This window comes from Brevibacterium linens ATCC 9172 (assembly GCF_900169165.1).
Classification (GTDB): Bacteria; Actinomycetota; Actinomycetes; order Actinomycetales; family Brevibacteriaceae; genus Brevibacterium; species Brevibacterium linens.
Genome location: NZ_FXYY01000005.1, coordinates 57672 through 115342, shown reverse-complemented (window position 1 = coordinate 115342; position 57671 = coordinate 57672). Strand labels below are relative to the sequence as shown.

The 57671-nt window shown below is 63.5% G+C and carries 42 protein-coding genes and 7 pseudogenes (1 of these 49 only partly in view); 19 read left to right on the top strand and 30 right to left on the bottom strand.

Annotated elements, in window-relative coordinates; all coding sequences use genetic code 11:
- Positions 1-441: the 5' portion of a YigZ family protein gene (locus BLIN9172_RS06260; protein ID WP_101554283.1), read on the bottom strand. Its footprint begins 171 nt before the window's first position; only the first 441 of its 612 coding nucleotides appear in the window; it begins with the start codon at positions 439-441; the stop codon falls past the left edge of the window.
- Between the two features lie 88 nt (positions 442-529).
- Here BLIN9172_RS06260 and BLIN9172_RS06255 point away from each other — a divergent pair, with 88 nt between their 5' ends.
- A complete protein-coding gene (locus BLIN9172_RS06255) occupies positions 530-1894 on the top strand; it encodes an aspartate aminotransferase family protein (protein ID WP_101554282.1) in 1365 nt (454 codons plus the stop codon).
- 62 nt (positions 1895-1956) lie between these two features.
- Here BLIN9172_RS06255 and BLIN9172_RS06250 read toward each other — a convergent pair whose 3' ends face one another.
- Together BLIN9172_RS06250 and BLIN9172_RS06245 are read right to left on the bottom strand one after the other, a co-directional pair.
- On the bottom strand, positions 1957-3588 hold the full coding sequence (locus tag BLIN9172_RS06250; RefSeq protein WP_101554281.1) for an amidohydrolase: 1632 nt from the start codon (positions 3586-3588) through the stop codon (positions 1957-1959).
- A gap of 83 nt (positions 3589-3671) precedes the next feature.
- On the bottom strand, positions 3672-5393 hold the full coding sequence (locus BLIN9172_RS06245; RefSeq protein ID WP_101554280.1) for a thiamine pyrophosphate-dependent enzyme: 1722 nt from the start codon (positions 5391-5393) through the stop codon (positions 3672-3674).
- Between the two features lie 174 nt (positions 5394-5567).
- On the opposite strand from BLIN9172_RS06245, the gene BLIN9172_RS06240 reads away from it, so the two are divergent.
- Both BLIN9172_RS06240 and BLIN9172_RS06235 read left to right on the top strand, forming a co-directional pair.
- Entirely contained in the window at positions 5568-8390 is a 2823-nt protein-coding gene (locus tag BLIN9172_RS06240; protein ID WP_101554279.1) for an aminotransferase class I/II-fold pyridoxal phosphate-dependent enzyme, read from the top strand.
- Positions 8391-8402: 12 nt separating this feature from the next.
- The gene (locus BLIN9172_RS06235; protein WP_101554278.1) at positions 8403-9419 is read left to right on the top strand and encodes a proline racemase family protein; all 1017 of its coding nucleotides are present in this window, start codon (positions 8403-8405) and stop codon (positions 9417-9419) included.
- A gap of 15 nt (positions 9420-9434) precedes the next feature.
- Here BLIN9172_RS06235 and BLIN9172_RS06230 read toward each other — a convergent pair.
- From BLIN9172_RS06230 to BLIN9172_RS06165, 14 genes and pseudogenes are all read right to left on the bottom strand, one after another.
- Positions 9435-9572: pseudogene (locus BLIN9172_RS06230) on the bottom strand (amino acid ABC transporter ATP-binding protein); the annotation flags it as partial.
- Between the two features lie 1283 nt (positions 9573-10855).
- Complete coding sequence (locus BLIN9172_RS06225; RefSeq protein WP_101554277.1) at positions 10856-11638, bottom strand: amino acid ABC transporter ATP-binding protein; 783 nt, start codon at positions 11636-11638, stop codon at positions 10856-10858.
- Between the two features lie 6 nt (positions 11639-11644).
- Positions 11645-12436, bottom strand: coding sequence for an amino acid ABC transporter permease (locus tag BLIN9172_RS06220; protein WP_009881616.1), 792 nt, complete (start codon positions 12434-12436; stop codon positions 11645-11647).
- Between the two features lie 92 nt (positions 12437-12528).
- A complete protein-coding gene (locus BLIN9172_RS06215; protein ID WP_101554276.1) occupies positions 12529-13344 on the bottom strand; it encodes an ABC transporter substrate-binding protein in 816 nt (271 codons plus the stop codon).
- 262 nt (positions 13345-13606) lie between these two features.
- Entirely contained in the window at positions 13607-15040 is a 1434-nt protein-coding gene (locus tag BLIN9172_RS06210) for an MFS transporter (RefSeq protein WP_101554275.1), read from the bottom strand.
- Positions 15041-15270: 230 nt separating this feature from the next.
- Positions 15271-16005, bottom strand: a complete 735-nt coding sequence (locus tag BLIN9172_RS06205; RefSeq protein WP_101554274.1) for a peptidylprolyl isomerase — start codon at positions 16003-16005, stop codon at positions 15271-15273.
- A gap of 107 nt (positions 16006-16112) precedes the next feature.
- Positions 16113-17330: an MFS transporter gene (locus tag BLIN9172_RS06200; protein WP_101554273.1), complete on the bottom strand. Its 1218-nt coding sequence runs from the start codon at positions 17328-17330 to the stop codon at positions 16113-16115.
- A 110-nt stretch (positions 17331-17440) separates the two neighbouring features.
- Entirely contained in the window at positions 17441-18745 is a 1305-nt protein-coding gene (gene pcaDC, locus BLIN9172_RS18960; RefSeq protein WP_101554272.1) for a bifunctional 3-oxoadipate enol-lactonase/4-carboxymuconolactone decarboxylase PcaDC, read from the bottom strand.
- Positions 18746-18790: 45 nt separating this feature from the next.
- Entirely contained in the window at positions 18791-20161 is a 1371-nt protein-coding gene (locus BLIN9172_RS06190; protein ID WP_101554271.1) for a lyase family protein, read from the bottom strand.
- A gap of 6 nt (positions 20162-20167) precedes the next feature.
- Positions 20168-20752 (bottom strand): protocatechuate 3,4-dioxygenase subunit alpha, encoded by a 585-nt coding sequence (gene pcaG / locus BLIN9172_RS06185; protein ID WP_101554270.1) that lies wholly within the window; start codon positions 20750-20752, stop codon positions 20168-20170.
- Complete coding sequence (pcaH, locus tag BLIN9172_RS06180) at positions 20745-21569, bottom strand: protocatechuate 3,4-dioxygenase subunit beta (RefSeq protein WP_101554269.1); 825 nt, start codon at positions 21567-21569, stop codon at positions 20745-20747. The genes pcaG and pcaH overlap by 8 nt, the downstream gene beginning before the upstream one ends.
- 48 nt (positions 21570-21617) lie before the next feature.
- The gene (locus tag BLIN9172_RS06175) at positions 21618-22802 is read right to left on the bottom strand and encodes a 4-hydroxybenzoate 3-monooxygenase (protein WP_101554268.1); all 1185 of its coding nucleotides are present in this window, start codon (positions 22800-22802) and stop codon (positions 21618-21620) included.
- Positions 22803-22975: 173 nt separating this feature from the next.
- On the bottom strand, positions 22976-23812 hold the full coding sequence (locus BLIN9172_RS06170) for a phosphosulfolactate synthase (protein WP_101554267.1): 837 nt from the start codon (positions 23810-23812) through the stop codon (positions 22976-22978).
- A 93-nt stretch (positions 23813-23905) separates the two neighbouring features.
- Positions 23906-25303, bottom strand: a complete 1398-nt coding sequence (locus tag BLIN9172_RS06165; protein WP_101554266.1) for an MmgE/PrpD family protein — start codon at positions 25301-25303, stop codon at positions 23906-23908.
- 162 nt (positions 25304-25465) lie between these two features.
- Here BLIN9172_RS06165 and BLIN9172_RS06160 point away from each other — a divergent pair, with 162 nt between their 5' ends.
- Both BLIN9172_RS06160 and BLIN9172_RS06155 read left to right on the top strand, forming a co-directional pair.
- A complete protein-coding gene (locus BLIN9172_RS06160; protein WP_308297940.1) occupies positions 25466-26572 on the top strand; it encodes a YeeE/YedE family protein in 1107 nt (368 codons plus the stop codon).
- Positions 26569-26793 (top strand): annotated as a pseudogene (locus BLIN9172_RS06155) (sulfurtransferase TusA family protein). The gene BLIN9172_RS06160 and the pseudogene BLIN9172_RS06155 overlap by 4 nt, the downstream one beginning before the upstream one ends.
- A 31-nt stretch (positions 26794-26824) precedes the next feature.
- Here BLIN9172_RS06155 and BLIN9172_RS18445 read toward each other — a convergent pair.
- Positions 26825-27211 (bottom strand): class II glutamine amidotransferase, encoded by a 387-nt coding sequence (locus BLIN9172_RS18445; RefSeq protein WP_240812020.1) that lies wholly within the window; start codon positions 27209-27211, stop codon positions 26825-26827.
- Between the two features lie 41 nt (positions 27212-27252).
- Positions 27253-27594: pseudogene (locus BLIN9172_RS18825) on the bottom strand (class II glutamine amidotransferase); the annotation flags it as partial.
- Positions 27595-27705: 111 nt separating this feature from the next.
- On the opposite strand from BLIN9172_RS18825, the gene BLIN9172_RS06140 reads away from it, so the two are divergent.
- From BLIN9172_RS06140 to BLIN9172_RS06130, 3 genes are read left to right on the top strand one after another with little or no spacing between them, the layout of a single operon-like run.
- Entirely contained in the window at positions 27706-28923 is a 1218-nt protein-coding gene (locus BLIN9172_RS06140) for a Fic family protein (RefSeq protein ID WP_101554263.1), read from the top strand.
- A 53-nt stretch (positions 28924-28976) separates the two neighbouring features.
- Positions 28977-29510 (top strand): O-acetyl-ADP-ribose deacetylase, encoded by a 534-nt coding sequence (locus BLIN9172_RS06135; protein WP_101554262.1) that lies wholly within the window; start codon positions 28977-28979, stop codon positions 29508-29510.
- 4 nt (positions 29511-29514) lie between these two features.
- Positions 29515-29868: a VOC family protein gene (locus tag BLIN9172_RS06130; RefSeq protein WP_101554261.1), complete on the top strand. Its 354-nt coding sequence runs from the start codon at positions 29515-29517 to the stop codon at positions 29866-29868.
- Positions 29869-29886: 18 nt separating this feature from the next.
- On the opposite strand, the gene BLIN9172_RS06125 is transcribed toward BLIN9172_RS06130, so the two are convergent.
- Positions 29887-30138, bottom strand: a complete 252-nt coding sequence (locus BLIN9172_RS06125) for a hypothetical protein (RefSeq protein ID WP_101554260.1) — start codon at positions 30136-30138, stop codon at positions 29887-29889.
- 104 nt (positions 30139-30242) lie between these two features.
- On the opposite strand from BLIN9172_RS06125, the pseudogene BLIN9172_RS18820 reads away from it, so the two are divergent.
- Positions 30243-30347, top strand: a pseudogene (locus BLIN9172_RS18820) (hypothetical protein); the annotation flags it as partial.
- Between the two features lie 129 nt (positions 30348-30476).
- Here the strand turns inward: BLIN9172_RS18820 and BLIN9172_RS18815 are convergent.
- Positions 30477-31097, bottom strand: a pseudogene (locus BLIN9172_RS18815) (SDR family NAD(P)-dependent oxidoreductase); the annotation flags it as partial.
- A 200-nt stretch (positions 31098-31297) separates the two neighbouring features.
- Between BLIN9172_RS18815 and BLIN9172_RS06110 the strand changes: the two are divergent.
- Positions 31298-31861: a dihydrofolate reductase family protein gene (locus BLIN9172_RS06110; protein WP_101554259.1), complete on the top strand. Its 564-nt coding sequence runs from the start codon at positions 31298-31300 to the stop codon at positions 31859-31861.
- Between the two features lie 4 nt (positions 31862-31865).
- Here the strand turns inward: BLIN9172_RS06110 and BLIN9172_RS06105 are convergent.
- The 3 genes and pseudogenes from BLIN9172_RS06105 to BLIN9172_RS06095 all read right to left on the bottom strand — a co-directional run bounded on the left by BLIN9172_RS06105 (position 31866) and on the right by BLIN9172_RS06095 (position 38241).
- A pseudogene (locus tag BLIN9172_RS06105) lies at positions 31866-32618 on the bottom strand (GTP pyrophosphokinase).
- 197 nt (positions 32619-32815) lie between these two features.
- Entirely contained in the window at positions 32816-34543 is a 1728-nt protein-coding gene (locus BLIN9172_RS17885; protein ID WP_145997928.1) for a hypothetical protein, read from the bottom strand.
- Positions 34544-34875: 332 nt separating this feature from the next.
- Positions 34876-38241, bottom strand: coding sequence for a DEAD/DEAH box helicase family protein (locus BLIN9172_RS06095; RefSeq protein ID WP_101554257.1), 3366 nt, complete (start codon positions 38239-38241; stop codon positions 34876-34878).
- Between the two features lie 179 nt (positions 38242-38420).
- On the opposite strand from BLIN9172_RS06095, the gene BLIN9172_RS06090 reads away from it, so the two are divergent.
- On the top strand, positions 38421-39404 hold the full coding sequence (locus BLIN9172_RS06090; protein ID WP_101554256.1) for a phospholipase D-like domain-containing protein: 984 nt from the start codon (positions 38421-38423) through the stop codon (positions 39402-39404).
- Between the two features lie 30 nt (positions 39405-39434).
- Here BLIN9172_RS06090 and BLIN9172_RS06085 read toward each other — a convergent pair whose 3' ends face one another.
- The 3 genes from BLIN9172_RS06085 to BLIN9172_RS06075 are packed head-to-tail and all read right to left on the bottom strand — an operon-like array spanning position 39435 to position 42990.
- Complete coding sequence (locus BLIN9172_RS06085) at positions 39435-40376, bottom strand: restriction endonuclease (protein ID WP_101554255.1); 942 nt, start codon at positions 40374-40376, stop codon at positions 39435-39437.
- Positions 40373-41533 (bottom strand): restriction endonuclease subunit S, encoded by a 1161-nt coding sequence (locus BLIN9172_RS06080; protein WP_101554254.1) that lies wholly within the window; start codon positions 41531-41533, stop codon positions 40373-40375. Before BLIN9172_RS06080 ends, BLIN9172_RS06085 begins: the two co-directional genes overlap by 4 nt.
- Positions 41530-42990 (bottom strand): type I restriction-modification system subunit M, encoded by a 1461-nt coding sequence (locus BLIN9172_RS06075; protein ID WP_170286879.1) that lies wholly within the window; start codon positions 42988-42990, stop codon positions 41530-41532. Before BLIN9172_RS06075 ends, BLIN9172_RS06080 begins: the two co-directional genes overlap by 4 nt.
- An 87-nt stretch (positions 42991-43077) precedes the next feature.
- Between BLIN9172_RS06075 and BLIN9172_RS06070 the strand changes: the two genes are divergently transcribed.
- Genes BLIN9172_RS06070 through BLIN9172_RS06060 form a run of 3 tightly spaced genes read left to right on the top strand, consistent with a single transcriptional unit; the run spans position 43078 to position 44075 of the window.
- Positions 43078-43389: a hypothetical protein gene (locus tag BLIN9172_RS06070; protein WP_145997927.1), complete on the top strand. Its 312-nt coding sequence runs from the start codon at positions 43078-43080 to the stop codon at positions 43387-43389.
- A 39-nt stretch (positions 43390-43428) separates the two neighbouring features.
- Entirely contained in the window at positions 43429-43692 is a 264-nt protein-coding gene (locus tag BLIN9172_RS06065) for a DUF2277 domain-containing protein (protein WP_101554252.1), read from the top strand.
- Positions 43689-44075: a DUF1304 domain-containing protein gene (locus tag BLIN9172_RS06060; RefSeq protein ID WP_101554251.1), complete on the top strand. Its 387-nt coding sequence runs from the start codon at positions 43689-43691 to the stop codon at positions 44073-44075. Before BLIN9172_RS06065 ends, BLIN9172_RS06060 begins: the two co-directional genes overlap by 4 nt.
- A 1-nt stretch (position 44076) precedes the next feature.
- On the opposite strand, the gene BLIN9172_RS06055 is transcribed toward BLIN9172_RS06060, so the two are convergent.
- On the bottom strand, positions 44077-44823 hold the full coding sequence (locus tag BLIN9172_RS06055; RefSeq protein ID WP_101554250.1) for an IclR family transcriptional regulator: 747 nt from the start codon (positions 44821-44823) through the stop codon (positions 44077-44079).
- Positions 44824-45038: 215 nt separating this feature from the next.
- Between BLIN9172_RS06055 and BLIN9172_RS06050 the strand changes: the two are divergent.
- The 3 genes and pseudogenes from BLIN9172_RS06050 to BLIN9172_RS06040 all read left to right on the top strand — a co-directional run bounded on the left by BLIN9172_RS06050 (position 45039) and on the right by BLIN9172_RS06040 (position 48927).
- Positions 45039-46412: pseudogene (locus tag BLIN9172_RS06050) on the top strand (benzaldehyde dehydrogenase).
- 28 nt (positions 46413-46440) lie between these two features.
- On the top strand, positions 46441-47733 hold the full coding sequence (locus BLIN9172_RS06045; RefSeq protein WP_101554249.1) for an MFS transporter: 1293 nt from the start codon (positions 46441-46443) through the stop codon (positions 47731-47733).
- A gap of 51 nt (positions 47734-47784) precedes the next feature.
- Positions 47785-48927 carry a PrpF domain-containing protein gene (locus BLIN9172_RS06040; RefSeq protein WP_101554248.1) on the top strand — a complete coding sequence of 381 codons (1143 nt, stop codon included), beginning with the start codon at positions 47785-47787 and terminating at the stop codon, positions 48925-48927.
- Between the two features lie 3 nt (positions 48928-48930).
- On the opposite strand, the gene BLIN9172_RS06035 is transcribed toward BLIN9172_RS06040, so the two are convergent.
- Both BLIN9172_RS06035 and BLIN9172_RS06030 read right to left on the bottom strand, forming a co-directional pair.
- Positions 48931-51603: an ExeM/NucH family extracellular endonuclease gene (locus BLIN9172_RS06035; RefSeq protein WP_145997926.1), complete on the bottom strand. Its 2673-nt coding sequence runs from the start codon at positions 51601-51603 to the stop codon at positions 48931-48933.
- A gap of 242 nt (positions 51604-51845) precedes the next feature.
- Complete coding sequence (locus BLIN9172_RS06030) at positions 51846-55253, bottom strand: bifunctional proline dehydrogenase/L-glutamate gamma-semialdehyde dehydrogenase (protein ID WP_101554247.1); 3408 nt, start codon at positions 55251-55253, stop codon at positions 51846-51848.
- A 154-nt stretch (positions 55254-55407) separates the two neighbouring features.
- On the opposite strand from BLIN9172_RS06030, the gene BLIN9172_RS06025 reads away from it, so the two are divergent.
- The gene (locus BLIN9172_RS06025) at positions 55408-56949 is read left to right on the top strand and encodes an FCD domain-containing protein (protein WP_101554246.1); all 1542 of its coding nucleotides are present in this window, start codon (positions 55408-55410) and stop codon (positions 56947-56949) included.
- 51 nt (positions 56950-57000) lie between these two features.
- Positions 57001-57612, top strand: a complete 612-nt coding sequence (gene udk, locus BLIN9172_RS06020; RefSeq protein WP_240812021.1) for a uridine kinase — start codon at positions 57001-57003, stop codon at positions 57610-57612.
- Positions 57613-57671 lie beyond the last annotated feature (59 nt).

Genomic DNA, 57671 nt, shown 5'->3' with positions numbered 1-57671 from the left:
GGCGTTGGCCTGGGCATAGTCGACGTGTGCGGACACAGGGACGCGCTCACGACGGGTGACGATCCGGGCCCTCTCCACGGCCGCCGAGGTGGCCTGACCGTAAGCGCGCACGAGCCCGCCCGCGCCCAGCAGGGTGCCCCCGAAATACCGGGTGACGACGGCGACGACGAAGGTCAGATCATGGCCGGTGACGACATCGAGGATCGGAGCGCCCGCGGTGCCGGCCGGTTCCCCGTCGTCGCTGAAGCGCTGAGTGCGCGAATCGGTGTCGAGGACGAACGCCGAACAATGGTGGCGGGCCTTCGGATGCTCGGCGCGCGCCTCGGCGATGACGGCCCTGGCCTCGGCCTCATCGGCGGCGGGGGAGAGGCGAGTGAGGAAGCGGGATCTCTTGATCTCGATCTCGGCCTCGACGGGGCTGAGGATGGTCCGGTAAGACATGCTCGTCACTGTAGTCGAATGTGTTCTACGATGACCCCACGGGCGCGGATTCCGCGCTCATCCCCGGTACTTCAGTGAAAGGGTGACAATGGTGCACCAACTCGGCGAGGCCGACCTCGCAGCGCTCAAAGACGAATCCGCCCGAGCCCGGGAGCTCGACCGCGCGCACGTCTTCCATTCATGGTCGGCACAGCGACTCATCGACCCGCCGACCGTCGCCCGCGCACAGGGCTCGACGGTCATCGACGGTGAGGGGCGGGAGTTCCTCGACTTCTCCTCGCAGCTGGTGAACACGAACATCGGCCACCAGCATCCGGCCGTCGTGGCCGCGATCAAGGACCAAGCCGATGTGCTGTGCACGATCAGCCCGGCCACCGTCAACGCCGCCCGGTCCGAAGCGGCTCGCCTCATCACCGAACGGACACCGGCCGGGCTCGACCACGTGTTCTTCACCAACGGCGGAGCGGACGCGAACGAACACGCCATCCGCATGGCGCGGCTGCACACCGGACGGACGAAGGTGCTCGCCCGCTACCGGTCCTACCACGGCGGAACCCAGACGGCCGTCAACGTCACCGGTGACCCGCGCCGGTGGGAGAACGAGACCGGGGATTCCGGCGTCGTCCACTTCTTCGGACCCTTCCTCTACCGCTCGGAGTTCCACGCCGCCACCGAGGCCGAAGAGACCGAACGCGCACTGCAGCACCTGCGGCGGACCATCGAACTCGAGGGGCCGGCGACGATCGCCGCGATCATCCTCGAATCCATTCCCGGCACCGCCGGCATCATGGTGCCCTCTGCTGAGTACATGCAGGGTGTGCGGGCGCTGTGCGACGAGTTCGGGATCGTGCTTATCGCCGACGAGGTGATGGCAGGATTCGGGCGGTCGGGCAAGTGGTTCGCCTTCGAGCACTTCGACATCGTGCCCGACCTCATCACCTTCGCCAAGGGCGTGAACTCGGGGTACGTGCCGCTGGGCGGAGTGATCATCAGCGATGCGATCTTCGAGACCTTCGCCGAACTCGTCTACCCCGGCGGGCTGACCTACTCCGGGCATCCGCTGGCGTGCGCGGCGGCGGTTGCGACGATCAACGCGATGGCCGACGAGGGCATGATCGAACACGCCGCTCACATCGGGGAGACGATCATCGGACCCCGTCTGCGGCAGATCGCGGAGAATTCGAAGCACGTCGGCGAGGTCCGCGGCATCGGAGCGTTCTGGGCGATCGAGCTCGTCTGGGACAAGGAGTCCAAGGAGCCGCTGGCCCCTTACGGCGGCGGCTCACCCGAAGTCGCCTCGGTGGTGGCGGCGCTGAAGGAACACGGCGTCATCCCGTTCAACAACTACCACCGCCTGCACGTGGTCCCGCCGATCAACATCAGCGAAGAGGACCTCGAACGCGGCCTCGGAGTCTTCGAGAAGGTCCTCACCGACTTAAACTTCCCCCACTAGTTACTACCTGACGGCGGCCCAGCAACCTCGCGCGAGGTTGCTGGGCCGCCGTCAGGTAGCAATTAGGGGGTTTGGTGGGTGTACTCGCCGCCCAAGACGGTCGCGCGGACGGGGATTGCTGCGATCTCGTCCGCCGCGACGTTGCGCGGGTGGGTGTCCAGGGCGACGAAGTCGGCGAGTTTGCCTCGGCTCAGTGTTCCCTTGTCCGCGCCCTGACCCGAGGCCTTTGCCGCATCGACCGTGTAGGCCGCGATCGCCTCATCGACGCTCAAGGCTTCGGCCGCCGAACCCATGACATCACCGTCACGGGTCCTGCGGGTGACGAAGGCTTCGATTCCGCGCAGCACATTCCCGTCGGCGCACGGCCGATCCGAACTGCCGGCCATCGGCACACCCGCGTCGACGAACGACTTCGCCCGGTAGATCAGGTGCCGGCGGTCCGGGCCGAGCGAAGCGTTCATCCCGTCCCCGATTCCGTCGGCGAACGCCGCCTGCGGGGTGACGACGATACCGTGCTCGGCCAGCGTCGCCAGGTGCTCGTCATGGACCAATGCGGCATGCTCGATCCGGTTGGGCACCGCCCGGCGGCCATAGCGCTGCTGCGCCTCGACGATGTTGGCGATCGCAGCATCCACGGCGGCATCGCCGATGGCGTGCACGGCCAGCGACCAGCCGGAGGCATAGGTGTCCAGTATCTGCTGCCGCAGCACCTCGGCGTCGTCCTGCAGATAGCCGGGGTGGTCCTTTCCCGCGTAGTTCTCCCGCAGTGCCGCGGTTTCGCCGGACAGGGCCCCGTCCATGAAGAACTTCACCGGCCCGATCGAGATGAGATCATCGCCGAGGCCGGTGCGCAGTCCCGCATCCAGACCGATGCCGAACCCGTCGGCGGAGTTCGCCGCGATCGGGTGCAGCCCGTCGGCCTGCGGCATGAGCTGAGCCCGCGCCCGCAGCTTGCCCTCTTCCCGAGCCCGCAGGTAGCCGCTGATCTCGATGGGGGAGTGGCCGATCCAACCGTAGGCGATTCCGCATTCGCCGAAGGACGTGATGCCTTCCTTCGCATAGTAGGCCGTCGCCAGATCGAGGGCGTCGACGACGGTGTCGAGCGAATACGGGCGGATGAGATCCTGCACCAGCGTCTGCGCGGTCTCTTCGATCAGCCCCGTCGGATGCCCGGCCGCGTCACGGACGACCTTCCCGCCGACCGGCTCCTCGAAATCGGGGTCCAGGATCCCGGCCCGACGCATCGCCTCGGTGTTGGCGATCGCGGCGTGACCGGACGTCTGCCGCATGAACAGGGGCCGGTCCCCGGTGATCTCGTCAAGACGGCCCAAGTCCGGATACTGCCCGTCGTAGTCACGGTGGGCGTACCCCGTGGCTTCGATCCATTCCCCGGACGGAGTCGTCGCCGCTGCTTTCTCGAGCGCGGCATAGACATCGGGCAGACCGCCGGGCAGCGCCGTGACATCGACCGAGGCGAGGGTGAGACCGAACCACGTCGTGTGACAGTGGACGTCGTTGAAGCCCGGCAGCACCGTCGCCCCGCCCAAGGACTCGACCTGGTCGGCGTCGATGCCGTCGAGCTCCTCGTCGAAGCCGATGATCCGGTTGCCCCACACCCCGATCTTCTGCGCCCGCGGGCGCGTCGGATCAAGCGTGTAGGCGTCGAGGTCGGTGAAGATCGCGTCGATTCTCATAGAGCCACCTTAGTCAGATTCGCACGTCGTCCGCTCCGCCGTTCACACCAGCCCGTTCACACCCGCCGCTCGCACCGGCCCGTTCACGGCAGGCGCGCCCCGCGAACGGACGGATCCGTGATGCAGTGGACGAGCGAGAGCCCCTTGTGTTCCAGCGCCCGCTGAAAGGCGTCACGGAAGTCCTCGGTGCGTTCGACGCGGATGCCGAGTCCGCCGAAGGCCGTGGCCATGGCTGCGAAGTCCGGGTTCTTGAGTGCCGTGGCCGTGGCCCGGCCCGGATATTCGCGGTCCTGATGACCGCGGATCGTGCCGTAGACCGAATTGTCGTTCAGCACCACTGTGATATTCGCGCCGTACTGGACGGCCGTGGCCATCTCCTGCCCGTTCATGAGGAAATCCCCGTCGCCTGCGATGCAGAACACGGACCGTTCCGGATGGACGAGCGCGGCGGCGACGGCGGCCGGCAGACCGAATCCCATCGATCCGTTGCGCGGGCCCAGCGCCGAGGGGAAACCGTGCGTGGGCAGGAATCTGGTCGCCCAGCCGGAGAAGTTCCCCGCCCCGTAGGTGATGATCGCGTCGTCCGGCAGCAGGTCGTGCACATGGACGAATGCTTCGTCCATGTCGACGAACCCCGCCGAGGCGGCCGACCCGGAATCTGCCACCTGCGGTTTCCGCCACGCCTCGAGCTCGGCCCGGGCCTCGGCGACCCAATCCGGCAGCGGCACAGCATCCCCGGCTGCTTCGGACAGGTCATCACCGAGCGGCGGTTCGTCGATCGACCCGTCGGAGGAGACCGAATAGGTGCGGGTGCCCTCCTCGGTGAACAGGGATTGGGCGAACCGGCTCACCGAGGTGACGATGTGCTGGTCGAGACGACCGAAATGGCCGTGCGCATCGGCATCGGGGCCGATGACGACGGTGCGCTGGTCGACGCCGTTGCTGAACCCGTCGGTGGCCACATCGGTGCGGACACAGCCCAAGAAGATGTGCAGGTCCGCCTCGGCGAGGACTCGCTTCGCCACGGGGGACGCGCCATAGCCCAGGATGCCGAGGAAATTCGGGCTGTCATGGTCGATGCCGTCATAGGCACGGAAGGTGCCGAGCACGCCGAGGCCGCGGTCGCGTGACCATTGGGCGATGCGCCGCGAGGTCGACGGGGACCAGTCCTCGCCGCCGATGATGAGCACGGGACGGTCGGCGGCGGTGATGCGGGCACGCAGCTCCGTAACGTCCCCGGCATACGGTGAGGCCGAACCGTGCACACGTGGGGGCAGCACCGTCCCCGACGTCGGGCGGACAAGGACCTCTTCGGGCAGACCGACGATGACGGGACCGGGCCGCCCGGTCACGGCGGTGTGCATGGCGTCGACGACCACCTCGGCGGCCTTATCGGGATCGTCGAGGGTGAGCACCTTCTTCGCGGTCGAGGAGAACCAGCCGTCCAGGTCGAATTCCTGGAAGGATTCGCGGCCGCGATGATCGGTGGGGATGAGGCCGACAAAGACGACGAGCGGGGTCGCATCCTGGAATGCGGTGTGGACGCCGACCTTGACGTTCGCAGCGCCGGGGCCACGGGTGACCAGGGCGATTCCGGGCACTCCGGTCATCCGCCCCTCGGCGACGGCCATATATGCGGCCCCGCCCTCCTGGCGGCAGACGATCGGGGTGATCGACGAATCGCGGAGACCGTCGATGACATCGAGATACGACTCGCCGGGAACCAGATAGGTACGCGAGACTCCGTGTGCTTCGAGTTCCTCGACGATGAGATGACCTGCAGTAAGAGACGCGGAGGTGTCCATACCCCATGCTTATCATTCTTTTGTCTCATTCGGTCACCGTCGGACCCATTCGGACCCGCAAGGTCGTATGATCGTGCAACAACGGAATCAGTGCGGCTCTCCGCCTGAGCCCGTGAGCAGGGACGCGTCTCCGTTCCGGCGACGAACGACGACTGACAGCCAGGAGGCTCACGCATGACCGGCATCGACTCCGACCATCCATCGGCTTCGGCGATCTCCACCACCGGCGACGGTGGTCCTGGTGGGCGCAGGCGAGCAGGATTCCAGTCGAAGCCGCGCAAGGCCAATCTCGAACGCGACCCAGGGATGCCTGCGAGCACCTGGCGACTGCGCTCGGATGCCTGGGAGTACCTCAAGTTCGCGATCAAGCGGCTGGCCGCCAGCGGAGGGGACTTCTCGATGATCGCCGAGGACGGGGAAGTCTGGCGGTCCCTGCGTTCACTGCGGACGATCGAACTCTACTGGGGCGGCTTCGGGCAGCGCTATGTCGAAGAGATCACCGACCTGCTCTCGGGTGGGGAGTTCGACCGGGCCCACGACATGATCACGCGGGCGGTCAACCGGCTGCGCGGAACCACGGTGCCCGATGTCGGCGAGGACGACCTGACCGAGGACGAGCGCGCCGAACTCAAGGATCGGCAGGATTCCCGTCCTCGCTTCGAGGTCCTCATCGTCGACGAAACCACCGAAGGCGGTCGCGACGAACTCCATTCCGATCTGCTCAGGCTTCGCAACCCCACCGACCAGTTCATCTACGACTACGTCATCGTCCCGACCGCCGACGACGCCGTCGCAGCGGCACTGACGAACCCGAACCTGCTCGCCTGCGTCATCCGCCCCGGCTTCACCGACCACACCCGTGAGGTCCTCAGTCGTGACCTGCGCGATGCCGTGGCGTTTGCCCACGAGACGACGAAGGCGTCCCCCACCGGTCCGATGAGCCCGCTGAACTCGGTGCGACGGGTGCTGCGGCTGGCCGATACGCTCGCGAACCTGCGTCCCGAACTCGATCTCTACCTCATGGCAGGTGCGCACATCGAAAGCCTCGCCGGGGCCCTGACGCACCGGTTCCGTCGCGTCTTCCGCCGCGAGGACCAGTTCGAACTCCATCTGTCCCTGCTGCGCCGCGCTCAGCATCTCTACGACACCCCCTTCTTCGATGCGATCCGGGAGCATGCGCGGCGCCCGGCCGGCGTCTTCCACGCACTGCCTGTCTCTCGCGGCGGTTCGGTCGTCGGATCGAAATGGATCGGGGACTTCGTCGACTTCTACGGCCTCAACCTGCTGTTGGCCGAGTCCAGTGCCACCTCGGGCGAGTTGGACTCTCTGTTGGCGCCGGTGAAGACCCTGAAGAAGGCGCAGCTGCTGGCCGCCCGGGCCTACGGTGCCAAACGCACCTACTTCGTCACGAACGGGACGTCGACGGCGAACAAGATCGTCCACCAGGCCGTTGTCTCACCCGACGAGGTCGTCATGGTCGACCGCAACTGCCATAAGTCCCACCACCATGCGCTCATGCTCACCGGTGCGCGCACCGCCTACCTCGAGGCGTACCCGCTCAACGATGTCGCTTTCTACGGTGCGGTGCCGTTGAACCGGATCAAGCAGCTCCTGCTCGACTACCGTGCGGCCGGTCGCCTCGATGAGGTGCGGATGATCACCCTGACCAACTGCACCTTCGACGGGATCGTCTACGACCCGTACAAGGTCATGTCGGAATGCCTGGCGATCAAACCCGACCTCGTCTTCCTCTGGGACGAGGCCTGGTTCGCCTTCGCACGGTTCCACCCGGTCACCCGCAAACGCACCGCCATGGTCGCTGCCGAACGACTCGAGGAGACGCTGGACACCAATGCCCACGCCGCCGCGTACCGAGAGCAGCGCAAGCGCCTATTCGATCCGGAGACCGGGGCTCCGGCACCCGACGAGGTGTGGTTGGCCGAGGACCTGCTGCCCCCGCCGGACGCGACGATCCGCGTGTACGCGACCCAGTCGACGCATAAGACGCTGACCGCGCTGCGCCAGGGGTCGATGATCCACGTCTACGATCAGGAGTTCTCCACCGGCGCCGAGGAGGCCTTCCACGAGGCGTACATGACCCACACCTCGACGTCGCCGAACTACCAGATCCTCGCCTCCCTCGACCTCGGCCGCAGGCAGGTGGAGATGGAGGGCTTCGCGCTCGTGCAGAAGCAGCTCGACCTGGCGATGAGCCTGTCCTCGGCGATCGCGCGTCATCCGCTGCTGAAGAAGACGTTCAAGGTGCTCACCGCCGCTGATCTCATCCCGGAGGAGTACCGGGTCACCGAACGGACGATGCCGCTGCGCGATGGGCTCTCGACGATGTGGGACGCCTGGGTCCGCGACGAGTTCGTCGTCGATCCCAGCCGCATCACCGTCGAGATCTCGGGCACGGGAGTCGACGGGGATACGTTCAAGCACGAGCACCTCATGGACCGCTACGGCATCCAGGTGAATAAGACGAGTCGGAACACGGTGCTGTTCATGACGAACATCGGCACCTCGCGCTCGGCCGTGGCCTACCTCATCGAGGTGCTGGTCAAGCTGGCGGGGAAGTTCAATGATCCGCATGAGCTCCAGGAGCAGGATGCGCTGACCGAACCGGCCGCGGTGATGCCTCCGCTGCCCGACTTCTCGGCCTTCGCCCCTGACTACGCCGCCGAGGTGCCCGCCGAGGATCCGTCGAAGCAGCTGCCCGACGGCGACCTGCGCACCGCCTACTATGCGGGTCTGCGTCGCCAGAACATCGAGCACGTGCTCCCACATGAGCTGCGACGCCGGGTCGAGAACGGGGAACAGCCGGTCTCGGCCGGATTCGTCACTCCGTACCCGCCCGGATTCCCGGTGCTTGTGCCCGGTCAGGTCATCACTGCTGAGGTGCTCGACTTCATGTCGGCTCTCGACACCCGTGAGATCCACGGCTATGACACCCGCCAGGGCTACCGCGTCATCCTCAAAGAGGTCCTGGAGAGCTGAGCGAGATCGGCCGTGCAGACCAACCGTCTCATCCAGACCGTCGAAGCCCACACCGAGGGGCTGCCCGTCCGCGTCGTCACCGGGGGAGTGGGACCATTCCCCGGTGAGCCCATGGCCGAACGCCGGGAGTGGTTCATCGAGAACTCCGACGATCTGCGGACCTTTCTCATGTGTGAACCCCGCGGCCACGGGTGGCTCTCGGGAGCGATCCTGCAGCCGCCGACTCGTGCCGACGCGGACTGGGGAGTGCTCTTCATCGAGGTCACCGGCGTGCTCCCGATGTGCGGCGCCGGCACGATCGCAGTGGCGACCATCCTCGTCGAGACGGGCATGGTGCCCGTCGTCGAACCCGTCACGACCGTGCGTCTCGACGCCCCGATCGGGCTCATCACCGCCGAGGTGGTCGTCCGGGACGGTCGCGCCGAGGCGGTGACCATCGTCAACGTTCCCTCGTATGCGCATGCCCTCGACCAGTCCGTCGAGGTGCCCGGGCGAGGGGCGATCGCCTGCGACATCGGCTTCGGCGGGAACTTCTACGCCTTCGTCTCCGCCGCCGACGTCGGCATCCCCTTCGAGCGTGACCGGGCTGAGGACTTCATCGCCGCCGGTCGCGAGATCATGGCTGCCGTCAATGAGCAGCTCGACCCCGTGCATCCGGAGACTGGGTACCGCGGCTGCGAGCACGTCGTGTTCCTGACGCCGCCGACGGAGCCCGGACCCGATGGCGAAGCGCCGGATGCCCGCCATGTGCTCATCAACCATCCCGGCTGGCTCGACCGGTCGCCCGGCGGCACAGGCACGAGCGCACTCATGGCCGTCCGGCACGCCCGCGGACAGCTGGGCCTGAACACGGATTTCGTCAACGAGTGCTTCATCGGCACCTCGTTCACCGGACGGCTGATAGAGGAGACGAGAGTCGGCGAGCATGTGGCTGTGGTGCCGACGATCACCGGCAGCGCCTGGCTGATTGCGACCTCGCAGTTCATGCTCGACCCCAGCGACCCGTTCCCCGCCGGCTTCACACTCTGAGCCTGCGGCCCGCGGCTATCCCAGCTGGCCGGGGTGGAGGACGCGGGAGAGGAAGTCCTTCGTCCGCTGTTCCTGCGGGTTACCGATGACGTCCTTGGCCGGTCCGGCTTCGACGACGACTCCGCCGTCCATGAAGACCATGGTGTTCGCGACTGAACTCAGAGATTGAGCAATCGAGACTCGCGGATTCTGACTGTCGGAGAGACAACCAGGTTTGACCCTCTTCTTGGGAGGTCCGACTTCAGATTTTGGGGAGACGCTGATGTGGGTGGGTGGGATACAGACTTCTGTATCCCACCCCCCCCCCCCCGCGATTAACTGAATTTGTTGGGAGGGTAGATTTGAACTGATGACACTCGGTTAAAGTCCAACTATCCTCATTCTGTAGGAAGATATTGAATCATCTTGCTGTTGTGTCTACAGATTCTTTCAACTGAAAGCATTGGTGAATATCTATACTCCTGAAGAGGTTCAATGTCTCAATACCATATGCAGGCCCTGCCTGCTGGGAGTCGCCCTTAGCTATAGTACTGAAAGAACCAGAGGTCAACGCCAGCGTATCCCCCACGACACGGTCGGGTTTTGTCACCCCTGTTTACATGTGCAATTCGAGTCCGTTCGCACTCAGCTTTGCTGCGCATTAAATGGCTTGTATGCCAGCTTGCCGCAGTTGCGGGCGTTGCCGGTATGGCAATACCGATGCCAGCTACAAGCGCAGCTGTGGTTATGGCGACTGCAATTCGCTTCATCTTAACCCCTGGTGGATTCGATAATGTGATGTCAATCACATTCGGTATGTTTAGGAACTCTAACCGATAGCAGTCGCCGATGCAAGGGGGGTGCGGTCAATTTCAAGCGGTTCTTCCGGTGCCAATTTCACTGCCCGAGAACATGCTCTGACGGTCGCTGATTCGAGTTGCATGATGCGGGTGAACCATCCCAGCGGTTAGGGGAAATCGGCGCAGGTGAAGCGTTATATACTTACCTATCTCACTATGTAGATAGCTTGTTCGGTTGCTGGATGTAGCAATGTGTATTCCTGTCTGGAGCGAGGCTGTGAAGTCGATCTTGTTGGATGCCATTCTCTAGCTTGATTCTATGGTGAACTGAACAGTTATCGTTTCCGAAGTTGCATGCGCCACGTCAGTTCATCGCATTCCTTTGTGTTGGGAACGGGTGACGCGTCGCCCGGGCAATTTTGCCGGAAGGGTGAGCTAATGAACTCGGGGCAACCGAAGACTGCCATAGCGCTCCGGCGCGGGCCCCTTTAATATGCAGTTCCCGATCGCGTGAGAAGCTCTGCCCGCCTTCAGGCGCCGTTGGCAGTGAGTGTATTTAACGTGCCAAGTTGATGCGGGAGTATGTCTAGTTCATCACCTCGGTGAGGTTCTGCAGATTTCGTGACTCGGTATCTTGTGATGCGTGGTCCCAGCGTCTTAGCTTGGCTGGCCGGGATGGAGGACGCGGAAGAGGAAGTCCTTCGTCCGCTGCTCCTGTGGATTGCCGATGACGTCTTTGGCAGGGCCCTCCTCGACGACGACTCCGCCGTCCATGAAGACTACACGGTCAGCGACCTGCCGGGCGAACTCCATCTCGTGGGTGACGACGACCATCGTCATCCCCGCCTCGGCGAGCTTGCGCATGACCTGCAGAACGTCTCCGACGGTCTCCGGGTCGAGTGCCGATGTCGGCTCGTCGAAGAGCATGAGGCTCGGGTCCATCGAAAGTGCCCTCGCAATCGCCACACGCTGCTGCTGACCGCCGGAGAGCTGATCAGGGTAACGGTCGGCGAACGACGCCAGCCCTACTTGGTCGAGGCGGTCGAGGGCGATCTTCTGCGCTGCCGCGGTGTCGCGTTTGAGCACGCGCCGTTGTGAGATCGTGCAGTTGTCCACGACCGTGAGGTGAGGGAAGAGATTGAACGACTGGAAGACCATTCCGACGTGGCGGCGCAGTCTGTTGACCTCGACATCCGGGTCCGTGGCTTTGTATCCTGCGACGGTGATCGTGCCCGAGTTCGGCTGTTCGAGCAGATTGACGCAGCGCAGCAGGGTCGACTTGCCGGACCCGGACGGTCCGATCAGACAGACGACTTGCCCTGGTTCCACCTTCAGGTTGATTCCCTTGAGGACCTCGACCGAGCCATAGGACTTGTGGAGGTCTGTGATCGTGCAGCCTTCGGCATGGATCTCGCCGACAGGACTTGATGTGATCGACATGTCTACCTACTTCTTGATCTTGGCTGTGCGGGATTCGAACCGACGGGCGAGCATGCCCAGAGGGATGGTGATGATCAGGTAGCAGACGCCGGCGACGACCAGTGGGGTGAGTCCGGCTTCCGGATTGGAAATCGCTTCGCGGCCGAACTTCGTGAGCTCATACTGCGCGGCGGTGAGGCCGAGGATGTAGATCAAGGACGAATCCTTGGTCATGAGGATGATCTCGTTGGTCAGAGGCGGAAGGATGATACGGAACGCCTGTGGGATGACGATGGTGATCATTGCGCGCGAATGGGACATGCCCAATGATCGTGCCGCCTCAAACTGGCCCTTGGGCACGGCCTGAAGGCCAGCGCGCAGGGTCTCTGCGATATAGGCAGACTCGACGATGCCGAGGGCCAGCATGACCGTGACATACGTGTCCATCCGAATGCCGAAGGCATAAGGGACCGCGTAGCCGAAAGCGAGGAAGACTATAAGTGCCGGCAACCCGCGGAACAGTTCAATATAACCAGTGGCAATCCATCGATACGGGGCGACCGAGGAGATCTTCATCAGTGCCAGCAGGATGCCCAGGGACAACGCCAGGACGAAGCCGAGCGCCGTGTAGATGATCGTGTTGAAGAGTGCGGTGGTGATGATCTCAGGGAACTGAGCGGCGATCACATCAGGGTTGAAGAATTTGAGGTAGATCGTCTTCCAGTCCGCGAAGATCACGGCGACGAGAACGGCGACGATGAGAATTCCGTATTGAATTCCTTGCGACGTACGTTGGCGTTGACGCACGCTGAGAGCCAAGATGCCTCCAGAGTTATGGCCCGGTTCCGGAGCCCTCACTGGGGCTCCGGAAGCGGGCAAATGCAATCAGTATCTGCTGATGGAGTCGCGTATCAGCTGCGGTCGGCTTCGGGGATGCGGGCGGCATCGGCAACGTCGCCGAACCACTTGTCGACCGACTTGTCGTAGCCGCCGTCTTCGTACAGGCGCTTCATAGTCGATGCGAAGGCATCGAGCAACTCCTTGTTGCCCTTCTTCACGCCGGCGCCGAGCACCTCACCCGTGTCGTACTCCTCGACGAACTCGAGCTTGTCATCGGACTCGACAGCCGTCGAAATGATCGAAATGTTGCCAATCACTGAATCCACCTGGCCGGTCTGGATCGCCTGCGTCATGAGGCCCGAGTCCTCGAATTGCACTGGAGTCGCACCGTGGTCCTTGGCATAGGTCTCACCGGTCGTCGCCTGCTGCACGCCGACCTTCTGCCCCTTGACGTCGTCGATTCCCTTGATTCCGGATTTCTTCGTGACCATCAGGCCGAGGTTGTCCTTGAGGTAGGGCTCCGAGAAGTCCATCTTCGTCTTGCGATCGTCGGTGATCGACATACCTGACAGTGCAATATCGCACTGTGCGGTATCGAGGGCGGAACCGGACTGGATGGCTTCGAAGGCTGTGGTGATGACGTTGAGCTCGACCTTGAGGTCTTCGGCGGTGGCCTGCGCCAAGTCCATGTCGAAGCCGACGTTCTCTCCGCCGTCGACGAACTCGAACGGCTCGTAGGGGATGTCCGAGCAGACAGTGAGCTTCCCGTCCTCGACGAGCGGCACGCCGCTGTCGCTCTTCGCCTCGGAATCGCCTCCGCCGCCGCAGGCGGACAAGGTGAGCAGGGCGCCGACGGCCGCAATGGCCAGGCTCGAGCGTCGTTTCATGGTTCCTCCAGGAGATCGGTGACTGGTGAGTCACGTACGCGGTCCGCTCTGACGTTGCAGTCTGAGCAGTGTCTGCGAGAAATCCTACCGTGAACTGGGTCATACTCATGTCGCGTCGATGATCGCCGAGGTGGTTGTGATGAAATCGTAGTGTTGCCGTGTATGCGGGCGACCGGCCTGAGCCGCCGACCGCGGACGCGAAAGGGCCCGACCGACGACAACGTCGGTCGGGCCCTCGGGGCATTGGTCGAGCTCGGCAGCCTCAGCTGAGCTGGTCCTCCATGTCGATCTCCGAGGTGTCCTTGGCCAGCCACAGGGCGATGATCGTGAGGATCGCTGCGGCGATGATGTAGAGGCCGCAGTAGACGATCGACCCTCCTTCGGCCTGCCACAGTGCGACCATGGCGAACGGTGCGGGACCGGCTCCGATGACGCTGGACATGTTGTAGGAGATCGCCGATCCGGTGTAGCGGACGTTGGCGGGGAAGAGCTCCGGCAGGTACGCGGCCATCGGGCCGAAGGTCAGCCCCATGAGGATGAAGCCGACGATGAGGCCGATGATGACTCCCGGGGTGCCGGCATTGAACAGGGCATTGACGACGAGTCCGTAGGCGGCGATGAGCACGGTCACGCCCAGCAGCATCTTCCGCCGACCCAGCTTCTCGGCCAGTGGTCCGGAGACGACGGTGAAGATTCCGAAGAACACCACTCCGATGATGAGGTAGGTGAGGAACTCGTTCTTCGTGTACCCCAGCCCCGCGACGAAGCCTGCGGGATCGAAGGAATTCCCTGCCGCCTCGGCGAGGGACTGCGCCTGTTCAGGGGTGGCCGGTGAGGTGCCGTAGGTGAGGGTGAACGCGGTCATGAAGTAGAAGAGCACGTAGGTCGCGAGCATGATGAAGGTGCCGAGGATGAGCGGCTTCCAGCTCGTGGCGAAGACCCGTCCGAGTGGGGCCTTCGAGATCTGCTGCTTCTGCGCGACGAGCTGGAACGCCGGGGTCTCCATGAGCGACATGCGCACGTAGAGGCCGACGGCCACGAGCAGCGCCGAGAGCAGGAACGGGATGCGCCAGCCCCAGGCGAGGAACGCCTCGGGGGAGGTCCAGGTGCCGAGGGCGACGAAGAGCAGGTTCGCGATGATGAAGCCGACGGGGGCGCCGAGCTGAGGGAACGTGCCCCAGATGGCACGCTTGCCCTTCGGGGCATTCTCGGTGGCCAGCAGGGCCGCGCCCGACCATTCGCCGCCGAGGCCGACGCCCTGGCAGAAGCGCAGGAGGACGAGGAACAGCGGCGCGAGGACGACCCAGCCCGGGGTGCTGGCGGTCGGCAGCAGGCCGATGAGGAAGGTGCCGATGCCCATGATGAGCAGGGAGGCGATGAGCGTCTTCTTCCGGCCGATGCGGTCACCGAAGTGACCGAAGATGATCGAGCCGAGGGGGCGGGCGACGAAGGCGACGCCGAAGATCGCGAACGAGCTCAGCAGCTGAGTCGTCGATGTCTGATTGGGGAAGAAGAGGGCCGGGAAGACCAGCGAGGAGGCCGTGGCGTAGGCGTAGAAATCGAAGAACTCGATCGTGGTGCCGACCATCGAGGCGGTCAGGACCTTGCCGCGGGTGTTGTTCTTCCGAGTCGCTGCGATTGCGTCGTCGACTCCGGCTGCCGAGGAGGGATTCTCCGGCTGTGTTTCGGTGGACATGGTGGTGCTCCGCTGTTTCGTGAGTGCAGGCACGGGCGGGTGGTCCGTGCCAATGGAAAAGGCCGTCGGCGCTGTGTCGGGCACAGCGTCGACGGCGACGAATAGACACTACGCCCGTCTCACGAAACGCGATTTCCGAGTCTCACTAATTGGGATTACTAGGTGGTCGAAGTGTTCTGGACAACTCGGACCGGACCGCCGGGCCACCGGGCGCTGAGTCCGCCCGGCGCTCAATTCTGAGCCGTGACCTCGGTGATCGTCACTGTCTCCTTGGGTGCGCCGTCGCCGGCGCCGGAGTCCGTGCCCTTGGCCGCGATGTCGGCGACGGTCTTCGTGCTCTTCTCGTCCAGCTGTCCGAACACCGTGTAGTCGGGCGGCAGCGAGCTGTCATCGTAGACGACGAAGAACTGGGAGCCGTTCGTATCGGGGCCGGAGTTCGCCATGGCCAGAGTGCCTGCCGGGTAGGTCTCGGAACCGTCGAGCTCATCGGGGAACGAGTATCCGGGACCGCCCGAGCCGGTGCCCGTGGGGTCGCCGCACTGGAGGACGAAGATGCCTTCGGTGGTCAGTCGGTGGCAGTCGGTGTCGTCGAAGTACTTCTGCGCGGCCAGCGACAGGAAGCTGTTGACGGTGCACGGTGTGCGGTCGGCATCGAGAGTCACTGCGAGGTCCCCGACGCTCGTCGAAACGGTGGCGTCGACGCTGCCTTTTGCCTGCGGCTTCTCTTCCGGAGCGTCGACTTCCTTCGCGCCCGGCTGCGAATCGGCGGGGTAGGAGCAGGTGCCCGCTGCCGCCGAGGAGTCGGATTCGGCTGCGGAGCCGCTGGAATCACCCTCGGAATCAGACGATCCGCATCCGCTCAGCAGCAGAAGAGCGAAGACGGCGAAGGCCGCCAGTGCCAGCACAACGGCTGACTGCGGACGGCGGGTCAGGGCATGAGAGCGACTCTGCGCGAAGTGATCCATGCGTTCATCGTATCGGCACTGTCATCGAGACACGGGCGCGGTGTCGAGACACGGGCGTGCACACGCGTTTCTCGACACGCAGCCCGTTTCTCGGCGCGGCCTGGGCCTCAGGTCTCGACGGAGGTGCGGGTGCTCGGGTCGGGGGAGCCGCCTCGGCGAAGGAAGATCGCAACGGAGATGACGATGAGTCCGGACACGCACAGGCCCACACCCACCCACGCCGGTGCACGATAGCCGAGGCCGGCGGTGATGACGATTCCGCCGAGCCACGCGCCGAGCGCATTGGCGAGGTTGAAGGCGGCATGGTTCATGGCCGCGGACAGGCTCGGGGCGTCGTGGGATTCGCGGAACAGACGCATCTGCAGGGCCGTGGTGATCATCGAGCCGGAGATGCCGATGAGGAAGAGCGCGATGATCGCAATGGCCGCGATATGGGTGAAGGCGCCGAAGGCGGCGAGCACGAGGGCCGAGAGGATCATGCCGCCGGTGGCCGAGCGCTCGATGGACTTGTCGACGAGAGGTCCGGCGATGAGGGATCCGGCGGTCATACCGAGGCCGTAGACGGCGAGCACCCACGGGATCGCGACGCTGGGGACGCCGGCGACGTCGGTCATCGTCGGGGTGATGTAGGTGTAGACGGCGAACATTCCGCCGAAGCCCACGGAACCGGCAACGAGGGTGAGGATGATCTGGACCCGGCCGAGAGCCTTGATCTCGCCGCGGGCCGAAGGCACCTCACCGGCACCGACGCTCACTCGCGGAACGGCGATGGCGACCATGATGACGGTGAGCACTCCGAGCGCGGCGACGAGGGCGTAGGCGCTTCGCCATCCGAACATATTGCCGAGGGCTGCGGCGAAGGGCACGCCGAAGATGTTCGCGATCGTCAGGCCGAGCATCACGCGTGACATGGCTCGGCCGCGTCGGTTGGCCGGGACGAGGGAGGCGGCGACGACGGCTCCGATGCCCAGGTAGGCTCCGTGCGGCAGTCCGGAGACGAAGCGGGCGATATTGAACAGCGTCGCGGTCGGGGCGAGCATCGAGGCGAGGTTGCCCAGAGCGAAGAGGCCCATCATGCACAGGAGCAGCAGCTTGCGATCCATGTGTGCGGCGATGGTCGTGATCAGGGGTGCACCGACGACGACGCCGATCGCATAGAACGACACCGCATGTCCGGCCTGGGGGACCGTGATGCCCAGTTCTTCGGCGATCATCGGCAGTAGGCCCATGGTCGCGAATTCTGTCACCCCGATGGCGAAGGCGCCGATCGCCAAGGCGAAGACGGCGAACTTGTAGACTCCGCGGGAGACCGGGGCATCACTCATAGGGCTCCTTCAAGGGGAAAAGCGGGATCGGCGAGGCAACCGCACCAGCCTATTGCCCCCAGCGATTCCTCGTAACCCCCGAGGCGCCCAATGTGACGATTCGAACAGCCTCAGTCGGCGTCCGCTTCCTCGGCGTCGTATTCGGCCAGAGCCTGCGAGGCGACGGAGAAAGCGGTGTTCGCGCTCGGCACGGAGCAGTAGATGGCCGACTGGAGGAGGACCTCCTTGATCTCATCGCGGGTGAGCCCGTTGCGCAGCGCAGCCTTGACGTGCATCGCCAGCTCCGCTTCGTGGCCTCCGGCGATCATCGCCGTGAGCGTGATCGCCGAGCGCATGCGACGTTCGAGTCCCGGTCGGGTCCAGATCTCTCCCCAGGCGTAGCGGGTGATGAGGTCCTGGAAGTCGGCCGTGAAGTCATCGACCTTCGCATTCGCGCGGTCGACATGGGCGTCGGAGAGAACCTGCCGACGCACGGTCGTTCCGGCCTCGCGCACCTGGTCACGGCTGGCTTCCCGCGGCCCCGAGGCGGTCGGCAGCTCGGTTGCGGCCTCGGTGGACGCCACCCCGCCGGCACCGGCGCCGAGTCCCTTTCCCTGCAGGAAATCAGCGAGCAGTCCCGCAGTCACGACCGGAGCCTCGGCCGGCACGAGGTGGGCGGCGCCGTCGATGACTTCGAGGAGCGCGCCGGGAACTCCATTTGCGATCTCGGCGAGTTTCGTCGCCGGAGTCGGCTGGTCCTGAGACCCCGCGACGGCGAGCAGGGGACGGGTGATCTCGGACAGGCGCGCGCGGACATCGAAGTCGGCCAACGCATAGCAGAGAGAGGCATAGGAGAAGCGGTCGGCGTCCTGCAGTGAGTGCAGGAGTGCAGCCGAGGCCTCCGGTTCGCGGTCCATGAAGCCTTCGCCGAACCAGCGCTGTGCCGAACCGATGATCTGGGTCGGGGTGCCCGAGGCCGCCACGGTCTGTGCGCGTTCCTCCCAGGCCGTCGCTTCACCGATCTTCGCGCCCGTGCAGAACACGGCGATGCGGCCGAAGCGGTCTCCGTGGTCGAGCGCCAGCTGCAGGGCCGTGGCCCCGCCGATCGAATCACCGGCGAGGTCGACGGGGGCGCCGGGGGCGGCCACATCGGGAAGGACCCGGTCGAGGGTGTCAAGGACCGCCTCGGCGAGGTCGGACATCGTGATCCGCGGGGCCGCTGACGTCCCCGCGGGGACACCGATCGGAGCCGATCGACCATGGCCGGGCAGGTCGATGCCGATGACCGCCGTCTCCGGACTGAGCGCGGTCAGTTCGGTGGCGGCCTGCTGCCATAGGGCTGCCACGGAGGTGCCCAACGAGGGCAGGACGACGAGCACTCGGGCATCGGCGACAGGGGAAGCGGGTGCGGAAAGAACGGATGCGGTGAGGTCCATGGATGTCACTTTCTTCGGTCGGTTCACAAGTCGAAATAACGGGTCTCAGTCGAAGGACGACAGGTCGATCTCCTGCGGTCCGGAGCTGTCGATGGTCGCCAGGATGGTGCGGCGGATGTCCTCGGCCTCACCGAGATAGGACTCGGGGGTGAAGAACTCCTCGATTCCGTCTTCCTCCCCGATCGCAGCGGCCAGGGCGGCGACGGGGTCGGAGCCGGGGGCGATGATGGCCGCGCGGGCGTCCTTGTCCAGGCGATCGCCGAAGACGATGCCGAGCTTCTCCCCGAAGATCCCGGGGGACGCGGCATCGAGGTTGACGCGCATGGCATCGGCGTTGACCTGCAGGCCCGCGATCATCTCATCGAGAATGATGAGCGAGGAGATCGCCAGGGTCATGAGTTCGGACAGGGCCGGCCATTCGGCATGCCAGGCACCGTCGGAGCGTTCTTCGACGGCTTCGGCTGCGGCCGTGGTCAGAGTCGACAGGGAACCTGGGACGCGCATTCCGTTGCGGTGGAGCAGCACCGCCGAGGTGGGGTTCGACTTGTGTGGCATCGTCGAGGATCCGCCGGTGGAGGCCAGGGACAGCTCACCGATCTCGGGACGCACGCCGATGAGGACGTCGCGGGCGATGGACGCCCCGACGGTGACGCATTGGGCGAGGTGGGAGCCCCAGGAGAGAATGCGGACGCGATCGGTGTGCCAGGGAACGGGGATCTGGGTGAGTGCCGCATCGGGGCCGACCATCTGGACGTGGAATTCGCGCAGCAGGGATTCGGTGGAGTCGCCGGCGAACCAGCGGATCGCGGCACGGGTGCCGGCGGCCCCGCCGACCTGCACATAGTCGACGTAGGGCGCCTGCCCCTGGACTTCATTGACCTCGGCGGCCCAGGCTGCGGCCTTGAGTCCGAAGGTCGTCGGCAGCGCCGGCTGCGTGAGAGTGCGGGCCAGGCACGGGGTCTTCGCGTGAGCGTCGGAGAGTTCGACGAGGGAGGCGCCGATGACTTCGAGCCTGGCCTGCATCTGTCGAACGACGCGGGAGACGAGCAGACCGATCGCCGTATCGATGACGTCTTGGCTGGTCAGTCCCCGGTGCAGGCAGCGTGAGGCTTCAGAAGAGAGCCGGGAGCGGACGAGAGCGAGGAACGGGATGAGCGGGTTGCCTCCGGATTCGGCATCCTCGCCGAGGGTCTGCAATTGGGTGTGATCGTCCGTGAGCGTGCGGATCGTGGCATCGATGGCGGCGGCCACCTCGGCGCGGATCTCCGACGACACCAGCCCCACCCGTCCCTGCGCGACGATCCATGCGGTCTCGACTTGGCCGATCGCGGTGATGAACGCGGCGTCGTCGATGGCTTCGGATCCGCGCAGATCGCCGGGGGCGAAGAGGAACCGGGTGTGGGCGGTGTCGGTCATGTCGCGTCAGTCCTCGTGGCTGGGGAAACGGAGGAAGGGGGTTTCCTCCTCACCCTGCAACCGTATGTCGAAGTGCAGCGATCCGTCAGCCCCTCGAGTGGCGATGAGGCGGGAGCGCTCGTCGTCGTCGAGGGAGGACAGGAGCGGGTCGGCGGCCAGGGCCGCGGTGTCCTCGGGCAGGTAGATGCGGGTGAACAGGCGGTTGAGCAGTCCGCGGGCGAAGATGACGACGCTGATGAAGGGGGCCTTCCCCGCCTCGGTGGGGCCGGGATCGACCGTGGAGAAGCTGAACTCGCCTTCGGGGTCGACGGCGGCGCGGCCGAAGCCGGTGAAGGTGAAGCCGTTGCGGCGAAGCGAGCCTGTCTCGCGGGGGACGACGCCGTGCTCATCGGGCTGCCAGATCTCGAGGATGGCATCGGGGACCGGGTCACCGGCCCCGTCATAGACGGTTCCTGTCAGCTGCACGGCGCGAGCCGAACCGGGCGGAACGAGCTCATTGTCGTGATCGAACGGCAGCGCATAGCCGTAGAACGGACCGACGGTCTGGCCCGGGGTCGGAGTCAGATCAGGGGTCGTGGGAGTGTCAGTCATCGTCCTCTTCTTCCATCCAGGTCCGGTTGGCGCCGGTGAGCACGATGTCCCAGTTAAAGCCCATGAGGAATTCGTGCTCGGTGATGTTGTGGTCATAGGTCGCCACGAGGCGGTCGCGCGCCTTTTGATCGGTGATCGACTGGTAGATCGGGTCGAGAGCGAAGAGCGGATCCCCGGGGAAGTACATCTGGGTGATCATCCGCTGTGTGAACTCGGATCCGAAGAGCGAGAAGTGGATATGGGCCGGTCGCCAGGCATTGTGGTGGTTCTTCCACGGGTAGGGGCCCGGTTTGATCGTCGTGAACGAATAGGAGCCGTCGTCGCCGGTCAGGGTGCGTCCGACGCCGGTGAAGTTCGGGTCGATCGGAGCCGGGTGCTGGTCGCGCTTGTGGATATAGCGGCCGGCCGAGTTCGCCTGCCAGATCTCGACGAGCTGATTGCGTACAGGGCGGCCTTCGCCGTCGAGGACCCGACCGGTGACGCGGATGCGCTCGCCGATGGGTTCGCCGTCGGCCTGGATGGTGAGATCCGATTCGAGCGTGCCGATGTCCCGGTGCCCGAAAGCGGGGGAGAAGAGCTCGATGGTCTCCGGGTCGGTGTGGCGGGGGTCCTTCGTCGGATGACGCAGGATCGACGACCGGTAGGGCCGGTAGTCCAGGCGCGGCTGAGTCTCGGGCTTCCTGCCGCCCGCAACGTCCTGCTTGTACTGCGCTTCGATGCCGTCGATCTCGGCGGACAGCGTCGCCTGAGATTCGGCGGCGTCGTCGGGACCTTTCACGGTCTGATCTTCGGCGTCCGAGTTCTGCTGTGCACTCATCGTCGAACCTTTCTGCTTGCGTTGAGGTCGTGGTGGGGTCGTGGCGGCTCAGCCGTGAAGCCAGCCGGTATAGCACTCGGCCAGGTAGCGGCGACCGTGGTCTGATTCGAGGATGGACCGGAGCTCGCCGAGGCTGCGCTTCGTTTCGAAGGCATCCTGAGTCGGGTCGGTGTGGAGCATCCGTGTCATCTGGTACGAGAAGTTCTGGGCCTTCCAGACGCGTTTGGTCGCGGTCTGCGAATAGCCGGCCAGCGCCTCGGCGTCGGAATCCTTGAGCGCCGAAATGAGGGCCGGTGCGAGCACGGCGACGTCGGCGAAGGCGAGGTTGAGGCCCTTCGCTCCGGTCGGTGGTACGGTGTGGGCGCTGTCGCCGGCGAGGAACAGCGAGCCGTGCTGCATCGGTTCGGTCACAGCCGAGCGGAACGGCAGCACCGTCTTGTCGGTGATCGGGCCGGTCTTGAGCTCGAAGCCGTCGGGGCCTGCGACACGGGATTGGAGTTCGGTCCAGATCCGGTCGTCTGACCAATCGGCGACGTCTGTGCCGGGGGAGGTCTGGAAATACATGCGCTGGACGGTGTCGCTGCGCTGGGAGATGAGCGCGAATCCGCGTTCGGAGCGGGAGTAGATGAGCACCTCGTGGCTGGGCGGGGCCTCGCAGAGGATGCCGAACCAGGCGAACGGGTACTCGTGGAAGAAGCGCTGCCGGGTGTTCTCGGGGATCATCGCCCGGCAGGGTCCGCGGGAGCCGTCGGAGCCGACGACGTACCGGGCGTCGATGCGCAGGTCCTCGCCGTCGGCGGTGGTGGCCGTCACCCAGGGGCGATCGGATTCGACATCGCCGAGGCGGGTGTCCGTGACCGAATAATAGGTGGGGCGGCCGGTCCGTTCACGGGCGGCGGAGAGGTCGACGAAGATCTCGTTCTGGGGGTAGAGCCAGACGGATTCGCCGACGAGTTCTGGGAAGTCGAAGAGGTGGGAGGTTCCGTCGACGCGGATGTTGATGCCGTCGTGGCGGTGCCCGTCCGTGTGGACGCGGGATTCGACGCCGGCGGCCTCGAGCATGCGCACCGATCCTGCTTCGAGGATGCCGGCGCGGTGGGTGTGGGCGATGTCGTCGCGGCTGCGATTGTCGATGACGACGGACTCGATGCCTGCATTGTGCAGCAGGTGCGCGAGCATGAGTCCCGCTGGTCCGGCTCCGACGATCGCGACGTCTGTCTGAAGTTGTGCCACTGTGGCCTCCTTGCCTGTCTCTTCTCAACAGTGTGCTCCCAGTCACGGACGTGAGGCGACGACGTTCTCAATGAATGAGAGACCGGAGGGTATGGCGAAGGCACCGACGGGAACCGCCGGTGCCTTCGTTTTCGCAAGGCCGGTCAGTCTGACCGAGCCGCCTCGGCCTCAGCTCACGGAGCCGGGTTGATCACCCGTCCCCAGGTGGACTTGTTGCCCCAGATGTTCTGGCGCAGGCCCTCGAGCTGGAGGATCTGCGAGTGGTCGACGAACAGGTTGCATTCGTTGCCGTAGTTCTTGACGTACCACTCGAAGACGGGTCCGTCGGCGGCCTCGAACATGACGCTCTCCAGGCCGAGACCGTTGATGATGGAGGCGGCGGCCGCCGTATTCCACTCATCGACGTTCTCCGTGATGCCCTCGGACTCGATCATGATGATCGAAGCTCCGGCGTCGAGCGCCCGCTGTCCGCGATCGACGAGGTCGCCGATGTCCTTCGCGGACTCGGCGGCGAGTTCGGCCTCACCGGAGTCTCCGCCCGAACCGATCTGGATGCCCAGTTCGGGCTTGGCCTTGAGCCCGGCCCTGACGACCTTCTCGACGAGGCGCTCCAGACCGGAGGTCGGGAGCATGATGAAGCCGGTCGAGATCTCGATGACGTCGAATCCGACCTCCTTGGCCTCCTTGAGATACTGATCGACCGCCTCGTCCCCATAGCGCAGGACCGTCTCGATCCAGCCGCCGGAGGACACATAGGCCCCGTTCTCGTGTGCGATGTCGCTGAACGCCCTGACCTGCTCGGGCGGGACGAGCGAGAAGGATCCTCCCGCCCACTTGATGCCGTCGACCCACTGGCCGGCGACGTCGAAGACATCCTGGAGGTGACGGGTGCCGTAGGTCGAGTAGTACGGTGCGCGGATCTCGGTCATGCCGACGGTGCGTGGCTTGGCCGGGCGGTATGCGCGGGGAACGAAGTTCATGGACACATCGAAATCAATTGCGTTCGACATGGTCTTTCCTTTCTTCGAATGTCGGCGCAGGTGCCGACGGGGTGCCGGCTTTCTGCCGGCGGCTGCCGGATCCTCCGGCGGGGTGACGCAGCCTCAGCTGCGAGTCTGGGGGATGCGTGCGAGGACCTCCGTGAGCTCACGGATCCGGTGGTTCTCGAGATCATGGACGAGTTCGGCGATCTCGTCACGCTGCTCCGCCTCGGCGAAGGGGGAGACCAGAGCGTCGAACTTCCGGCGCGCTCCCTCCCAGTCGAGCGGGTTCGTCGTGAACCCCTCGTAGTCCTCGGTGCTCGCGTGCAGCTGCGTGCCGTCGTCGAGGGTGACGACGAGGTCGGCGCACATGTGATCAGGGAAGCGGTCACTGAACTCGTCGGAGGGCGTGATCGTCACCTTGTGCATGAGATCCTGCACATCCTCGGCGGTGATCCGGTCGGGGTCGTACTGCTCCGGATTGAGCTCGCCGTCGAGGAGGACGACCGCGACCATCCACGGCAGCGAGTGATCGGCCTCCTCCTTGGTGCGGATGGTGCGTTTGTCGCCCTCCTCGCCGCCGCCGATGATCGAATAGGCGACATCGAAGGTGGTCAGCTCGACACCCGAGATGGCCTCGGCGCGGAATCCCTCCTGCCGGCGGATAGCCTGTGCGGCGTCGAGGGCCGACTGCGAGTGGATCTCGGCATTGTGCTTCTTGATGATCGTGTCGGTGACCTTCTCGAGGTCCTCGGCCGACCAATCGATCTCGAAATCGCCCGCCAGGGCCTTGAAGCCCTTGTTGCCTTCGAAGACCTCGGCCGGGCCGGTGATGCCGCGGGCGGCCAGCAGGGCATCGAAGACCCCCTCCTTCGACACGTGCGGATAGGCCAGTCCCTTCCAATGGCTGAGGTCTCCCGTCCGCGTCACCCGCAGGGCGACGTTGGCGGTGCCGGCCATGGCCGCGGCGTTGGCGATCTGCTCGGCATTCAGTCCGAGGGCCTTGGCTGCGGCGGCTCCGGCGGCGAAGGCGCCCTGCGTCGTGTGGTCGAAGCCGAGGTCGCGGACCGGGGCGACGTCCGAGAGCCGAGCGTGGATCTGATAGGCGACGGCGAAAGCCGTGAGGAAGTCCGCTCCGGAGGCGTCGGCGTGTTCGGCCGCGGCGAGCACCGCACCCATGTTGTCCGAGGGGTGGTTCGTCTCGCCCTTCGCGAGATAGGCATCCATGAAGTCGAGGTACCTGCTCAGTGCGGAGTTGAAGAAGGCCGCATGTTCGGGGCTGGCGTGACCGCCGCCGATGAGGGTGGCCCCGTGCCCGGCGTCGAGGTCCTGGATCAGTGACCTGATCTCCTTGAGCGGCTGCGCGTCGAGGGCGCCGATGGCGACGCCGATCGTGTCGAGCACGCGGATCTTGAGCTGTTCGAGTGCCGTGTCGCTGAGCATCTCCAGCGAGGCTCTGTCGACGAACTGGGCGAGTGACTGCACTTCCGTGAGTGATTGCCTTGGCTGACTGTCTGTCATGATGACCTCTCCTCTGTAGGTTAGGTTAACCTAATCATCTCCCCAAAGTATCTTGACGTCAAGATACTTTGGGGGAGACGTGCGTCACATCGTGCGCCGTTGGCCCGCTGCATTGCGGCATATGACGGTGCGACGCTGACTCGACGATGATTGTTGAGCAAAATGGAGGGCTGTTGCTCGTCTTGCATATCTGTCATCCAGAGAAAGCAGTGCCATGATCATTACTGGGCTTGTTGTCGGCCTGATCCTCGGGTTCGTCTTCCAGCGAGGTCGATTCTGCGTCACCGGGCGTTTCGCGATCTCACCCTGACGGGGAACACCCGCTGGTTCTCCGCTCTCATCGTTCTTGTCGCGGTCCACTCGATCGGCCTATTTCTGCTCAACAGCTTCGGCGTCATCACTCTCGAGGCGGAACCCTTCCCGTGGCTGGCCTCGATCGTCGGCGGACTGATCTTCGGCTGGGCCATGGTCTACGCCGGAGGCTGCGCGACCGGCACCTACTATCGAGCCGGTGAAGGCCTCGTCGGCAGCTGGTTCGCCCTCATCTTCTACGCGCTCTTCTCTGCGGTCATGAAGCTCGGTCCGCTCGCCGGCTTCACCGAAGGAATCCGGGGGATCACCCTGGACAACGGCAGTCTGCAGGCGAGCACCGGCAACAGCCCCTGGGTCTTCGTCGCCGTCATCTCCGCCGTGGCGATTTGGCTGACCGTCCACCACAAGCGGAAACTCAAGGCCCCGATGGCCACCCTGCCGCCTCGCAAAACCGGTCTGGCGCACCTGCTCACCGAGAAGCGCTGGAACCCCTTCGCCACGGCCGTGGTCATCGGCATCATCGCCACGATCGCCTGGCCGCTGTCGGCCGCCACGGGCCGCAACTCCGGTCTGGGTATCACCACCCCCTCGGCGAACCTCGCCGGATACCTCACCACGGGTGACACGCAGCTCATCGACTGGGGCGTCATGCTCGTCATCGGCATCCTCGTCGGTTCCTTCATCGCCGCCAAGGCCTCCGGTGAGTTCCGGGTGCGCGTGCCGGACAAGGGCACGATCATCAAGTCGATCATCGGCGGCATCGGCATGGGCGTCGGTGCGGCCATCGCCGGCGGCTGCATCGCCGGCAACGCGATGGTCTCGACCGCGCAGTTCGAATACCAGGGCTGGGTGTCTATGGTCTTCATGATCGTCGGCTCCGGAATCGCCGCCAAGGTCTCCATCAAACCGAAGAAGTCGCAGGCCGCAGCGCCCGCGGCGGAAAGCAGGACAGTATGAAGCAAGTACTCGAAACCGACGGCCAGGTCTGCCCCTTCCCCCTCGTCGAAGCCAAGGATGCGATGACCGGTCTCGAGGCCGGTGACGAACTCGTCATCAACTTCGACTGCACTTAGGCCACCGAGGCGATCCCGCAGTGGGCCGCAGAAAACGGCTACCCGGTCACCCACTTCGACCGCGTCACCGTCGCCAGCTGGACCATCACCGTCCAGAAAGCCTGACCGGCCTGACGGCCCCAACCCGGCCGAACGCCTACAGTCTGACGATCGTCTCCGCCCCATCGGCGACGGTCAGCCGCATGATCGTGTTCTGCTCGATGAGGCTCCACCCCTTGTGGTCGAGCCCCGAGGAGGACACGATCATTGCGTTGTCGGGAAAACGCCGCCAGCTCATTCGGTAGTAGTGATCGTGATGATCCGTCGGCAGTGGGCCCTGCAGATACGGCACCTGCGTACCCGCGGTGGCGTGGACGACGATCATCTCTGTGAGAGTGAGGAAAAGCAGATTCGTGCCCGGGTGATCGAAACCGGCCCGCAGCATCCGCACTGTCCCGACCACGGATCCGAGCAGCGACTCACCCTGCCGCAACCGCCGGAGAACGAGGGCGAAGATGATCGCCGAATCCGTCGTTCCGCCCACCTCGTCCGTCTCGGCGACGCTGACGAATTGTGCAGTTGTTCGATCGGGTGCACAGAACCGTTGTGCGCCATCGCCACACCGTCGGCGAGGAACGGGTGCGTGTTCTCCTCGAGGTCGGCCAGCCCCGTCGTCGCCATTCGCAGGTGGCAGATCCGACCTTCGCTGACATCCGTGTCCAATGCCCGGGCCAACCGGGGGTCATCCGCTCCTTCCGTGGGCGTGCGGAACCGCGCGACCGCCTCGGCGCGGGTGTCGATCCATGCCGTGCCCCATCCGTCATCGTGGACGGTCCCCATCGATTGCCATCGCCTGCACTCATCGGTCCCGATGAGATCCCCGGCCGTAGTCGGGGTGGGGGAGATGAACCCGAGCAGTCTGCACATGAGCCCTCCTTCGCGCTGACCTCAGGTGACGCTGGGACGGGCGGCGAAGTGTATAGTGGAGGCGGGATAACTAACATTTATGTACTTAAGTGTTAGTAAGGAGACATTGATATGACTGATGCTCGTGTGGATTTTCCCGTGCTCGAGCACGAAGTGCTGACATGGTCGCCGTCCAATCCGGACCTGTTCAGTCGGCGTGAGGTCGAGCGCCAGAGCGGGGACTATCGCGCCGCGGTGACACCCGCCATGGCCGAGTGGTCGATGGACGTCCCTGCGCCGCTGCTGGCCGACGTCGAGGATGCCACCAGAGAGCTTGCTCGCATGGACGGCTATGCGTCCGGTGCGCTCGGCATGGGCGTCAGTGGTCCGATGCCGTCCATTCTGCTGCGGAGCGAGAGCGCATCCAGTTCGCAGATCGAGCAGTTGACGACATCAGCGTTGCAGCTGGCCATGGCTGCCATCGATGAGTCGACGAAAGCCAATGCCGCCGCTGTGCTGGGGAATGTGCTGGCAATGCAGGCGGCCATCGGAGGCAGGGCCCCAGTGTCGACGGAGACGCTGTTGGAAATGCATCGGCTGCTGTTCTCCGAGTCGCGGTCGATGACGGAGGAGGCCGGGAGATTCCGTCGGCAGCAGGTCTGGATCGGCCCCGGCACCGGGGGCCCTCGACTCGCAGATTTCGTGCCGCCGCGGCACCAGCGAATCCCCGAGGCGATCTCCGACCTGATGACCTTCATCGGACGGGAAGATCTTCCGGTTCTCATCCAGGCTGCCGTTGCCCATGCTCAGTTCGAAACCATCCACCCCTTCACCGACGGGAACGGGCGTACGGGCAGAGCCCTCATTCATGCCATTCTCAAGGACAAAGGGCTGGTGACGGATTCAGTGGTCCCTCTGTCGGCGGGTCTGCTCAGCGATGTCGAGACATATTTCGCCGCCCTCGACGCATTCCGCTCAGGTGACGCGGGACCGATCATCGCACGATTCGCGGGGGCCGCCCGGTTTGCCGGCCTCGCCGGGAGGAAGCTCATGGACGATCTTGCTGCAACGATGGGCGGCCTGGAGGCTAAGCTCGAGGGAGTGAGGAGCGATTCGTCCGCGTGGAGACTGCTTCGCCTGCTCATCTCCCAGCCCGTTGTCAATCTGAGATTCGTCACCGAAGCGCTGTCGACGAACGATATGACCGCTTTGCGGGCGCTTGAGACGCTCCGGCAGCGAGACATTCTCCGCGAGTCGACGGGTCGACGCCGAAATCGTATCTGGCGTCAGCCCGACGTGCTCGGAGTCCTGGATTCGTTCGCCGAAGTAATCCGTCGCAGCAGCAACTGAAGGGGCGGCCGCGTCCGGTGGGCAATGTCAGTGCCGATGTCTAGACTCAAGACATGAAGATCACGGTTCTCGAAGGCGATATCACCGAGGTGGCCGTCGACGCGATCGTCAACGCCGCGAATTCGTCCCTGCTCGGTGGCGGCGGGGTCGACGGAGCCATCCACCGCGCGGCCGGTCCCGCGCTGCTCGAAGCCTGCCGCGAGGTCAGGCAGTCGACCCATGTGCGCGGTCTGCCGCCGGGCCAGGCCGTGGCAACCGCGGCGGGAGATCTGCCTGCCCGCTGGGTCATCCACACGGTCGGACCGAACCGGAACGCGGGCGAGGCGGACCCGGAGATCCTCGAGTCCTGTTTCGAATCGAGTCTCAACCTCGCCGGGGAGCTCGGTGCGACTTCGATAGCCTTCCCCGCCATCGGCGGCGGAGTCTACGGCTGGTCACCCAGAGACGTCGCGGAGGCGGCGCACTCAGTCATCGTCGACGGCCGGTCCCGCGGGCGGTGGGAATCGATCGACGAGGTCCAGTTCGTCCTCTTCAGCGATCAGATGACGAGCGTGTTCTGCCAGATCTTCGACCACGATCAGTGGTGATGCCATGAAGGTCAACAGGATCATCCCGGACATCGCGGTCGACGACATCGACGCCGTGCGGGAGTTCTATTCGGGTTTCCTCGGGCTGAGCAGTGAGGAATTCAACCTCGGCTGGGTCGAACGCTTCACCTCCCCGGATACCGGTGCCAGCGTGCAGGTGCTCACCGGCGATGAGACCGGGCAGACGAATCCCGTGGCCTCGGTGCTCGTCGAGGACGTCGACGCTGCCTTCGCCGACGCCCAGGAGCAGGGCATCGAGATCATCCACCCGCTCACCCACGAAGAATGGGGAGTGCGGCGCTTCTTCGTCCGCGCACCCGACGGCAACGTGTTCAACATCGTCGCGCACCCGGAGTGAACCCATGTGGGGCAGTGTTCACGCAGCCTTGCGCCGCACTCTGTGCACGACCGCCAACGTCAGCGCGGCGATAGCGCTGCCGGCGGCGATGAGTAGCGGAATCCCGGAGACGATGGCCTCGACGACATACTCGGGGCCGGACTGCAGGATCGGGCCGACGATCTTGATGAGGAGGAATCCGAGGACGCCGATGAACAGGAACAGCGCCGTCCTCTTGCCGAGAACCACCGGCAGGGTCTTCGAATGCTGATAGGTCTGTGTCGTGCTCATGGTCGATCACCTTGTGTTGTCGTCCACGGTCCAAACCTTTTGGGCTGTGCCTGCCACGCTACGCCTGCAAACAGAGTGTGCACTGGGTGCTCTGAGGACGTTCGATGGGAATAGCCGCCGGTCAGCGCAGCGCGACCGAGACTCTCTGGGATCATCCGCATCTGAACCTGCCGTACATGTATCACTGCCACATGCTGCCGCACGAAGACGAGGGCATGATGGGCCAGTTCGTCGTCATCGAGCGAGGTCAGGAGGCAGAAGTCGGAGTGCCGGCCGGGCACGACCTTTGCGATCTCTTCCGGGGTGCCGAGGCGGCCAAGGGGGTGCTTGGCCTTGAGGCCTTCGATCACCTCGGCATCGAGGCTCGATTCGAGCAGGGGAGTCGTGATGTAACCGGGGCCGACGGCGTTGATGCGCAGACCTTCAGCGCCGTATTCGGCGGCGGCGTTCTTCGTGATGCCGACGACGCCGTGCTTGGCTGCGGTGTAAGCGCCGTTGTTGATCGCGGCGACGGTTCCGTGAACCGAAGCCATATTGACGATGGCGGAGTCCTTCGCACCGGACTCGAGCATGGCCGGGATCTGGAAACGCATTCCGTAGAGCACGCCGTTGAGGTTGACGTCGATGACCTTGTCCCAGGAGTCGAGGTCGGTCTCGCCGACTGGCACCTGCTTGCCGCCGATGCCTGCGTTATTCACAGCGAAGTTGAGTCCACCGTAGGTGTCAACGGCGAACTGAACGACCTTCTCCGAATCCTCCTTCGAGGACGTGTCCTGCTGGATCGCCGAGGCGGTCCCTCCGGCTTCGGCGATCTCATCGGCGACGCGTTGCGCGGCGTCGACATTGATGTCGGTGATGACCACCTTCGCGCCCTTGGAAGCGAGGTCCTTGGAGATCGCCTCTCCGAGTCCGGAGCCTCCGCCGGTGACGAGTGCGACCTTGTTCGTGAAATCTGCCATGATGACGACCTGCTTTCTCGAAAATATTCGGGGTCCAGCTGACGTGGCCCTCATCAGGCATAACGATGAAATTCCGGAGAGCATTCCACTGACTGCGGGGCTGCTTGATTGCGTCAAGCATTGATTGAGGCGCTCAACAGTGGTTGACTAATTGCAATCTGCAATCACTAGAGCCGATTACGCCAGCTCGAGGGGGAGTAATGGGAAAAGTGGCATGGGGTTTCACGTGTTCGATCGACGGGTTCATCGCCGGGCCTGGCCATGACATGTCGTGGCTGGGCGAAACCGCGGAGCCCGCCGAAGGCACCACGGAAGACATGGCATCGAAGGTCGCCGTCATCATCTCCGGTCGGCGCGGCTATGACGCGGCCAAGGCGCAGGCCGACATCCGCGATGAGATGACAGCCGAACCCTACGGAGGGGCATGGTCGGGGACGGAAATCATCCTCACCCATCGTCCCGAGGAATTGGCCGCAGACGCCTCGGTGACGGCGCTGAACTGCACCATCACCGAGGCGGTCGAACGGGCCCAGCGGATCGCCGGTGACCGCGACATCCAGATCATCAGCGCTGATATCGCCCGGCAGGCACTCGAGGTCGACCTCATCGACGAACTCCAGGTCTACGTCGCCCCGGTCTTCCTCGGTGACGGAACACGGATCTTCGATGTCCCCGGTGGGCGACGCCTCGATTGGGAGCTCGCCGCGATCGACGAGGCGAATCCGCTCAGCTTCGGCCGCACCTACCGGCCCAAGAGGGACTGAGAGCTCAGCCCTCCCGCCGGCCGAGGTCCCAAAGGACCCGCAGGGCCTCCTCGTCGAATTCCTCCCCGGAATCGATGTCGGGAGCGCCCTCACGAACCTCGGAGTGGAGCTGCTCCATCCTCCTCCGGTCGAGCTGATCGGAGGCGTCGGCCGCCTCGGTGAGTTCGTCGATGAGGCGATCGGGGACGTCGCCGTCGAACTTGTAGTGGATCTTGTGCTCGAGGCTGGCCCAGAAATCCATCGCGATCGTCCGGATCTGCACTTCGCAGATGACTGGAACCGGTCCGCCGCGGAGGAATACGGGCACTTCGAGGATCGCGTGCAGGCTGCGTTAGCCGTTGGACTTCGGGCGGGCGATGTAGTCCTTGATCTCCACGACCCGGATGTCGTCCTGAGCGGTGAGCAGCTCGAGCACATGATAGGTGTCGGCGATGAAGCTGCAGGTGATCCGGATGCCGGCGATGTCCGTGATCTTCTCGCGGATGACTTCCGTGTCGAGCGGCAGACCCCGACGATGCACCTTCTCCAGCAGGCTGCGCGGTGACTTCACCCGCGATGAGATGTGCTCGATCGGGTTGTAGCTGTGGGCAAAGACCGATTCCTCGCGGAGGATCGACAGCTTCGTGAGCACCTCATCGACGACGAAGCGATGGTGCATGAGCATCCTCGAGAAATCCAGCCGCAGCTGACGGATACCCTCGATCTGCTGCGGTGTCAGAGCAGTCTCTGCTGGCGTTATCTCTCTCCCGATGTCCATAGTTCGATCAGTCTATCGAGCCGGATCACCGTGTGGACGTCAGAGGATTGCTGTTGGCATCCAACCAGTGCTTGTTGTTAAATTGAGATTCGGTTCGGTTAACGGTCCGGCGGGATCCAATAGGAGGAGAGCGCCGAGTTTTGGTGAGAGTCGGAGATCGCTGTTATCTCCGGCCGTCCTCGAAGGGATGCCACTGGTCACAACTGGGCTCGGGACTGACAATCTCGCCAATGGTCGGTAATCGTCGGAACTTTCTTAAATTCAAGCTCCGGGTTTCGAGGCGGTCCGACCATGATCCGGAGATTAGGAACTAGACGGTAAGCGGGAAGCCTTTCCCCGAAAAGGATGCCTTGCACACTGCGGGTTCGCTCAATTTGTAATGTGATGTATGCCGCGGAGTCAGGCGATTTGGCATCCAGTATTACGCGCGCAATGCTGGTCGGCAACTCCGCGACTAATGTCTCTGGGTTCAGAACAGATCTGGCCCAGCCTTCGTCTGGAGCGTGCTCCAGGGCAGCGATGAATCCATCCGCAGAGCGGATCACGAGAATTATCTCGCAATTAAGGGGTTTTTCCTTCCATCCAGTTTGCTTGGCTCTTAAGCAGTTGAGATGCTGCGCGATCCAATTTTGAGAGCAAGCGTGCCAATCAGGCTCGCTTACCATTTCTTGGAGGTTCCGGACACGTCGAGTCCAGCGGTTTCTCTTCTCCAAACCCTGATTCCCCGCCAGTAAGACCGCAGTCCTGGTAAATCGATTCAAGTTACGTTGATTGGTTAGACGATCAACGAGTTCCGTCACCAGCCCATAGGTCGTTTCGAAAGCGGCCTGTACCTCAGGGTCTGAGGGTATAAGACCACCGTGAACCACATCGTTTCGCAGGTTTGCGACACGCTGAGCCCAGTCGTGTAAAGGGCCGGGCTGCGATAAGTCCCAGTTGCCTCCCAAGAACGACGAGAACTCGGACTTCACCCGCGCTTGAATGCCAGCCAATTCGTCCCACTGCTCGGCAATGTCGTCAGGCAACATACACTTTTCCCAATGCAGCAGTTGCAACAGCGTGTTGAATAGCGATTCTGCCGCGGTTGCGGTCATCACAACTGCTGATCGATTCAGCCCCCGGTTGAACGCTGACGTTGCCTCTTGCATTGTCATGAGAAACTCATCTAGCGGCCCATCCCGATCTGCCACATCGAAATCATCGAGTGTATTTAGCGTACGTGCTAGTCTTTCTGACTGAATAGCAGCGGTACGCGAACGGTTTTTGACGAATCCTGCACGGAGAATGTTATCGCTGTCACCTGGTTGAAGAACATAAGGGATCTGAGGATCAAGAATCTTAGACCCGAACAGATGAACTGTATTTCTCGCCAGTTTGTATGAGGCTTGCGACCATCTCGAAACGATCTGAATCGCTTCCTCGAGTGAGGCTTCTAGAACACGTTCAGAAACAAGTTCGGCCGTGCGTAGATAGTTGTAATAGACAAAACTATTGCGGAGCTCTGGCCGTAGCATGACCAAGGTGTTCAAGTGAATTGACACGACGAAGACGGAGGCTTCAAGGCTTTCCTTCTCGTGTAGCCGACCGAGATTCGGTGCATGCCTGATGTCAGAACCAAATTCTTCAGCGGCGAGTCTGGCCGTCGCGGACTGACTCACCGGTATAGTAGTCTCTCGGTATTCAACTTCGGCTCTAATTAACCCGAGTTCGTTCAATGGGCGCCGTTGCTCACCAGTTGCAGGGTCCTTCAGAATTCTAGGGTGGGCAGACGTTAATAATTCTGCTAGTTCAGGGTTTAGAACCTGTACGTCGAGGAGCTTCTTCGGCATGTGCAGTGATTGCTCGATAGCCAAGTACAGAGTCAAGACCAATTCGTCTGGCTCGTTAAGTACCTCGGTGCCGTCGTCAAGCTCTTTCCAACTCACAAGTATCACACTAGGCGTGCAGGAAGGTGAGCACCAACCAGCTGGGTGATTCTATCCAAATGTGATGGGTTTCGGATCAACAAGTACGACTGGGCAACTCTGGGACAGCCTATTTGGCCGGGTGGGATATTGGAGTTGGCTGGCAATGTGGGATAAGGGATTCGTTCCGTTACCTCAGGGAATGCAGAGTTACCAGGGTCGGCCCTGCTGGTCTGAGGACTTGGCGCGTCCGTGTCGGCTCACGGGCACCACACCGGTTTGACCAGTACGACCCTGAGTCGGTGTTCCAATTACACTCCATTGTGTGCCTCCTGTGACGGTGACAAATGATCCTAAGCTGTGGGTTTGGCCTCGATCGGTTGTGCACGATGCCTGACCTCGTCGAGTCGAGCTCCGATCGTTGCAAGATCACCGTTGGGGAAGAGCTCGAAGACATCGCCGGAGTAGATATCGGTGTACGGCTCCTCGAACAGGCGACCGCGTTCGACGATGCCATTGCGGGAGAGTTCGTCGATGATCTGGCGGACGAACTCGATCTGGATCGAAGAGAAACGAGACTCGTCGAGGTATTCGCTGAACAGTTCGAGAGCCGCCTGCCGATCGAGTCCGACGAGAGAACGGAGGAATAGCCCCAATCCGTGTGCCTTCTCGGCGGCCTTCTCGATCGTCTCGTCGTCTCCGATTCCTCCGGCAATCAGGATCCCTTTGAGATCGTCGAGATCGGTATCGGTGAGTTGGTGGTTGCGGACGAGCTTGCGCACTGCCAGGTGATCAAGGTGAGCGTTGAGGTGCGCTCGCGCCTTCTCCGTGAATCGTTCGAGGTCGACGCCGGTGGTCTGGTAGGCAAGAGCGGTCGGTTCGGACTCTCTCAGCTCGTCGACGAAGTTCGAGTAGATCGGGTTCTGTCGTCGGCCCTTCGCGAATTTCGCGAGCCCGCGCAGCCTGACACGAGCGTTTTCCAACATGCCGAGGGTGACGTCCTGCCACCATTCTTCGCCAGCGACTCCTGTGAGCAGTTCTGCCTCAGCGGCGACCATCGGGATCGACTGCTTGGTCAGCAGCACTTCGGCGATCATCTGTACAGTCTTGCTCGCCTGGGTGTCGAACTTGCCTTCGAGCGCTGCCAACTGTGAGTGCAAGATAAGCAGGTCGAAGCGTTTGGCTTCTTCCGAAGCGTCGATATCGGACGATGGGAGACCGCCGAGGTGGCCGGCCGCTTCGGCGATGTCTGCATCGTCCGCGTCCGCCCAGGCCGAAGGCGTGGAGAAATCGTCGACCCATCGGCGATGTTGGCGGACTGCGAAGTTGTCCCGTGGGATTCCTGCGGAGAATCGGGCGAGCTCTTCAGCCACTGCGGTGCGAACATCATCATGCCCGCGAGCAGCGCTCAGCAGCTGTGCACGATCGTCTACGAGGCGGTGGCTGAGCGGACGGGCTTGTCGGGCTTCCGGGGCGTCGAAATGTTCGCTGAAGTATTCGAAGTTCCCGCAGAAGTCGAAGACGAAGAACTCGGCTTTGTCGTGACCGGGACCGAATACGTCAGGTGCCAGGCGGGTTCCGCGGCCGATCATCTGCCAGAACTTGCTCTTCGAACGTACCTTTTTGAACAGGACGAGGTTGAGCACGTCGGGGATGTCGACACCGGTGTCGAGCATGTCCACGGAGATCGCGATCTGCGGCATAGCCGCGGGATCTTTGAACGATTCGATGAGGTGCTGTGCGCTGTCGGTCTGGTGGGTGACGACGCGGGCAAATCGCCCAGCGTAGGCGGGGTAGTGGTGGTCGAATCGCTTCTGGATGAACTCCGCGTGACGCTGGTTCTGCGCGAAGATGATCGTCTTGCCGAGCTTGTCACCGCTTTCGACTTTGAGCCCGTCGGACATCAGCCGTTCGAGAACAAGGTCGACGGTGTTCTCATTGAACAGATACGAGTTCAAAGCGGAGGCATGGATATCGTCGGGGATCTCGCCCGCTTCCCACTCGAGAGAGTCCCATTCCTCCCGTTCCTCATCATCAAGATCGTCGTAGCGGATGCCTTCGTCGAGGAACCGGGTCCCGAGGTTGAATTCCTTCGGGGGAGTGAGATATCCGTCGGCGATAGCTTCGTCGAGTGTGTAGGCGGCGGTAGGGACGCCGTTTTCGATGTGGAAGAGTTCGAAGGTATTGCGGTCGATCTCATCCTTCGGTGTGGCGGTGAGCCCAAGCAGTAGGCTGTCGAACCAGTCGAAGATCGCGTGATATTTCCGGTACACCGAGCGGTGGGCCTCGTCGATGATGACGAGGTCGAAGTAGCCGGGGCCGAACACGGTGTCATCACCTTGATCGATCAGCCCCATCATCGTCGGATAGGTCGAGGTGAAGACCCGCCCCGAGGCGGCCTCCCGTTCGGCTGCGTCGAGCAGATTGACGGTGGTGACGTGTGGCAGGTGAGCCTTGAACGCGTCGGTCGCCTGCTTCACGAGGGTTCGTCGGTCGGCGAGGAAGAGGACACGTTTGACCCAGTTGGCTTTCATCAGCTGATCGACGAGAGCAACGGCTGTACGCGTTTTGCCCGAGCCGGTGGCCATGACGAGAAGGGCCTCGCGTTGTTTCGCGCCGAAGGCTTCGTCGACAGCGGCGATGACGCTCTTCTGGTAGCTGCGGCCGGCAATGTCGGGGTTGATCGGTCGGCCGGTGAGAGCCAGTCTGGTGGTTCGGCGTTGGATGAGCAGTTCGAGCTCGTCCCGAGTGTAGAAGCCGCCGACGACCCGCGGCGGGTAGTTGCCGAAGTCGTCCCACAAGTGGTGTTCGTCGCCGTTGGAGTAGAAGATCACTGGGCGTTGGGCAAAGAGCTCTTCGAGTCCGTCTGCGTACATCTCGGCTTGGCGCCGTCCGGCCTCGACACTCGCCGAGGTGCGCTTTGCCTCGACCACGGCAAGCGGCTTGCCGTTCGTGCCCCACAGGACATAGTCGGCAAAACCGGCACCTGACGTTGTGGGAAGTCCAGTGATCCGGTATTCCCGGACGTTGGGCTCGTCGAGGTCCCAACCAGCAGCCTTGAGGTCGGCATCGATGAGATCTGTTCTGGTGCGGTCTTCGTTCCAGTCCTGGCTGTCCAGGGAGCTGTCTTTGGCCGCCTGTGCCTCGGCGATTTGGCGTTGGAGCTCGGCGATCTCTGCGTCCTTTTCGGACGTGACGCGTTTGAGGTCGCTCTTCGCCTGTGCGAGTTCAGCATCTTGGGTGCGGAACTTCTCGACGAGAGTGGTCAGTTCCTTCGGGCTCAGCGGTGCCGAACGTCGGGCGAGTTCGGGATCGAACTGCGTTCCCGCGGGGACGTCATCGGGAATGCGTGAGTGGTTGAATGCCGCCCAGATGACGATGAGGTAGAGCTCGTTGAGAGCTTTGATGGAGGCGTTTGCGTCGACAGGGGTGTCTTTGTGAACTGCGGTGTTGCCGAGGTTGCGAATGAGGTTGAGCTTCTGGTGGATGACATGGCCCGCGACGGATTTGAACTCGGAGTCGTTGATGCGTGCGCTGAGGTCATCTCGGTACGGGGTGGGGATGTCGAGAACGGTGTAGAGGTGTGTGACGAGCTGTTCGATGCTGCGGCGAGCATAAATGCAGGCAGTGCGTGGATCGGAGAAGACGTACGATTCGGCTCGGGCACAATCAGAGAACACCGAGGGCCACTCGGTCCTGATGAACCCGAAGTTCGACATCTCTCCTCCTGCGCGTCACTGCCGCGAGAATTTACCTGTGCTCACAACCTATACTGCCAGGTGAAACCGCCTTTGGCGGTGTTGGATGCGGAAATCGTGTACAGCGATTTCAGGTTGCGGGAAGAAAGAACTTCGCCTGATTCGGCACCAGTAGTTGTTCACAGTGGTTGAATGTGGCCATGGGTACAAAGGTGCACGGACTCCATCCATGGGACGAGCTGACGCGAGTCTCGAAACTCCAGGGGCCGCGTTATGCGGCGTTCGCCTTCATCGGTGCAGATGCTCCGGACATGCTTGCTCTGGAATACGGAGATGTCCTCGTGTGCAATGCAAGTGAAGGCGCTATTAGAAACGGGGTAACGAATCCCCTGGCCTTGAGAGAGTTCGCGGATCGGGGAGTTCAGCTTTTCAGCTGCGCCTCATTGCACGCCAAGATTCTGGCAGTGAGAAACTCGGCCGCAGTCGGCTCAGCGAATGCCTCGCGCAGTTCAAGTCTGTCGTTGGAGGCTGTGGTGGTCTCAAATGACCGGGCGTTCATCAGCGACGCCCGTAGCCTGGTCAGGCAAGCGATTGAGGCCGGGACCGAGATCAATGACGAGTACCTGACGACAGCTGCCACGTGGATGCCAGATGATCACTACCGGCCGCCTGAGATTGTCGGAGTCACTACTCCGCCAGCACGCGAGGACGTGTTCCTTCCTGAACCAGGAGGCCGTTATTGGTTGGCGGTTGAGTGGCAGGAAGAATACTCCGCAGAGGAAGATTCCGTGGCTAGGTCGATTCGCAGCTCCAAGGAGGCTCGCCCGTTCAAGACGAGGTTCGAGCTCGACACCTACCTGGTTGGATCGGATGCGCGGGCAGAAGCTGGCGACGTGTTTGTCCTCGTAAACATGAATGACGAAGGACAGCTGGTCCGGGTTTGGGAACCTGCAAAGGTGGTCGCCTCCCGCCAGGTCCCAGGAAAGAACTCGAGCACTATGTACCTGCTTCGATACAACCGTAGACATGAGGAGAACGCAGTCTCGGACATTGACTTCGCCTTGGGTGAGATCCAGGCGCAGACCGGGAAAGATCTTCGACAGTGGGACCACGATGAGGCAGTCGAACTCAGTGATGCTCAGGGCACCGAACTCATCGCTGCGTTGTGGGAAGAGCGCATCTGAAATTGTTCCTCACCCTGAACATGCTCGGTGCTATTCGAAGTAGTCCTCATCGAGTTTGACGACGTTGATCGTCTGCTGGATTTGTACGCCGACTCCAAATCGAATCATCAGGTCGGCAAGACGCGGACCATCGATGAGGATGACTCTTGTGCTGACTGAATTCGCATAGGACTTCGCGCCTGAGCTGAATTTCGCTGTTGTGATGAACAGGCCTCGATCGGCTTGGACGCCATGCAGTGCACCGACGAAGGCCTGAATATCGGGACGAGACACAGAGGAATCGAGGCTGTAGCGCTTGGCTTGAATGTAGACCCGATTGAGTCCGAGTGCGTCTTGATCGACGACTCCGTCGATTCCGCCATCATTCGTCAGCTGAGTTCTAGCGGCAACTCCGTCCGCGCCTGCATAACCCATGGCGACAACGAGGTCGACGACGGTCTGTTCGAAGAAGTTGGGTTCGTTCTGGTGGAGCCGGATCAGCAGCTCGTCAGCGACAGCAGTGTGGATGCGTTTGAGGCCAGCCTGGATCTGCTCGTTCGGGTCGAGTTCGGTGTCGGTCTCACCAGGCGTGTCTTCTGTAGGCGTCGTGTCCGAGGCTCTGACTGATGGGGTATAGGGAACTAGACCCGAATGATGGCCCTTAGCAGAATCAATAAAGTTTTCGGCTTCCTTTTCGGAGAAGCCGTTCGGGAATGTTTTGAGGAGTGCTCGGCCCCCATTAGTGATGACGTATGAACCTCGTGATGGTCTGGACAGGGCGTTTGTCCTCGCGAGGAATGACATACCCCATCCGATTCGGTTCATATATTTCGGCTGTCCAGATCCAAGAAGCTCTGATGTCTGTTCTGCTGACAAGCCGGCGTCCTTGGCTACTAAAGGATGTGTCTCGCGTCGAGTTCGGACTTCACCATCCGAGAAGACACGGAGAACGGACACCATGAACTCGTCCCAGGTGGGCATCGGCTTTGTCATAGTTCACCTCGGAATGCTCGGGACTGGAGCGACGAAAACGATTGATCGGCTAACTCCAATGCCCGTTCGTGCTCCGCAATTTGGATGCGAACTTGTTGGCTCAGTTTTGTGAATTCGCGTTGGAAGATTATAGGGGGGAGCGGTATCGGAACTTTGCTCAACTGAGTTTTGTTAATGGATGCTATTCCAGTTGTTTGTTTAGCCGATCGCAAGAAGTATGCTTTTGCGGGCCAAGATGCGATGTATGCTGAAAGGAATTCGACCTCGAGGTTGGAGTCTTTTGGTAGTCGGATGCGGAAAATATGATTCTGGTGGAGGCAAACAGGAAGCTCATCTCTCCATATAGTGCCACGTCCGAGCTTATCCGGGTCGCCGCCTTCAGTTAGTACTAAATCGTCGCCTTGTAGCTTGTACTTCTCAAGTTCTTCATCGGAAACTTCAATCGACTTGAGATTCGTTAGGTCGAGCTTTCCATCTTGGACATTGGCCACTGCCAAGTAAGGTGCAGATTGGGTGAGGGCGGAGGACGTCTTACGCCCTTTGGTGATCCCGGAAGAAATCTCGCTGATCGAGCCCAACGGTGCTGATTCCCACTGACGATCTTGTAGGAATCGATCACGGAAGATTGACTGGGTGAGGGTGTCCAGGTGAGCAATTGCTTGGCGGCGCTTTTGGCGGATGGCGTCGGCTTTGTCGAGGATTGCGGCGATGCGGCGTTGTTCGTCGAGGGGTGGGAGTGGGACCGGAAGCTCCGACAGCGTCTTCTTGTTCAAAGTTCGGCCCATAGCTGCACGGTTGGCACCTTCCTCTAGGCTGAGGCTCTCCAAGTATCTGAGGAGGTAACGGGCGTCAAGAGTGGAGGGGTATTTGATCGGTAACGCTGCAATTGCTTCATTCGTGTACAGCGGTATTCCTGCAATTGAGACTTTTCCGATTGACAGTTTGAAACTGATTAGAACCGTTCCAGGCTGGACGAGTTTTCCTGCATGCGCGCCCTCTTCGGTGATGCCTTCCTTGGTTCTTGTTATGAGTAGGCCTTGATTGAGGTCCGAAATTGATGCCCAAGGATTCGACCCGCCCCAGTATCGAGGGTCCGAGCGAGGAGGTGTCCTACCGATTTGAACATTGCAGATCTCACCCAGCGGAACCGTGCTCATGACAGCATCGCCTTGAGGTCGGCGAGGTCCTGGGCGATCTCGGCGTCGAGTTCTTCGATGTCGGCGATGATGTCGAGCGGGGCGCGATGCTCGACCTCTTCGTACTCGATCTCCTTATAGCGGTTGATCGAGAGGTCATAGCCTTGCTCGGAGATCTCCGCTTTGGGTACGATGAATGACTTCTCAGTCCGCGACCGGTCCTTTTCTGCACCCGACCGCTCAGCCCAGCGTTCAAGCACCTCCGGCAGGTCATTGGCTTCAATCGGGTTCCGTTTGTCATCAAGGCTGAACCCGTCAGCCTGGACGTCATAGAACCAGACATCCTCGGTGCCACCTGAATTCGTCTTGGTGAAGAACAGGATCGCGGTCGACACTCCAGCGTAGGGCTTGAAGACGCCGCTGGGGAGCTTAACGACACCGTCGAGTTTCTGATCCTCAACGAGCATCCGCCGCAGCTCTTTATGCGCCTTCGACGAACCGAACAGCACGCCATCGGGCACGATGACCGCTGCTCGGCCGCCCGGCTTAAGGAGTTTGAGGAAGAGCGCGATGAAGAGGAGCTCGGTTTTCTTCGTCTTGACGACCTTCTGTAGGTCCTTGGCGGTCGCTTCGTAGTCCAGCGACCCGGCAAAAGGCGGGTTCGCGAGAATCAGCGTGTACTTCTCCGCTTCTGAGCTGACGCTTTCCGACAGCGAATCACGGTACCGAATGTCAGGATGCTCGACTCCGTGGAGGAGCATGTTCATGCTTCCGATGCGGAGCATCGTCGAATCGAAGTCATAACCGTGGAACATGCTGTTATGGAAGAACTGACGCTGTTCTTTGTTCGTAAAAACTTCAGGATGTGCTTCCCGCAGATGCTCGGACGCAGCGACGAGGAACCCGGCGGTACCGCAGGCAGGGTCGCAGATCTCATCATCGGGCCGAGGCGACGTCATCTTCACCATGAGTTCGATGATGTGCCGCGGTGTGCGAAACTGCCCGTTCGTTCCCGAGCTGGCCAGCTGAGAGAGCAGGTACTCATACAGATCGCCGTTGGTGTCGCGCTTGTCCATCGGAATGTCGCTGAGCAGATCGACGACGTTGGAGAGAAGATGCGGGCTGGGAATCGTGAATCGAGCATTCTTCATGTGCTCGCCATATGTTGACTCCTCACCACCGAGCTCGCGCAGGAAGGGAAAGACTCCATCGGCGACGACCTCGAACATCACTTCGGGATCGAGGTTCTTCAGCTCGCGCCAGCGGAAATCCTGCTGGCTAGGCCCAAACGTCCGGCTCTCAAACGGTTGCCCCGTGAACTCGGCCCGGCTCTCGCCCTGGGTTTCAAGCTCGTCGAGCCGACGAAGGAACAGCAAGTAGGTGATCTGTTCGATCACCTCTAGCGGGTTCGAAATTCCCCCGGTCCAGAACGTATCCCAGACCTTGTCTACCTTGCTCTTCACGTCTCCTGTAATCACAGTCCTGAGCATATCCAACGAGATGGACATGGCCGGAATCTGGTTGGCAAGGCATCCATGTGAGTGCGGCAACTTAGTGTGTCGACCATGAACACGCCAACCAGTGACATGATGTCCGCATTCAAGCACAAACTGTTCGCCAACTCCGTCGCTAACGCTCTTGAAAAACAGCGTCCTGATCTCAGTGATCAGGTTGTTCAGGTCGACGAACCGACTGTCGGCGTCCAGATCAAGCTGCCACGCGACCGCAGCGTCATGCTTGGGTGGGCGAGACACAACAACGTCGCGCAATGGGTGATCGCCACCCCGGAACCAGCATTGATCAGCCTGAAAAGCGGAGAGACCGCTGACGACATCGCCACAAGAATGATCGAGGTTCATACTGCTTTCGCGGACTGACGTCTGTTCTGCGTCAGTGCCGCGGAGTACCGTTTTGGCATGTGCAGAAACATCAGAACACTCCATAATTTCGAGCCCGCAACCACTTCCGACGAAGTCCACGCCGCCGCCCTGCAGTACGTGCGCAAGATCGCCGGCACGACGAAACCCTCGCAGGCCAATGCCGAGGCCTTCGACGCCGCGGTCGAGGAGATCGCGCACACCACTCAGCACCTCCTTGATGCGCTCGTGACGAATGCGCCGCCGAAGAACCGTGAAATCGAGGCCGAGAAGCGGCGAGCGAGATTCGCGGCCCGCGCATGATGATCGCCGGACTCGTCCTCGCCGGCCTTGCCGCCGCCCTGCACGTCTTCATCTTCTACCTGGAATCCATCGCCTGGACGAGTCCACGTGCCCGCGCCACCTTCGGCACCACCGAAGCCGAGGCCGAGGCGACGAAGTCCCTGGCCTTCAACCAAGGCTTCTACAACCTCTTCCTCGCCCTCGCCGTGTTCATCGGCCTCATCGTCTTCGGCACAGGCGCTGCCGAAGTCGGACTCACCCTCGTCTTCGTCGGGGCCGGTTCGATGGTCGCCGCGGCTCTGGTGCTCGCACTCTCAAGCCGTGAGCTGCTCGCCTCCGCGCTCAAGCAGGGGACGCTGCCGCTGCTCGGTGTGCTCTGCCTGATTCTCGGAGTGCTGATCTGACTCACAGATCCTGCGTGATCCTCGCCGAGGCGGTCCGCAGAACTCGCATGATCGCAGGCACGCCTTTCCGGTGCTCCGAATCGATGACGACGCCGAGCCCGGCGATCGCGGCCCCGCCGGCGTCGAAGACGGGAACCGTGATGCCTGTCGTGCCCTCATCGATATGGCCAGACAGTTCGGCGAAATGGTGAGACCGGATCGAGGTGAACATCGTGCGCAGAGCCGCCGGATCCGTCGTCGTCTTCTCCGTGATCGCGGACAGGGGTCCGCGCAGATACGCCTCGCGCACATGTTTGGGTGCATACGCCAGCAGCACGAGCCCACACGAAGACGCATGTGCCGGCAGTCGACCGGCAGTCTTCGAGCGGTGGACGACCGCATTGGGCGCCGACATGCGCTCGATGATGAGCACCTCGCGTTCGCGCAGGATGCCCAGCTGTGTGTTCTCGCCGACGAACTCATGCACGCCCATCATGTGCGGCCTGGCCACCGAAGCCAGACCAACGGCATCGGAGGCGCGGTTCGACAGCTCCCACATTCCGACTCCGATCCGGATGCGGCCGTTGGGGTCGCGTTGGAGCAGATCGTGACGCATCATCTCACCGATGAGCCGGTAGGCCGTCGACTTCGGCAGTTCGGAACGCTCGGCGATCTCGTCGGTGCTCAGGCTCTGATGATCCGGGTCGAAGGATGCGAGCACACGCACCAGTCGATCGATCATCGAGTCGCCGGAAGGAGAGTTCGCCATGCCTCGGATTCTAGCGGCTCTCAGTTGAAATTCTCAATGAATAGGATCACTGTGGATTCGGGTGGTGCGGGTCACTACTCTGACGAGAGGTGCACCACAGTCCCGCCCCGACAAAGAAGTGAGGACAGACAATGACTGATTTTCTGGGAACCGACTGGCGCGAGAAGATCTTCACCGGTACCTGGACCGCAGGCTAGGGAGGGACCTACGACGTCATCGAACCGGCCACCGGTGAGACTCTCGGCCGTCTCGGTGCCGCCAGCGCCGACGACGTCCACACCGCCGCCACGCGAGCCGTTGCTGCACAGAAGGAATGGGCGAAGACCACCCCGGCCGAACGGGCCGCAGTGCTGCGCCGCGCCGGTGCCCTATGGGCCGAACATGCCGATGAGCTCGCCGGCTGGATCATCCGCGAAGCCGGCTCCATCCCTGCGAAGGCCGCACTCGAGATCTCCTCCGCTGAAGCCATCTGCTATGAATCCTCCGCGCTGCCCAGCCACCCCAAGGGCCAGGTGCTGACCTCGAACGAACCCCGCTGGTCCTTCGCCCGCCGGGTGCCCGCCGGAGTCGTCTCCGTCATCGCTCCGTTCAACTTCCCCCTCATCCTCGCCATGCGCTCGGTCGCCCCGGCCCTGGCCCTGGGCAACGCGGTCCTGCTCAAGCCGGACCCGCGCACCGCCGTGTGCGCCGGAGTGGCGATCGCGAAGGTCTTCGCCGAGGCGGGCCTGCCCGAAGGACTGCTCCAGGTCCTGCCCGGCGGCCTCGACGCCGGTGAAGCCGTCGTCGCCGCACCCGAGGTCTCCGTCATCTCCTTCACCGGATCCACCGCGGCCGGACGCAAGGTCGGCGAAGCCGCCGGTCGCCTCCTCAAGCGCTGCCACCTCGAACTCGGTGGAAACAATGCGCTCGTCGTCCTTCCCGGTGCCGAGGTCGGTCCGGCCACCTCGGCGGGGGCCTTCGGATCGTGGATGCACCAAGGCCAGATCTGCATGACCACCGGCCGCCACCTTGTCCACGACTCCATCTATGACGAGTACGTCGAATAGCTGGCCGAACGCGCTCGCAACCTGCCGGTCGGCAACCCTGCCACCGAGGAGGTCGCGATCGGACCGATCATCGACGAGAAACAGCGCACCCACGTCCGTGACATCCTCGACAAGGCCACCGCCGACGGTGCGAGGCTCGTCGCCGGAGGACCGGGCGAAGGCGCCTTCATCCCACCGACGGTGCTCACCGACCTGAGCCCCTCGAACCCGGCCTGGGCCCAGGAGATCTTCGGACCCGTCGCACCCGTCGCCCGCTTCTCCACCCTGGAGGAGGCGGCCGCAATGGTCAACGACAGTGAATACGGGCTCTCGCTCGGCATCCTCGGCGATGTGGGGATGGCCATGGAACTCGCCGACCTCGTCGACACCGGGAAGATCCACATCAACGAACAGACCGTCTCCGACGAAGCCAACGTCCCCTTCGGCGGGACGAAGGACTCCGGCAACGGATCACGATTCGGCGGGGCCGAGGCGAATATCGAAGCCTTCACCGAAACCCAATGGGTGACGATGCGCTCGTCCATCGCGCCGTACCCGTTCTGACCGACACCACACCACCTCGGAGACATCGATGTCCGCAACCTCCCCATCCGCTTCCACGACCGGCTTCGCCTCGGCGGGCCGCTGGCCGGCCGTCCTGTGCTGGCTGGCCGTCGCTTTGGAAGGCTTCGACCTCGTCGTCCTCGGCGCAGTCATCCCCGAGCTGCTGGCCACCGAGGCCCTCGGATTCACCCCCGAGGCGGCCACGATGGTGGCCACCCTCAGCCTCGTCGGCGTCGGCCTCGGCGCCGTGTCCGTCGGCCCCGTCGTCGACCGGATCGGACGCCGGTGGACGATCATCGGCTGCGTCATCGGCTTCAGCGTCTTCACCCTGCTCGTCGCGTTCGCCCCGAACGTCGCACTGTTCACCACCTACCGGTTCATCGCCGGACTCTTCCTCGGTGCCGTGATGCCCAGTGCGCTCGCCTACATCAGCGAGTACAACAAGTCCGGCAAGACGGGCAAGGCCACGACCCTGACGATGACCGGCTACCACGCCGGTGCAGTGGCGATCTCCCTGCTCGCCGTCGCCTACTCCCACAACTGGCACCTGCTCTTCCTCGTCGGAGGCATCGCGGGCCTCGTCATGGTTCCCCTTCTGATCTGGAAGCTGCCCGAATCCGAGGTGTTCCTCATCGCTCAGGAACTCAAACGCAACCCGGCGGCCGCGCAGGCGAAGGACGCAGACGCCGCCGATCCGGCCGGCACTGTCGACGGCACTGTCGACGCACAGGCGAAGACCGGAATGGCCGGACTCTTCTCAGGCAAGCTCGCGCTGGTGACCATCGGCGTGTGGGCGGCGAGCTTCATGGGCCTGCTGCTCGTCTACGGACTCAACACCTGGCTGCCGAAGATCATGGCCGACGCCGGCTACGAGGTCTCTGATTCGCTGGTCATGCTCTTCGTCATGAACATCGGCGCCGTCGTCGGGCTCGTCCTGGCCGGCTGGTTGGCCGATAGGCACGGGACGAAGAAGATCGTGCTCATGTGGTTCGTCCTCGCCGCGATCTTCCTCGCCGCACTGTCGATCCCGATGACCAGCCAGGTCCTGCTCAATATCGCCGTGTTCATCACCGGAGTCTTCGTCTTCTCCGCCCAGGTGCTCGTCTACGCCTTCGTCTCGTCCGTCTACCCGCCTCAGGCCCGCGGCACCGCGCTGGGCATGGCCTCGGGAATCGGGCGGATCGGTGCCATCGTCGGCCCCTTCATCACCGGTGCCCTCGTCACCGCAGGCATCGCCTACCCGTGGGGCTTCTACCTCTTCGCCGTCGTCGCTATGTTCGGCTTCGCGGCCATGGCGATCGTGCCGAGATCCGTACGCTGAGTCCGCTGGCATCCGTGCAGTGACGTCAGTGGGGTTCGCTACGCTGAGTCCATGACTCGGTGGATCGATGCCACGTTCGTTCGCGGCGGCACAAGCAAAGGACTGTTCTTCAGCGAATCCGCGCTGCCGTCGCTGAACGCGGACCGGGATACAGCGGTTTGGGACCGGCTCTTCACCTCGGCGATGGGCTCGCCCGATCCGTTCGGCCGTCAGCTCGACGGAATGGGCGGGGGAGTCTCTTCTCTGTCCAAGATCGTCGTCGTGGCCGCCTCGGCGAGGGACGGGGTCGACCTCGACTACACGTTCGGTCAGGTCTCCGTCACCGAGGCGGCCGTCGACTACTCCGGCAACTGCGGAAATCTGTCATCCGGGGTCGTGCCCTTCGCCCTCTCGGCAGGGCTGATCTCCGCCGCCGATGGATGGCACGTCTTTCGGCTGCTCAATACGAACACGCAGAAACTCGTCGACGTCGGACTGCGCGTCGTCGACGGGCAGGCCGAGGTTGCGGGCGATCTGGTGCTGCCCGGAGTCAGCGGAACGGGTGCGCCGGTCGAGCTCATCTACCCCGACCCGGCCGGCAGCCGCACCGTCGGGCTCCTGCCGACAGGGAAGGCCGCTGAGTCCATCACTGCAGGTGGGGCGATGTTCGAGGTCAGCCTCGTCGACGCCACCCTGCCCGTCGTCATCGTTCCGGGTGCTGCGATCGGACTCAAGGGCACCGAATCGCCGGAGGAGATCGACGCGAACGTGCATGCGATGGGCATGATCGAGCAGCTGCGCCGCAACGCCGCCGTGCGGATGGGACTATGTGAGTCACCGGAGGAAGCGCCGGATGTCGTGCCGAAGGTCGCCGTGGTCACCGCCCCAGAGCCCACACGACTGCTCGACGGAACGACCCTGGCCGCCGAGGAGGCCGACCTGCCCGTGCGAATGATCTCCATGGGGCAGACACACAACGCCGTGCCCGGAACCGGAGCCATGTGCCTGGCCGCGGCCGCGCAGATCCCGGATACGATCATCAACCGCATCATCCGACGCTCCCGGCCCGGGGCTGTCGGGCCGGAAGTGCGGCTGGCTACCCCTTCGGGCGTCGTCACGGCCGGTGCCGTCTTCGATGCGGACACGGTGACGGCCACCTCCCTCTTCCGCACTGCGCGAGTGCTCATGCGAGGGCAGGTGGCCGTCACCGACTAGGTGTCACCAGCCGTTGTGGTGACCGTTCTTCCCTGCGTTCTTGCCTCCAGGGTGATCACCGTCGCGGCTGCCCCAATGATTGCCGTTCTTGCCGCCGTTCTTCCCCGCGTTCTTTCCGCCGGGGTGGTCGCTTGAGCCGTCGGCATCCGCGTTATCCCCGGCGTCTGCTCCGGCGTCGTCGTCCCCGCCTTCATCTGAGGGGTCGAAGAGACCGACGACGACCGGATCATGGTCGGAAGCCCGGAACTGGTCCGGAGCGAAGAGGTCGCTGACGTTGTAGTTGAAGCGGCTGTATTCGAGAGCCAGGGACTCGACCGAGTTGATGTTCCAGACATCGGCCCCGGTGACGGAGTCGAAGGCCGTTGCATCCGTGCCTGCACCGTCGGCTTCGTCCGAGGCGTCGAGGGCGAGGACGTGGTCGAGGCTGCCCGTGCGCGAACCATAGACATACGTGGATTCGTCCGTCTTCTCCGCAGCGATGTCCTTGTACCCGGCCTCGTAGAAGACCTGCATCGGGTCCTCCTGAGTGTAGGAGTTGAAATCGCCGAGGAGGTAGACCAGGTCGCTGTTCGTTGCCTCCTGTTGGTCACCGGCAAACCCGACGAGCGCTTCGGCCTGCTTCACGCGGTCGGCGTTCGACGCGCCCTGACCGTCACCGGAGTCCTCGTTGCCCGGACCTGACCCGGATCCCTTGGACTTGAAGTGGTTGGAGATCGTCACGAAGGTCTCGTCCTTTTCGATCTCACCGGTACCGTCCTTCGGGGCGAACGCCTGGGACAGGGGTTCGCGGGCATTGGAGAACGCATCCTGATCGTCGAGGATCGTGGATTCGTTCTGCGGGGCCACCTCGGCGGGCTGGTAGATCAATGCCGTGCGGATGACATCCTCATCGGACGGAACGGCGGCAGGGGAGTCGACGAAGTCCCATTTCTCGGTTCCGGCGGCCTCGTTGAGGCGCTTGACCAGGGTCGCCAGGGCATCGTCGCGGTCCTTGCCGAAGGCGGCGGAATTCTCGATCTCCATGAGCGAGACCACCGAGGCGTCGAGCTTGTTGATCGCGGTGATGATCTTCGTCTCCTGACGCTTGAGGCTCTCCGCGTTCGCGGCACCGCGGGCATCGCAGCTGCCGCGGACGGTGATGTGGTTGCCCTCGCGGTCGTCGTAGTACTGGCAGCCAGAGAGCTGGTCGCCGGTGGTGGTGAAGTAGTTGAGGACGTTGAAGCTGGCGAGGCTGACCTGCCCGCCGACGGCCTCGGGGATCTCGGTGCGAGTGTCGGTGAAGGTGGTCGGCTGGACCGCCTCGGCGTTGTCCCCGGTCAGACGGGTCGTCGGCTGGAACCGCCACTTCTCGTGATCGAAGCCGAGCACGACGGGGGAGGTGAAGCTCGCCTGCGCACCGACGCGGACCGGGTCCTCCTTGCTGAGGTAGGGCAGGGGGATGTCCTTGTCGGCTTTGAGGAAGTTCACGGTGGCGCCGTCGTCGAGGACGACCTCACGGTCGAGGTTCTCGGCTTCCATAGCCTTTGCCTCGGGGGTGCCGGGGCGGTGGACGTCGGTGGGCTGGGGCAGTGTGCCGTCACCGGTGGCGAGGACGACCTCACCGTACGTGTTCGTGTTGTAGTTGTCGGCGACGGTCAGCGATTCGCTGGGCTGCAGGAGCATGCCCTCGAGGGATTCGCGCTTCTCGTCTCCTGCAGGAAAGGCGTCTTCGACGGGTTTGACCGCCTCGGCGGGTTCGGCGACCGTTTTGACACCGGACGCGGATACGGAGATCTGGGTCTGACCGTAGTGTTCGGATACGGTGCCGGTGACCTCGACGTGGTCGTCGATGCTGATATCGGCGACGGTGTCGGGGGAGTAGACGAAGATGCCGTCGGATGCTGCCCCGTCGGCACGGTCGGATCCGCCGGTGCCGGGGGTTTGGATGTAGTAGCCGTTCAGCCCGCCCTCGGGGTAGGCGGCGGTGACGCCACCGCGGGTTGTCACGGTTTTGCCTTGGATGGGGCTGGCGTCGCCGGTGCCCTGGATATCGGCGATCGGGGTGACGCCTTCGGGGTCCGGGTCACCGTCGTCGCCGTCGTCGCCGTCGCCGTCGGGTAGGGCGTTCGGGGTGGGCGCCGCCGACGTCCACGCGTCGCCGGTGAGCTGGATCGACTGGCCGCCGGCGGCAGTCGCACCGGTCGGTTCGGCTTCCTGGCCGATGACGGGCGCGGGGGTGAAGGTGTTCTTCGTGCCGGTGACGCCCTTGCCGTCGACGACGCCGCCGATCTGCTGGAAGTCGACCAGCTCGCCGTCATCGTCGATGACGAAGGCGCTCGAGCCGTACTCGCCGTCGGCGGCCGAACCGGCCTTGACGGAGTTCGTGATCGGCACGTCGATCGCGACGGCACCGGAATCGCCGACCGTCGTGTCATCGGGCACGGTGACGGTGTTCTCCTGCGCATAGACGCTGCCGCCGCGAGTCACCGAGCCGAAGGTCCAGCCCGAGACATCGGTGCCGGGGTCGGCGGCGACTTCGATGAAGTCAGTCTCCAGGGTGTAGGCGATTTCGGAGATGTGGATGTCGCCCCCTGCGGCGGCGTCTGCTGCGACTGCGGACGTCGGTGCGAGGGGAAGGGACAGGCCTGCGACGAGGCTGAGCGCCGCGGCGGAAGAGAGAGTTGTCGTGACTTTCATGGGAGCCTTTCGGGCGGATGAGCGGCTGTGCGCATCGTGACGATCCACGTGCGCGGTCCCTTGCACCCTAGCGGCTCACGCAACGACGACAGCGGCGAAGATGTGAACAGCTTGTGAACAGTCGGACAGTCCACTGAGTGCTGCAGGTGGCACTCATCCTACACAACTCACCCTGCCCCCGAACTACCCGACGGCGGCCCAGCAACCTTGCGCGAGGTTGCTGGGCCGCCGTCGGGTAGCAATTAGGAGGTGAGGGTGGCGGCGAGCTCGTGGAAGTCGCGGCTCGGGTTGCCGAAGCGGTGCAAGGTCATCGACACCGCCTGCTCCTGCACGTAGTAGCGCAGCTCCACACGTCCCGATGTGGTCACCGGCTCATCGATGATCGCGACCTCCGGGCGAGGCGCGGCTGCGGCCAGCAGCTCGTCCTCGAACCGACCGAGCACGCGGATGCGAGCCCCCACGGTGTCGTCGTAGCGACCCTGGCCGACCATCTCGGCGAACTCGGCGGCAGTCTCGGTGCGGGCGGGAACACCGGCATTCGTCACGGCGATCTTCACTTCTGCGGGCACATCCTCGGCCACGGACAGCTGCACCGGCGAGTCCACCGTGCGGGCTGCGTGCAGGGAGCGTTCGAGGTCGAACAGGCTCGCCTCGGCGGTCACGCGCAAGGTGACCGGGCGGGGGCGGTAGCGGAAGATGTTCGCCTCCGCGCGCAGCCCTGTGTGGTCCTTCGCCGCACCGAATTCGGCGTCGAACCAGCGCTTGTCATCGGCCTTCGCCGCCTCGAGGTCCTGGCCGCCGGCATCGGCGAAGTGGCCGAAGAGCATGAGGTAGTTCGGGCCGCCTGCCTTCGACCCCAGCCCTACCGAGGACTGCTTCCAGCCGCCGAAGGACTGCCGGCGCACGATCGCACCGGTGATTCCGCGGTTGACGTAGGCGTTGCCGACCTCGACGCGGTCGAGCCAGGTGGCGACCTCCTCGGGGTCGAGGGAATGGATGCCGCCGGTGAGGCCGAAGTCCACGGCATTCTGGAACTCGATGGCCTCATCGAGGTCCTCGGCATGCATGAGACCGAGCACCGGACCGAAGACCTCGGTGAGGTGGAAGAACGAACCGGGCTTGACCCCGTCCTTGATCCCCGGGCTCCACAGGCGACCCGTATCGTCGAGCTGCTTGGGCTCGAGCAGCCAGGACTCGCCGGGCTCCAGCGTCGTCAGAGCCCGACGCAGCTTGTCCGAGGGGTCCTCCGTCAGCGGGCCCATGGTCGATGCGAGGTTCGCCGGCCAATCGACGACCATCGACGAGGCGGCATCGATGAGCTGGCGACGGTAGCGCTCGGAATCGTAGGTCGATCCGACCATGATCCCCAACGAGGCGGCCGAACACTTCTGCCCGGCATGCCCGAACGCCGAGTACACGAGGTCGGCCATGGCGAGGTCCCGGTCCGCCGCCGGGGTGATGACCAGGGCGTTCTTGCCCGAGGTCTCGGCATTGACGTGGAGTTCGGGACGGAAGGACTTGAACATCGCCGCGGTCTCCGACGCGCCGGTGAGGATGACCCGGTCGACATCAGGATGCGAGACGAGATGCTGGCCGAGCTCCCGCTCGATCGGTGCGCACAGCTGCAGCACGTCCTTGGGCACTCCGGCCTGCCACAGGCAGTCGACGATGAGTGCAGAACAATGCGGCGTCGGCTTCGAAGGCTTGTGGATGACTGCGGATCCGGCAGCGAGAGCCGCAACGGTGCCGCCAGTGGGGATCGCCACGGGGAAGTTCCACGGGGGAGTGATGACGACCATCTCGTCCGGGGTGAACTCCGCTCCGTCGAGGTTGTCGAGTTCGAGCGAGTTCAGCGCGTAGTAGCGGATGAAGTCGATGGCCTCGGACACCTCGGGGTCGGACTGCGACGGCATCTTGCCGACCTCGGCCGCCTCGACGGCGATGAACTCGCCGCGACGGGCAGCGAAGATGTCCGCGGCTCGGTGGAGGATCTCGGCGCGACCGGCGGCGCCGAGGGCCCGCCAGTCGGCAGCGGCGGCGCGACCGCGGGCGATCATCTCATCGAGTGCGGCCGACGATTCGACCTTGGGCGCGTTCGGACGGTCGTCGAGGTAGCCGGGGGCGGTCGCCTCGGCGATGATTGTGCGCACCCACTCCTGGTTGGCCGGAAGGGACGGGTCGGTGTCGGGTTCATTGAAGAACTGGGTCGGCACCACGGTCTCGCCGAGTGTTTCGGTCGACCGGTTCTGGTGGCGGTTCGGGGCCGGTGCGGTTTCGCCCTCGGTCTCGAGGATCGATTCGAGCTGGTTGACGGATGCGGTGAACCGGTCGGCTTCGCGCTTGAACACGTCGTTGCCGTTTGCGAGGTCGAAGATGCCGGACATGAAGTTCTCCGACGCCGAGTTCTCCTCGAGCCTGCGCACGAGGTAGGAGATCGCGACGTCGAATTCCTTCGGGTGCACGGCGGGAACGTAGAGGAGGAGGTCTCCGACGTCCTCGGTCACGGCCGCTGCCTGCTCGCTGGCCATGCCCTGGAGCATCTCGAACTCGACGCGGTCGGTCACCGAGCGTTCGACGGAGAGGTGGTGGGCGAAGGCGATGTCGAAGAGGTTGTGCCCGGCCACGCCGATGCGCAGGCCCTTCATCCGCTCTGGGGTGAACAGCCAATGCAGGACCCGCTTGTAGTTCGCATCCGTGGACTGCTTCGAATCGCACGTCGTGGCAGGCCAGCCCGCGATCTCGGCATGCACGGTCTCCATCGCGAGGTTCGCGCCCTTGACGAGGCGGACCTTGATCCCGACTCCGCCGTTCTCGACGCGACGGGAAGCGAATTCGCTCAGCCGCTGCACGGCGCCGAGCGCATCGGGCTGGTAGGCCTGGATGACGATTCCGGCCTCGAGATCCTTGAACTCCGGTTCGGAGAGCAGCCGCGTGAACACGGCGATCGTCAGCTCGAGGTCCTGGTACTCCTCCATGTCGAGGTTGACGAACTTCGCGCCGGTCGGGGCTTTCGCGGCTTGGCTGTAGAGCGGACGGAGGCGGTCGACGACATAGTCGACGGTCTCGTCGAAGGCCCACATCGAGATCTGCGAAGCCACGGAGGAGACCTTCACCGACACGTAGTCGACATCGTCGCGGGCGAGCAGCCGGTGGGTCTGCTCCAGGTGGTTGTCGGCTTCACCGTCACCGAGCACGGCCTCGCCGAGGAGGTTGATGTTGAGCCGGTGACCGTCGGCGGTGAGCGCGGCCACGGTCTTGCCGAACTGCTTGTCCCGGGCGTCGACGACCATATGCCCGACCATCTGACGCAGGCGAGTGCGGGCGGCGGGCACGACGACCTGCGGGGCGATCTTGGCCAGCGCGGCACCGGCCTTGATCTGCGCGCGGTCGAGGTACGACATCGTCTCCGGCGCCAGCTTGCCGACCTCGGCCAGCGCGTCGGCGGCGGCGTGGACATCATCGGTGCGCACGACCCGATCGACGAACCCGACAGTGAAGTCGAGGCCGTTGTCATCGGAGAGGACAGCGGAGAGGCGTTCGGCTGCGGGGTTCTTCGCCGTGGTCATCGACGTCGACACTCGCAGCCACCGGCGGACGGTGTCGATCGACTGGGCGGTGAGCGAGTCGAGGTCGGTTTCGGTGTGCAGCAACTGTGCTCCTTCGGTGCTCGGATTCGGTGCTCTCACGTATCGGCGCTGACCGTGGAGCCGGGGTGTGAGATCAGTATGCGCCGCCGAAATCCGGGGGTGAAGAGATGGAGTGGAACGCCGAGAATGTTTGAGGCAGAAGTCCTAAGATAGAGGGATGTATTCCGCTGAGTTCCGTCGTGACGCGGTGTCGCTGCTGACGACATCGACCCTCGCCGAGGCGGCCGCGCGCACGGGTGCATCACCGTCGACCCTGCGTCGCTGGGCGAGTCGATCCGACCTTGAGGATCGCCCCCGCAGCGGTCGCCCGCCGATCCAGGAGACCGCCGACCGGGTCGTCGAGGCCCTCGTCGCGACCGCAGGAGCCAGGATCTCCGGGCGAGACTATTCGACCCGTGCCCTGGCCGAGGCAACGGGGCTGAGTCAGAGCATCGTCTCTCGGTCGGTGCGGGCGCTGACGATCCCCGTCACCGAGGTGGCCGGCGGTTCCGAACTCGTCCTCGCGGCCAGCGGGTTTCCCCTCGTCATCGTCGGCGTTCGCAGAATCGATGCAGGTGGGGCAGGTAGCCGTGACGAGTCAGCGACGATCGTCCCGCCTCGGCGGGTCCAACGACGCATCGCCGGAATCACCGCGGCCCTGCGGATTGCGGGAGTCGGGCGGTGGGCACAGCGCTTCGACAGCGAGCATCGACAGGTGCCCACCGCCGAACTGCTCGGCCTGCTCGACGGTGACGGTGACTTCCTCGTCTTCGACCCCCTCGGCGAGGTTCCTGACGACCTCTCCGACGGGTCGGGAGCCCGGGTGGCGGTGTGTGCGGATTTCGACGATTTCGTCAGCGCACTCAAGAGCCGCCTCGGCGAGTGTCAGGACATTCCCGGGTCCCTTCTCGATCTGCTGGCCGACCGCGTCCGGCACGGACTCGAAGGAGTGCTGTGGCGGGAATCGGTCCCCTACGAGCCTCAGAGAACTTCCATCACTTCTGACTCAATGGAGATCTCGTCATGGCTGCCGAAGGAGACGCGATCGATCACCGAACACCTGGCGATCGCACTGCGTGAGGAGATCATCGACTCCGGATACGAACCCGGCGATCGGATCAATCCGCGCCTGCTGTCGCGTCGCATGCAGGTGCCCAGGGCCTCGGTCGACGCGGCGCTGCGACGGATGGTCGATGACAAACTCCTCGACGGCTCTCGCGGCGGTGCACGGATCCCCTTGATCACGACGGTCGACGTGCTCGACCTCTATGCCGCGCGCATGGCCATCGGGGAGGTCGTGCTCCGATCCTTGGCCCTGCGTCCGCAGCGCTACCTCGTGCCGGTGCAGCTGGCTCTGCGGCAGGTCGAGGCCTCGGCGCCGACGCGCAGCGGAATCGACGTCGAGGACGCCGACCTCCATTTCCAGCAGGAGCTGGCCCGAGCATCGGGGCTGCGGGAATCAGCACGTGCCTTCGAGGCCCTGACTCTGCGGCTGCGTCTGTTCATCTCCATCCTGCAGCTCGACTATTCTCCGGCCAGCGACCGCATCGTCAGCGACGACCGTGCCATGTTCAGCGCGCTGAGCCGAGCGGATGCGAAGACGGCGATCGAGGTCTGGCGCGGCAAGGTCGACAACGCGGTGAGGCATATGGCCGGTCTGCTCGGCAGGCGACGCTTCGACCAGGAGCTGTGGACTCAGCTGACCCGCAGCCTCGGCTGAGCACGGAAGCCGGGAGCCGCCTCGGCGGGGGTCGTGGTCTATATTTGTGGCGTGGAGACTTTGGTTGTGGGCGTGGCCGGCGGAACCGGCAGCGGGAAGACGACGCTGACTCAGGCGCTGTTGGACAAGTGTGAGGGACCGCCGTCGGTGCTCTTCCACGACAACTACTACAAACGGCGCGACGAACTCACCTATGAGGAGCGCGAGAAGGTCAACTACGACGATCTCGACGCCTTCGACAACGACCTCTTCGTCGACCACCTCACTGCGCTGCGGAACTCGCAGGCGGTCGACAGTCCGGTCTACGACTTCTCGATCCACAACCGCAGCGATGAGACGACGCGAGTCGAGCCCGCACCGGTCATCATCGTCGAGGGAATCCTCATCTTCGCCGAACCGCGGATCTGCCGGCTGCTCGACATCAAGCTCTTCGTCGACACCGATGCCGATGTGCGCCTGCTGCGCCGGATCAAACGCGATGTCGTCGACCGCGGGCGAACCCTGCAGTCGGTGGAGGACCAATATCTGGGCACGGTCAAGCCGATGCACGAACTCTACGTCGAGCCGTCGAAGCGCAATGCCGACCTCATCATCCCCGACGGCGGCCACAACATCGTCGCCATGGACATGATCCTCAACCGCATCCAGCGCGGAGTCGGCTGAGCCTGAAACGGAGTCGGCTGAGCTGGGAACAGTTCGTGACCTGCGCGAACGGTCTTCTT

Coding starts and splice junctions, on each gene's coding strand:
- BLIN9172_RS06135 (WP_101554262.1), top strand. CDS start 28,977: ATGAAGATCACGGTTCTCGAAGGCGATATCACCGAGGTGGCCGTCGAC.
- BLIN9172_RS06045 (WP_101554249.1), top strand. CDS start 46,441: ATGTCCGCAACCTCCCCATCCGCTTCCACGACCGGCTTCGCCTCGGCG.
- BLIN9172_RS06125 (WP_101554260.1), bottom strand. CDS start 30,138: ATGAGCACGACACAGACCTATCAGCATTCGAAGACCCTGCCGGTGGTT.
- BLIN9172_RS06080 (WP_101554254.1), bottom strand. CDS start 41,533: ATGAGCACGGTTCCGCTGGGTGAGATCTGCAATGTTCAAATCGGTAGG.
- BLIN9172_RS06025 (WP_101554246.1), top strand. CDS start 55,408: ATGTATTCCGCTGAGTTCCGTCGTGACGCGGTGTCGCTGCTGACGACA.
- BLIN9172_RS06055 (WP_101554250.1), bottom strand. CDS start 44,823: ATGGCGAACTCTCCTTCCGGCGACTCGATGATCGATCGACTGGTGCGT.
- BLIN9172_RS06200 (WP_101554273.1), bottom strand. CDS start 17,330: ATGAGTGATGCCCCGGTCTCCCGCGGAGTCTACAAGTTCGCCGTCTTC.
- BLIN9172_RS06070 (WP_145997927.1), top strand. CDS start 43,078: ATGAACACGCCAACCAGTGACATGATGTCCGCATTCAAGCACAAACTG.
- BLIN9172_RS06225 (WP_101554277.1), bottom strand. CDS start 11,638: ATGTCGATCACATCAAGTCCTGTCGGCGAGATCCATGCCGAAGGCTGC.
- BLIN9172_RS06085 (WP_101554255.1), bottom strand. CDS start 40,376: ATGACAAAGCCGATGCCCACCTGGGACGAGTTCATGGTGTCCGTTCTC.
- BLIN9172_RS06060 (WP_101554251.1), top strand. CDS start 43,689: ATGATGATCGCCGGACTCGTCCTCGCCGGCCTTGCCGCCGCCCTGCAC.
- BLIN9172_RS06170 (WP_101554267.1), bottom strand. CDS start 23,812: ATGTCGAACGCAATTGATTTCGATGTGTCCATGAACTTCGTTCCCCGC.
- BLIN9172_RS06090 (WP_101554256.1), top strand. CDS start 38,421: ATGGGTACAAAGGTGCACGGACTCCATCCATGGGACGAGCTGACGCGA.
- BLIN9172_RS06160 (WP_308297940.1), top strand. CDS start 25,466: ATGGAGGGCTGTTGCTCGTCTTGCATATCTGTCATCCAGAGAAAGCAG.
- pcaG (WP_101554270.1), bottom strand. CDS start 20,752: ATGACTGACACTCCCACGACCCCTGATCTGACTCCGACCCCGGGCCAG.
- BLIN9172_RS06130 (WP_101554261.1), top strand. CDS start 29,515: ATGAAGGTCAACAGGATCATCCCGGACATCGCGGTCGACGACATCGAC.
- BLIN9172_RS06215 (WP_101554276.1), bottom strand. CDS start 13,344: ATGAAACGACGCTCGAGCCTGGCCATTGCGGCCGTCGGCGCCCTGCTC.
- BLIN9172_RS06250 (WP_101554281.1), bottom strand. CDS start 3,588: ATGAGAATCGACGCGATCTTCACCGACCTCGACGCCTACACGCTTGAT.
- BLIN9172_RS06035 (WP_145997926.1), bottom strand. CDS start 51,603: ATGAAAGTCACGACAACTCTCTCTTCCGCCGCGGCGCTCAGCCTCGTC.
- BLIN9172_RS06205 (WP_101554274.1), bottom strand. CDS start 16,005: ATGGATCACTTCGCGCAGAGTCGCTCTCATGCCCTGACCCGCCGTCCG.
- BLIN9172_RS06110 (WP_101554259.1), top strand. CDS start 31,298: ATGGGAAAAGTGGCATGGGGTTTCACGTGTTCGATCGACGGGTTCATC.
- BLIN9172_RS06210 (WP_101554275.1), bottom strand. CDS start 15,040: ATGTCCACCGAAACACAGCCGGAGAATCCCTCCTCGGCAGCCGGAGTC.
- BLIN9172_RS06140 (WP_101554263.1), top strand. CDS start 27,706: ATGACTGATGCTCGTGTGGATTTTCCCGTGCTCGAGCACGAAGTGCTG.
- BLIN9172_RS06095 (WP_101554257.1), bottom strand. CDS start 38,241: ATGTCGAACTTCGGGTTCATCAGGACCGAGTGGCCCTCGGTGTTCTCT.
- BLIN9172_RS06190 (WP_101554271.1), bottom strand. CDS start 20,161: ATGACCGACACCGCCCACACCCGGTTCCTCTTCGCCCCCGGCGATCTG.
- BLIN9172_RS06245 (WP_101554280.1), bottom strand. CDS start 5,393: ATGGACACCTCCGCGTCTCTTACTGCAGGTCATCTCATCGTCGAGGAA.
- BLIN9172_RS06255 (WP_101554282.1), top strand. CDS start 530: ATGGTGCACCAACTCGGCGAGGCCGACCTCGCAGCGCTCAAAGACGAA.
- BLIN9172_RS06040 (WP_101554248.1), top strand. CDS start 47,785: ATGACTCGGTGGATCGATGCCACGTTCGTTCGCGGCGGCACAAGCAAA.
- BLIN9172_RS06165 (WP_101554266.1), bottom strand. CDS start 25,303: ATGACAGACAGTCAGCCAAGGCAATCACTCACGGAAGTGCAGTCACTC.
- pcaDC (WP_101554272.1), bottom strand. CDS start 18,745: ATGGACCTCACCGCATCCGTTCTTTCCGCACCCGCTTCCCCTGTCGCC.
- BLIN9172_RS06065 (WP_101554252.1), top strand. CDS start 43,429: ATGTGCAGAAACATCAGAACACTCCATAATTTCGAGCCCGCAACCACT.
- pcaH (WP_101554269.1), bottom strand. CDS start 21,569: ATGAGTGCACAGCAGAACTCGGACGCCGAAGATCAGACCGTGAAAGGT.
- BLIN9172_RS06240 (WP_101554279.1), top strand. CDS start 5,568: ATGACCGGCATCGACTCCGACCATCCATCGGCTTCGGCGATCTCCACC.